This window comes from Pseudomonas sp. S12(2018), assembly GCF_024355235.1.
Lineage (GTDB): Bacteria > Pseudomonadota > Gammaproteobacteria > Pseudomonadales > Pseudomonadaceae > Aquipseudomonas > Aquipseudomonas palmensis.
In genome coordinates, this window is record NZ_QLAD01000014.1 from 5,001 (window position 1) to 58,902 (window position 53,902).

Genomic DNA, 53,902 nt, shown 5'->3' on the forward strand with positions numbered 1-53,902 from the left:
TTTGTTGCCGCGCATTATAGACCGCTTAATCGATTTGCCAACCACTTTTTCGTTTAATTTCAACTACTTAGCGATTCAAGCAAGATTACAGCGCCCTACATGAATAATGGCGGAGAAGGGGGGATTCGAACCCCCGATACCCTTGTGAGGTATACTCCCTTAGCAGGGGAGCGCCTTCGGCCACTCGGCCACCTCTCCGCAACACGGGGCGTATAATAACCAGAGCCTTCCCCGTTTGCAAACCCTTTTTTGAAAAAATATCGATAAAAATTAATGGGTTGGTTCTTCGTCCTTCTCTTTCTTGATCCGCAGGTAGATTTCCTCACGGTGCACGGCCACTTCCTTGGGCGCGTTCACCCCAATCCGTACCTGGTTTCCTTTGACGCCGAGCACGGTCACGGTGATTTCGCCGTCGCCAATTATCAGGCTCTCTGCGCACCGACGAGTCAGAATCAACATACCTTTCTCCTCACGCAATTCAGTTCAGGGATAACAGTCTGCAAAAAAAAGGGCTTCAACCCGCCGCCAGAACAGCGGCGGACCTACGCCTGAACGTTGATCGACACCCGACAACCCACAGGTTTCTTGTGCCGTTCAAAAACACGAAGGGCGCGGCCAGGCCGCGCCCCAGTGAGCACAACGCTTACTCGCCCTGACGGGAAGGCGCGTCGAGTTCGAAAGCGGTGTGCAAGGCACGCACAGCCAGTTCCAGGTACTTCTCTTCGATAACCACCGACACCTTGATTTCCGAAGTGGAGATCATCTGGATGTTGATGCTCTCCTTGGCCAGCGATTCGAACATGCGGCTGGCAACGCCCGCATGCGAGCGCATGCCCACACCCACGATCGATACCTTGGCGATCTTGGTATCACCCACCACTTCGCGGGCATTGAGCTTCAGGGCGGTTTCACCCAGTACCTTCTGCGCCTTTTCGTAATCGTTGCGGTGTACGGTGAAGGTGAAGTCGGTAGTGTTATCGTGCGAAACGTTCTGCACGATCATGTCGACTTCGATATTGGCTGCACTGATGGGGCCCAGAATCCCGAATGCCACGCCCGGGGTATCCGGCACACCGCGAATGGTCAGCTTGGCTTCATCGCGATTGAAGGCGATGCCGGAAATGATCGGCTGTTCCATGGATTCCTCTTCATCAATAGTAATGAGGGTACCCGGACCCTCCTGAAAACTGTGCAGTACACGCAGCGGTACGTTGTACTTGCCGGCAAACTCCACGGCCCGAATCTGCAGCACCTTGGACCCGAGGCTGGCCATTTCCAGCATCTCTTCGAAAGTGATCTTGTCCAGCCGCTGCGCCTGGGACACCACGCGCGGATCGGTGGTATAGACACCATCGACGTCGGTGTAGATCTGGCACTCGTCAGCCTTCAATGCAGCCGCCAAGGCCACGCCGGTGGTATCGGAACCGCCACGCCCCAGCGTGGTGATGCTGCCGTGCTCGTCAACGCCCTGGAAACCGGCTACCACGACCACGCGACCTGCCTTGAGGTCGGCACGAATCTTCTGATCATCGATCTGCAGGATGCGCGCCTTGTTGTGCGCACTGTCGGTGAGAATACGCACCTGGTTGCCGGTGTAGGACACCGCAGGCACACCCCGCTTGATCAGCGCCATGGCCAGCAACGCGATGGTCACCTGCTCGCCGGTGGACACGATCACGTCCAGCTCGCGCGGAACCGGCTGATCGCTGATTTGCCTCGCCAGCTCGATCAGACGATTGGTTTCCCCGCTCATTGCCGACAGCACGACCACCAGGTCGTCGCCAGCCTCGCGGAACTTCTTCACCTTGTCGGCAACCTGTTCGATGCGCTCGACCGTGCCCACCGAGGTGCCGCCAAATTTCTGTACGATCAACGCCATTTCAAAGCCGCCTCAGCCCGTGAAGGGCACCCAATAAACACAATTACCCAACGCCAGGGCCCGCCATCGGATGGCGGGCCACCGGGCGCTTCAGACACCCTGTTCTACGAATGGCACGGTCAGAGCCAGTGCACCGTCCAGCGCTGCGGCATCCACGCCACCGCCTTGCGCCATGTCCGGACGACCACCGCCTTTGCCGCCCACCGCTGCAGCGGCTTGCTTCATCAGATCACCGGCTTTGAGTTGGCCGGTCAGGTCCTTGGTCACGCCTGCGACCAGTACGACCTTTTCTTCGTGGACACTGCCGAGCAGGATCACTGCGCGGCCGAGTTTGTTCTTCAACTGGTCGACCAGGGCCAGCAAGGCTTTGCCGTCCTGCCCGTCCAGACGTGCGGCCAGCACTTTGACGCCCTTGACGTCGACTGCGCTGGCAGACAGGTCATCGCCGGCAGCACTGGCGGCCTTGGCCTGCAGTTGCTCCAGTTGCTTTTCCAGCTGACGGTTGCGCTCGAGCACCGCCGACAGCTTGTCGACCAGGTTCTCGCGGCTGCCCTTGACCAGCTGGGCAGCTTCCTTGAGCTGCTCTTCGGCAGCGTTCAGGTAGGCCAGTGCGGCGGCGCCAGTGACCGCTTCGATACGACGCACCCCGGAGGCCACACCGCCTTCGCTGATGATCTTGAGCAGACCGATATCGCCGGTGCGCTTGGCATGGATGCCGCCGCACAGCTCGACGGAGAAATCACCGCCCATGCTCAGCACGCGCACGCTGTCGCCATACTTCTCGCCGAACAGCGCCATGGCGCCCTTCTGCTTGGCAGTCTCGATGTCGGTCTCTTCGGTCATGACCTCGGTGTTGTTGCGCACTTCGCGGTTGACGATGTCTTCCAGCGCCTTGAGCTGCTCTGGCTTGACCGCCTCGAAATGGCTGAAGTCAAAACGCAGGCGCTGGCTGTCGACCAGCGAGCCTTTCTGTTGTACGTGCTCGCCCAGCACCTGACGCAATGCCGCGTGCAGCAGGTGGGTGGCCGAGTGATTGAGCGAGGTGGCATGACGAACCTGCGCATCGACCCGGGTTTCAACCTGGGCACCGACGCTCAGCTTGCCGCTGGCAACCACACCGTGGTGCAGGAAGGCACCGCCGGTCTTGGTGGTGTCACGGACATCGAAGCGGACGGCACCGGCCTGCAGGTACCCGCAGTCACCCACCTGGCCGCCGGACTCGGCGTAGAACGGCGTGCGATCGAGGATCACCACACCCTCCTCGCCTTCACCCAGCTGCTCGACGGCCTTGCCGTCCTTGTACAGTGCAACGACGCTGGCAGCGCCTTCGGTGGTGGCATAACCGGTGAATTCGGTGGCCACATCGACCTTGACCAGGGTGTTGTAGTCCAGGCCGAAGGCGCTGGCCGAACGCGCGCGCTCACGCTGCGCCTCCATCTCGCGCTCGAAACCGACTTCGTCGATGGTCAGGCTGCGCTCACGGGCGATGTCGGCCGTCAGGTCCATCGGGAAACCGTAGGTGTCATACAGCTTGAACACCACGTCACCGGGCACCACGCTGCCCTTGAGTTCGGCCAGGTCCTGCTCGAGGATCTTCAGGCCCTGCTCCAGGGTCTTGGCAAACTGCTCTTCCTCGGCCTTGAGCACGCGCTCGATGTTGGCCTGCTGCTGCTTGAGTTCCGGGAACGCCTCGCCCATCTCGGCAACCAGCGCCGCAACGATCTTGTAGAAGAAGCTGCCGGTGGCACCGAGCTTGTTGCCGTGACGGCAGGCGCGACGAATGATGCGACGCAGCACGTAGCCACGGCCTTCGTTGGAAGGCAGCACGCCATCAGCAATCAGGAAGCTGCACGAACGAATGTGGTCCGACACTACCTTGAGCGACGACTGGTCTTCGTTGCTGCAGCCGATGGCGGCAGCCGACGCGCTCAGCAGGTTCTTGAACAGGTCGATTTCATAGTTCGAATGCACATGCTGCATCACCGCACTGATGCGCTCCAGGCCCATGCCGGTGTCCACCGACGGTGCAGGCAGCGGGTGCAGCACGCCGTCGGCAGTGCGGTTGAACTGCATGAAGACGTTGTTCCAGATCTCGATGTAACGGTCACCGTCTTCTTCCGGCGAGCCTGGCGGGCCACCCCAGATGTCGGCGCCGTGGTCATAGAAGATCTCGGTGCAGGGACCGCACGGGCCGGTATCGCCCATGGTCCAGAAGTTGTCCGAGGCGTAGGGCGCGCCCTTGTTGTCGCCAATGCGCACCATGCGCTCGGCCGGCACACCGATGTGCTGGGTCCAGATGTCGTAGGCCTCGTCATCGGTGGCATACACGGTGACCCAGAGCTTTTCCTTGGGCAGTTGCAGCACGCCGGTGAGGAAGGTCCAGGCGTAGGTGATGGCGTCACGCTTGAAATAGTCGCCGAAACTGAAGTTGCCCAGCATTTCGAAGAACGTATGGTGACGCGCGGTATACCCGACGTTTTCCAGGTCGCTGTTCTTGCCGCCGGCGCGCACGCACTTCTGGCTGCTGGTGGCGCGGGTGTACGCGCGCTTTTCCTGGCCAAGGAAGCAGTCCTTGAACTGGTTCATCCCCGCGTTGGTGAACAGCAGGGTCGGGTCGTTGCCCGGGATCAAGGAGCTGGAGGCAACTCGGGTATGGCCCTGCTCTTCGAAGAAGCGAAGGAAGGCTTCACGGATTTCTGCGCTTTTCATAGGTTCTTCCACGGAAACGGCGGCCTGCGTCAAATTGACGAAACGACGGCAAAGGGCCGCATTATATCGAGCCTTAACACGAGGTGCAGTGAGTTTATACATCGCCAACCGCCATTTGAGGATGAAATGACCTTCATCCGGCGCGGTTTGCTTAGCAGGCTATACGTTCTGCCGACATCTATGCTACAACGTGTGCGTCGCCAGCCACTGGCGGCACGTTCTCAGGGCGGGGTGCAATTCCCCACCGGCGGTAATTGCGCCCATTGCGCATAGCCCGCGAGCGCTTGCAGGCAACCCTGCAAGGTCAGCAGACCCGGTGTGATTCCGGGGCCGACGGTCATAGTCCGGATAAAGAGAGAGCGGGATAGGCACGCGAGTGCCTGCGTCTGCACATCTGCGCAACGACAATCCCCTTCGATCCACTGCCCTGTTTCTCATACAAACAGGAGTTCGTTTCAATGCAAGCTACCCCAATCGACAGCAAAGGCCATCACAACGATCGCATCGCCTTCGTCCAGGCCTGCTGGCACAAGGATATTGTTGACCAGAGCCGCAAGGGTTTCGTCGAAGAGATGGCCAAGCAAGGCTATCAGCTGAGCGATATCGACTTCTATGAAGTCGGCGGTGCCTTCGAAATCCCGCTGCACGCCAAGCTGCTGGCCCGCAGCGGCCGTTACGCCGGCATCGTGGCTGCAGGCCTGGTGGTGGACGGCGGCCTGTACCGCCATGAATTCGTCGCCCAGTCGGTGATCAGCGGCCTGATGCAGGTGCAGCTGGAAACCGAAGTGCCAGTGTTCTCGGTGGTACTGACCCCGCATCACTTCCATGCCGGCGACGAGCACCAGAAGTTCTTCTTCGATCACTTCGTGCACAAGGGCGCCGAAGCGGCAGTGACCTGCGCCGACACCCTGCTCAAGCTGCGCTCGCTGCGCCGCAATGAAGTACCGCAGAAGATGGCGGGCTGATTGCACTGCCCCTTTCGCCGGCAGGGCCGGCTGCTACGGGATGCGCGACACCTGTAGCAGCCGGCCTTGCCGGCGAAGGTGTTTCATCTTCAGACCAACTGCTCATCCGACGCAGGCACGATCAGCATCCCCGCACGCAGCCCGTTCTTCACCTTGGGGTTCGGGAAAATGATCCGCGCGCCCTCCTCCTCGACAACCCAGCGCGTCTCGGCCAGGTCCTCGGCCAGCAGATACCCTCTGGAAAGCTCGGAAAAGTTCTCGATATCCGCCGGCAGGTGCAGGTGGAAGCTGTCGCTGTGCTTGATGATCTCGCGCGCGACGCTGAACAGTTGCAGCCCGCCGATCCCTTCATCTTCAGCCGGCTCGTTACCCTCGATGATCGCCCTGAGCCGCGCTTCGAGCTTACCGAGCTTGATCTCGCCGTTCTGGCCGAACGGCCGCGCCTTGCCCAGCTCGAGGGTGAACGCTTCGGCCCCCAGGGTTTCGTAGGTGAATGCGGTAAAGGTGATCGAAGGCTTGCTCTGCAGCAGCACAGCCTGCATGCCGGCGGCGCGCAAGCGAGCCAGTTCCCGACGCGAGTGCTGACGGCCTTCCTTGTAGGGATACAGCGCAAACTGCTCGATCTTGGAGCCGCGAATGGCGGTGTGCAGGTCATAGTGGAGGCGGGTACGGCCCTCTTTATAGAAAAAAAAGGCCGTTGCCAGACGCTCCAGCGCACAGGCACGCAATGCCTCGACACCACTGGACTGCTCATGACGCCGGTTGAACAGACGGTTGACGTCGTGCTCGATATACCGCGCGCCCGTGCGCATCGCCTCGGGGTTGCCGAACAGGAACAGCACACGCGCCCGCGGCTTGATCTCCCCCCTGGCAATGCCATGCAGGAGTTCGTCGAGCAACTCGATCGGTGCAGTCTCGTTGCCATGAATACCCGCAGACAGCAGCAGGTCCATGCCATCGTCACGCCCCTCGGGCGGGGTCACTTCAAGCGCCCCCTCGTCGAGCCAGCGCATGCGCACGCCTTCGACTGTCAGCTGGGTCTTCTCTGCCGGTTCACGACCGGCAAGGGTCAGTTCAAGCAGTTTGCCGAGGGCGAGCATGGGCGGTGTTCCTTAGTGGTGATGCCCGCAATCGGGGCCATGGACGTGGTCGTCATCTTCGCCAGCATCGGCCGGCTCCATTTCCAGCTGCAGGCTCACCAGGTTGGTGGCCAGCGGGCGCAGCAGCAGGTTGGCATACTCGGCGTCGCCTTCTTCAACGTCGACACCGATCAGCAGCTGGCCGCGGCCATCCTGCTGAATCCACACTTCCTTGCCTTGCCACAGCACGGCAAAACGGGTGCAGGAAGTTTCCAGCTGGGTGCCATCTTCATCTTCGAGGATCAGCTGCAGGGCGTCGGACATAATCGAGTTCTCTTTCAAGGTTGGAGTTGGAACGGATACACCGAACCCAGCTTGAGGATCTGGGTCAGCTCATCCAGTGCCGTGCGACATTCCAGCAACAGCTGCGGGTCAGCCAGGTCTCGTTCGCTCAGGCTGTCGCGGTAGTGCCTGTCGACCCATTGGGTCAGGGTGTCGTACAGCGGCGCGGTCATGATAACCCCTGGGTTGACGGCCGCCAGTTCCGTTTCGTTGAGCGCCACGCGCAAACGCAGGCACGCGGGGCCGCCGCCATTCTGCATGCTCTGCTTGAGGTCGAAGACCTTGACCTCGGTCACCGGCCCGCCCTGGCCGGTCAAGGCCGACAGATAGGCCCAGACCCGCTCGTTGTTGCGGCATTCCTCCGGCACGATCAGCAGCATCGAACCGTCTTCACGGGACAGCAACTGACTGTTGAACAGATACGAACGCACGGCGTCCTCGACCGTCACCTGGGCCCGCGGCACGCAGATGGCCTTGAACTTGCCGCCACATCCGGCCAGTTTAGCCTGCAGCTCGGCCAGCACCGCTTCGGTGTCGAGGAAGGCGTCCTCGTGATAGAACAGCACCTCGCCGTTGCCCACCGCGATCACATCGTTGTGAAACACGCCCTGGTCGATCACGGCAGGGTTCTGCTGAGCATAGACCACGCCGTCGGCACTCAGGCCATGCAGCCGGGCAACCGCCTGGGAAGCCTCCAGGGTCTGGCGGGCCGGGTATTTGTGCGGCGCCGGGTAGCGCGCATCGAATGCACTGCGCCCGAACACGAAGAACTCCACGCCCGGTTCGCCATAGGCACGGCAGAAGCGCGTGTGGTTGGCAGCACCTTCGTCACCGAACTGCGCCACCGCCGGCAACGCGGCATGGTGGGCAAAGTGCTGCGTATTGGCGAACATCGCGCCCAGCACACGACTGGTGGTCGGGTGCTCGATACTGCGGTGGTACTTGCAGTTCAGGTTGGCCGCCGTGAAGTGCACGCGTCCATCGGCCGTATCGGCGCTCGGACTGACCGTGGCGGCGTTGGCCACCCACATGCTGGACGCAGAGCAACTGGCGACCAGCAACGGCATCGCCTCCCTGGCCGCCCGCTCGATGACCTGCGCATCGCTGCCGCCAAAGCCCAGGCGACGCAGCGCAGCCACATCCGGACGCTCCTGCGGGGCCAGTACGCCCTGCACAAAGCCCATCTCCATCAGCGCCTTCATCTTCGCCAGGCCCTGGCGCGCCGCTTCACGCGGGTTGGATGCCTGCTGGCTGTTGCTCTGCGAAGCAACGTTGCCGTAGGACAGCCCGCCGTAGTTGTGCGTCGGCCCCACCAGGCCATCAAAATTCACTTCAAATGATTTCATCGGCTAAGGCTCCGTGAAGCTGTTGTTATAGGGTGACGCCGGGCGTCAGCGTGGCGGGCAGCACAAGGCTGGATGCCTCCAGCGACGCCACCGGGTAGGCGCAGTAGTCGGCCGCGTAATAGGCGCTCGCCCGATGATTGCCACTGGCCCCGACACCACCGAACGGTGCGCTGCTGGCGGCACCGGTCAGTTGCTTGTTCCAGTTGACGATACCGGCGCGGCTTTCCAGCCAGAACTGCTGGTAGCGCGCCTCGGAATCGGACAACAGCCCTGCGGCCAGGCCGTACTGGGTGTTGTTGGCTTCGCGGATCGCGGCATCGAAATCGCTGTAGCGGATAACCTGCAGCAGCGGCCCGAAGAACTCCTCGTCCGGGCGCTCGGCCACCGAGGTCACGTCGATGATGCCCGGGGTCAGCAACGCCGCATCGGCCTGTGGCTGGGTCATCGGCAGCAGCGACTGTGCGCCGCTGGCCAGCAACTGGGCCTGGGCATCGAGCAGCGCGCGGGCTGCCCCCAGGGAGATCACCGAGCCCATGAACGGCGCCGGCTGTTGATCGAACGCGCCCACCGAAATGTTCCGGCTGACGGCCACCAGCCGCGCCAGCAGGGTGTCGCCCCATTCGCCTTGGGGTACCAGCAGGCGGCGTGCACAGGTGCAGCGCTGGCCGGCGGAAATGAAGGCCGACTGGATGATGGTGTATACCGCAGCGTCCAGGTCCTGCACCTGATCGACCACCAGGGGGTTGTTGCCCCCCATCTCCAGGGCCAGGATCTTGTCCGGGCGCCCCGAAAACTGCTGGTGCAGCAGGTTGCCGGTGCGGCTGGAGCCGGTGAAGAACAGGCCGTCGATGCCGGGGTTGGCCGCCAGGGCCACCCCGGTTTCCCGCGCCCCCTGCACCAGGTTGAGCACGCCAGCCGGCAGCCCGGCCTCGATCCAGCACTTGAGCGTCAGCTCGGCCACTTTCGGCGTGAGCTCGCTGGGCTTGAACACCACGCTGTTACCGGCCAGCAGCGCCGGCACGATATGCCCGTTGGGCAGGTGGCCCGGGAAGTTGTACGGGCCGAACACCGCCACCACACCGTGGGGCTTGTGCCGCAGTACCGCCGTGGCGTCAGCCAGCGGGCCGCTCTTCTCGCCGGTACGTTCGCGGTAGCTCTGCACCGAAATGGCCACCTTGTTGACCATGCTGGTCACTTCGGTGGTGGCCTCCCACAGCGGCTTGCCGGTTTCTTCGCCGATGCAGCGGGCCAGTTCATCGGCGTGGGCCTTGAGGCTCGCGGCAAAGGCTTCGAGCACGCTGATACGCGCCTCCAGCGGCTGGCGAGCCCAGCCAGCAAAGGCTTGACGCGCAGCCTGTACCGCGGCCTCGACCTGCCCCGCGTCGGCGCCCTGGCCCTGCCAGATCACCTGTTGGCTGACCGGGTTCAGCGACTGCAGGGCCTCGCCCTGGCCGGCCTGCCATGTACCGGCAATGTAGTGCGTGGTCATTATTTGGCCTCCCGTGCTGCGGACAGTGGCACCGCACGTACCTGGTCACCGGCGCTCAGGCGCAGGCGCTTGGCCGTCAGCGGGTCGACCACCAGGGTGCCCGCAGCCAAGCGCGCGGGCGCTGCGGTGATACGGCAGTCCTCGCGCTTGCGGTTGTGGATGATGAAAGGGGTGGCATCGTCGCCCGGCGTGCCGATCGCCAGCACCAGGGCCTGGCTGTCGTGCACCGCGCGAATCTTGCTGGTCTGGCACTCGACCGCCGGGCCCGCGTCGAAGATGTCGACGTAGCCCTGATAGCTGAAGCCTTCGCTCTGCAGCATGGCCAGCGCCGGTTCGGTATCGGTGTGCACGCGCCCGATCACATTGCGCGCCGCCTCGGACAGAAAGCAGGTGTACAGCGGGAACTTGGGCATCAGCTCGGCGATGAACGCCTTGTTGCCGACCCCGGTCAGGTAGTCGGCCTGGCTGAACTCCATCTTGAAGAAGTGTCGGCCCAGGCTCTCCCAGAAGGGCGAACGGCCCTGCTCGTCGGACATGCCGCGCATTTCGGCAATGATCTTGTTGCCGAACAGTTCGCTGAATTCGGCAATGAACAGCAGGCGAGCCTTGGCCAGCAGACGACCATTGAGGCCACTGCGGTAGTCGCTGCGCAGAAACAGGGAGCACAACTCGGAGTTGCCGGTCAGGTCGTTGGCCAGAAACAGCGTGGGGATCTCGCGGTAGATGTCCAGTTCCTGGGACGCGCTGACGGTCAGGCCCACCCGGTAGTTGTACCAGGGTTCACGCAGCCCAACGGCACCGGCGATGGCCGAAATGCCCACCACTTCACCTTCGTCGTTCTCGAGCACGAACAGGTAGTCGGCATCGCCACGCTCGGCTTCGCCGCGGAAGGTCTTCTCGGCCCAGCCCACCCGGTGGGCCAGGCGCTCTTCGTTGGCCGGCAGAGTGGTCAGGCCGGTGGTGCCGGTGCTGCGCGCCAGCTCGATCAGCGCCGGTAGGTCGCTGCTGCGTACGGGACGAACAATCATGCTATCTCCTCGGGCAGGTGCCTGCTGGCCCCTGCGAAACTCGACCTGGGGTAGCCAGGCAATCAGACCGCGACCAGGCGCACGCTGGCGCCCTCACCCACTCCCAGCGCCTCGGCGGCGGCCAGGTCCAGCTGCACCGGCTTGCCAGGGGCCCAGTCCAGCTCCAGCATCACGGCGCGGTAATCCTGCAACTGGCCGTTGGATACCAGGTACGGGCGCCCGCCCTTGACGGCCTGCTCCTGCAGCTTGACCGGCACCAGCCGGCTCTGGGCGATGGAGCGGATGCCGGACACTCGCGCATGCAGGGTCGGCCCACCGTCGAAGATGTCGATGTAGTGATCGGTCTCGAAGCCTTCGCGCATCAGGATGTCGAAGGTGATCTGCGCGCGCGGGTGCACCTGGCCCATGGCCTCCTGCGCGGCATCCGGCAGCAGGGGCACATAGATGGGGTAATGCGGCATCAGCTCGGCAAGGAAGGTACGGCTCTTGAGCCCGCACAGGCGCTCGGCGGCAGCGTAGTTGAGGTCGAAGAAGTTGCGCCCGATGGCATCCCAGAACGGCGAGTCGCCGTGCTCGTCGCTGTAGCCGACGATCTCGGTCACCACCGAATCGGCAAACCGCTCCGGGTGCGCTGCCATGAACAGCAGCCGGCCGCGGGAGTTGAGCTCGGCCCAGCCGGTGCCCACCAGTTCGGGCAGCACGTAGAAGCTGGTCAGCAGGCTGTTGCCGGTCAGGTCGTGACACTGCGACAGCACATGGATCTTGTTGTGGATCTTCAGCTCGCGCGAGGCGTGCACGAAGGTCTCGTTGCGAAAACTGTAGAACGGCTCGGAATAGCCGGCCGAGGCCACGATGGCCGAACAGCCGACCAGCTTGCCGGTCTCGCTGTCTTCGAGCACGAAGAAGTAGCTCTCCTCGCCATTGAAGCTGACTTCGGCGGCAAAGGAGGTTTCGGACGCGGCGATCTTGTCGCCCAGGCGACCGGCATCATCCGGCAGGGACGTGACACCGATGGGACTGTCCGCGGCCAGACGCTGCACTTCACCCAGGTCAGCCATTTGCGCGGGGCGCATCACCAGCATGGTGTCACTCCTTTAGGGAAAATCGGGCCGACAGCTGCCGGCGCAGAAGAAGCGGCACGTGCCACGGGCACGGGCCACCAGAATCGGTTCGCTGGCCACCGGGGCCAGCGAAGGACCGCAGGCCGGTATCAGGCCTTGGTCAGTGCAGCGGCAGCGCGTTCGAAGCGGTCCAGGCCTTCATCGATGTCGGCATCTTCCACCACCAGGCTGGGGGCGAAACGCACCACGTCCGGGCCGGCCTGCAAAACCATCAGGCCTTCTTTCTCGGCAGCATTGAACACGTCCTTGGCCTTGCCCTTCCAGGCATCGGACAACACGCAACCGATCAGCAGGCCCAGGCCGCGGACCTGGGTGAACAGGCCGTACTGCTGGCCGATCTTCTCCAGGCGCGCCTTGAAGCGCTCGTGCTTGGCCTTGACGCCCGCCAGCACTTCGGGGGTGTTGACCACATCCAGCACCGCAGAGGCCACGGCGCAGCCCAACGGGTTGCCGCCATAGGTGGTGCCGTGGGTGCCCACGGCCAGGTGCTTGGCCAGCGCTTCGGTGGTCAGCATCGCGGCAATCGGGAAGCCGCCGCCCAGGCTCTTGGCGCTGGTCAGGATGTCGGGGGTCACGCCGTAGTGCATGTAGGCGAACAGCTCGCCGGTACGGCCGACGCCGGTCTGCACTTCGTCGAAGATCAGCAGTGCGTTGTGCTTGTCGCACAGCTCGCGCGCGCCTTGCAGATAGGCCTTGTCGGCCGGCACCACGCCGCTCTCGCCCTGGATCGGCTCGATCACCACCGCGCAGGTCTTGTCGCTGATCTGCGCCTTGAGCGCTTCGAGGTCGTTGTACGGCACATGGCTGATGCCGGTGATCTTAGGGCCGAAGCCGTCGGAGTACTTGGGCTGGCCACCGACGCTCACGGTGAACAGGGTGCGACCGTGGAAGCTGTTCACGGTAGCAATGATCTCGTGCTTTTCAGGGCCGAAGCGGTCGTGGGCGACACGACGGGCCAGCTTGAAGGCGGCCTCGTTGGCCTCGGCGCCGGAGTTGCAGAAGAACGCACGCTCGGCAAAGGTGGCGTCGACCAGCTTGTGGGCCAGGCGCAGGGCTGGCTCGTTGGTGAACACGTTGGACACGTGCCACAGCTTGTTGGCCTGCTCGGTCAGCGCACCGACCAGTGCCGGGTGGGCGTGCCCCAGGACGTTTACGGCGATGCCGCCAGCGAAATCGATCAGCTCGCGCCCCGCCTGGTCCCATACACGGGAGCCCTGGCCACGCACGGGGATGAAAGCGGCCGGCGCATAGTTGGGGACCATTACCTGGTCGAAATCGGCGCGTTGCACCGGAGCTTGCTCAACGGACATCGGAGTCTCCTGAAGAGGAACGCCTGCCTGGAACTGGCGAGCGATGGGGGGATTGTAAGGACTGATGAACGCCCGGCCTTGCCGCCAAGCGACAACTTCTTATAGCGCCAAACCCTGTTTTGCCAAGGCTTTCGGCAATGCGACAAATAGGGTCGCAAAGGCGCAGTTTAAACGGTGCGCGGTGCTGGCGGGGAGATTGTGTCACGCACGGATTTGCGGGGGCTTCTTCGCTGGCAAGCCAGCGCCCTCGGGCCGGTGCAGCCCCCTTCGACGCTGCGGGCGCTGGTTTGCCGCCGAAGGTCGCGCTGCGCTACCGAATCAGCCGCGCTCGGCAGGCGCCGACGACAACTCGAACGGGCTGTTGCTGCGGCGCTGGTTGCGGTCTTCGCGTGGCGTTGCGCCAAAGAAGTTGCGGTACGCGCTGGAAAAATGCGGCCCCGACGAGAACCCGCACGACAGGCCGATCTGGATGATCGACTTGCTGGTCTGCATCAGCATCTGGCGCGCCTTGTTCAAGCGCAGCTCCAGGTAATACTGGCTGGGCACCCGATTGAGGTACTGCTTGAAGATCCGCTCCAGCTGCCGGCGCGATACGCACACATGCTGGGCAATCTCGTCGGTGGTCAACGGCTCTTCGATATTGGCCTCCATCAGCAGCACCGCCTGGGTCAGCTTCGGATGGCTGGAGCCCAGGCGATTCTGCAGCGGGATGCGCTGACGCTCGCCCCCCTCGCGAATGCGCTCGACCACCAGCTCTTCGGAAACCGCACCGGCAAGCTCGGCGCCATGGTCACGGGCCAGCACGGCCAGCAGCAGGTCCAGTACCGACATGCCACCACAGGCGGTCAGCCGATCGCGATCCCAGTCGAACAGGTGGCTGGTGGCGATGACCTTGGGGAAGCGCTCGGCGAAGTCATCCTGCCAGCGCCAGTGCACCGCGGCGCGATAACCATCCAGCAGGCCCAGCTGGGCCAGCGGATACACACCTGCCGAAAGACCGCCCACCACGCACCCCGAGCGCACCAGTTGCTTGAGCGCGCTGCCCAGCGCCGCGCCTACCGCCTGCGGCGGCTCATCGGCCAGCAGAAACAGCTTCTGGCAACCTTCCAGCCGCCCCACCCAGGCTTCGCCAGGCAAGCGCCAGGCGCCCTCCGGCGCAGGTTCGGCCTGCAGGAACAGCAACTCGTAGACCACTTCGGGGTGCACCTTCTGGGCCACCCGCAAGACCTCTTCGGCCAGCGCCAGGGTCAAGGCCTTGGTGCTGGGCCAGAGGAGAAAACCGATTCGCTGGGTGGTCATTGGGTAAGGTCCGAAACCTGAGAGGAGTCTGGGAGAAAAGCCTCGATCGAGGCGCAGCATGCCCTATTCTGGTGCAAAGCGGCAGCCTCGAACTGTAGCACGGTCGATTATTTCAGGCTGCCGGACAGGAACTGCTGCAACCGCTCGGACTGCGGGTTGACCAGCACTTCACGCGGGTTGCCGCTCTCTTCGACCACACCCTTGTGCAGGAACACCAGCTGGTTGGACACCTCGCGGGCGAAGCCCATCTCGTGGGTCACCACCACCATGGTGCGGCCTTCCTGGGCCAGCGCCTGCATCACCTTGAGCACATCGCCCACCAGCTCCGGGTCCAGCGCCGAGGTCGGCTCGTCGAACAGCATCACTTCAGGCTCCATCGCCAGTGCACGGGCAATCGCCACACGCTGCTGCTCACCACCGGACATATGGCCCGGGTAGGCATCCTTGCGATGGGACACACCGACCTTGGCCAGGTAGTGCTCGGCCTTTTCCAGCGCGTCCTTGCGGCTCATGCCCAGCACGTGAACCGGTGCCTCGATGATGTTCTCCAGCGCAGTCATGTGCGACCACAGGTTGAAGTGCTGGAACACCATCGACAGGCGCGAGCGCATGCGCTGCAACTGCTTGGGGTCGGCCGCCTTCAGCGCGCCGTCCTTGTTCGCCACCAGCTTCAACTCTTCGTTGTTGAGCAGGATCTTGCCGGCATGCGGCTGCTCGAGCAGGTTGATGCAGCGCAGGAAGGTGCTCTTGCCCGAGCCGCTGGAGCCGATGATGCTGATCACATCGCCCGCCTTGGCCGCCAGGGACACACCCTTGAGCACTTCGTGACTGCCATAGCGTTTGTGCAGGTCTTGGACTTCGAGTTTGTACATGCTGTCGGTTCTCACAAAGCGTCAGTCCCGGGCCTGCGCCCGGGGCGAAAAAGTTGCCGCCGGGCTCAGCCCTTGCGCGGCGCCAGGTAGCCGAGCCAGCGGCGTTCAGCCAGCTTGAACAGGCGCACCAGAATGAAGGTCAGGCACAGGTAGAACACACCGGCGGTGATGTACGCCTCGAACGGCAGGTAGTACTGGGCATTGACCGTGCGCGCCGCACCGGTGATGTCGATCAGGGTCACGATCGACGCCAGGCTGGTGGTCTGCAGCATCATGATCACTTCATTGCTGTACTGCGGCAGCGCCCGGCGCAGGGCCGAGGGCAGCAGGATGCGGCGGTACATCTTGACCCGCGACATGCCCATCGCCTTGGCCGCTTCGATCTCGCCGTGGGGCGTGGCCTTGAGGCTGCCGGCGATAATCTCGGCGGTGTAGGCACTGGTATTGATGGCAAAGGCCAGGCACGCACAGAAGGTCGCACTGGACAGCCACGGCCACAGGAAGCTCTCGCGCACCGCCTCGAACTGGGCCAGCCCGTAATAGATCAGAAACAGCTGCACCAGCATCGGCGTGCCACGAATCACGTAGGTGTAGAGCCAGGCGCTCATGTTCACCAGCGGCTGCTTGGACACCCGCATCAGGCCCAGCGGCACTGCCACCAGCAGGCCGAACAGCAACGACAGCGCCAGCAGCTTGAGCGTGGTCAGCATGCCGCTCAGGTACAGCGGCATGGCTTCCCAGATGACGTTGTAATCGAAAATCATAGATCAGCCGCCTTTACGCCAACCGAGTAGCGTTTCTCGAGGTAACGCAGGGCCAGCAACGAGACGCTGGTGATCACCAGGTACAACGCCGCGACCGCCAGGAAGAACGTGAACGGCTCGCGGGTCGCGTCCGCCGCCTGCTTGGCCTTGAACATCATGTCTTGCAGGCCCACCACCGAAATCAGTGCGGTGGCCTTGGTCAGTACCAGCCAGTTGTTGGTGAAGCCAGGGATCGCCAGGCGAATCATCTGCGGCACCAGCACCCGGAAGAAGATCTGCAGGCCGCTCATGCCATAGGCCATGCCGGCTTCGGCCTGCCCCTTGGGGATGGCCATGAAAGCGCCGCGGAAGGTTTCGGACAGGTATGCACCAAAGATGAAGCCCAGGGTACCGATACCCGCCATCAGCGGATTGAGGTCGATGTAATCGTCGAAACCGAGCAAGGGTGCGACGCGGTTGAGCAGGTCCTGACCGCCGTAGAAGATCAGCAGGATCAGCACCAGATCGGGGATCCCGCGGATCACCGTGGCGTACAGGTCGCCCAGCCAGGCCAGCCAGCGCACCGGCGACAGCCGCAGCGCCACGCCGATCAGGCCCAGTACGATGGCCAGGGCCATGGACGACAAGGCGAGCTGTAGCGTCAGCCATGCTCCATCGAGGATGACTGCCCCGTAGCCTTTCAACATGTTGAGGTCCTCGACCTTAGGGATGAAAAAATGGTGCAAACCTCAGCGCTTCTGCTGCTTGCACCATTGAACAGGTGAAACGTCGACGGATTACTGCGCGTCAGGGCCGTAGATGTCGAAGTTGAAGTACTTGTCCTGGATCTTCTTGTACTCGCCATTGGCACGGATGCCGTCGATGGCGGTGTTGATCTTGTCCTTCAGGGCGTCGCCCTTGCGCACGGCGATACCGATACCGTCACCGAAGTACTTGGCGTCGGTGAAGGACGGGCCTACGAATGCATAGCCCTTGCCGGCGTCGGTCTTGAGGAAGCCGTCTTCGAGCAGGGTCGCATCGGCCACGGTGCCATCCAGACGACCGGCGGCAACGTCCAGGTAGATTTCGTTCTGGGTGCCGTAGGGAACGATGGTGGCGCCTTTGGGGGCCAGCACTTCCTTGGCGAAACGGTCGTGGATCGAGCCACGCTGAACGCCGATCTTCTTGCCCTTGAGTTCGTCCAGGCTGTCGCTGACGGTGGTACCGTCCTTCATCACCAGGCGGGCCGGCGTGAGGTAGTAGCGCTTGGTGAAGTCCACGGACTTCTTGCGATCATCGGTGATCGACATGGACGACAGGATGGCGTCGATCTTGCGCACCTTGAGCGCCGGGATCAGGCCGTCGAATTCCTGCTCGACCCAAACGCACTTGACCTTCATCTCTGCACACAGCGCGTTGCCGATGTCGTAGTCGAAGCCCACGATGCTGCCGTCCGGCGCCTTGGAAGCGAACGGTGGGTAGGCGGCCTCGATGCCGATCTTCAGTGGTTTTTCATCAGCCAGCGATGCCAGGGAAAACACGGACAGCGCCAGGGCGCCAAGCAGTGCGAGTTTCTTCATCTGGGAACTCCATCGGTAAAGGGCAATACGTGACAGGCCGATTGGCCGTCGACGTTGCGAATGGGTACAACGCGAGCTGCGCAGGGCTCGACGAAACAGGGTCGAGGCATCACGAGCGAGTGATTGGCATTTTAGCGACAGCTCCGAACCCGATATTTCTTCAATGCGACAACTAGTTACAGAAGCGCCGGAAGTCAGGGCCGGAGATATTGACAGCTTTCGCGGAATATGCAAAAGCGAGAGACAAATAACCTATCAATCAAGCAATAACCGCGCCCATTATTGGCAAAGCCTTGTAATCCGGCAAGTGCAGCGTGGCAGCCATGCAAAATTGGCGTGGTGGATGCGCCCGGATCGGGCGGCGGCGTTTCCCAATGCCCCGTTTGTGTGCGAAACCGGTGACAGAAAAGGTTACCGATGAAAGTCGGCGTAACAGGCATGAAAAAGCCCCGCAGTGCGGGGCTTTGTGCTGACAGCCAACCGGCCCTATCGCCGGCAGGCCGACCCCTACAAGGGCCGGCCTGCCGGCGATGACTCAGGCCGACGCCAGGTTCATCGACTTGTGCGTGTCGATCAGGTGCTGCACCACACCCGGGTCGGCCAGCGTCGAGATGTCGCCCAGGCCGTCGTACTCGGCCGTGGCGATCTTGCGCAGAATACGGCGCATGATCTTGCCCGAGCGGGTTTTAGGCAGCCCTGGTGCCCACTGGATCACGTCTGGCGAAGCGATCGGCCCGATCTCCTTGCGCACCCAGTTCTTCAGCTCCAGACGCAATGCTTCGCTCGGCTCCTCGCCACCGTTGAGCGTGACGTAGACATAGATGCCCTGCCCCTTCAGATCATGCGGCACACCGACGACCGCCGCCTCGGCGACCTTCGGGTGCGCAACCATGGCGCTCTCGATCTCGGCGGTCCCCATGCGGTGGCCCGAGACGTTGAGTACGTCGTCGACCCGGCCGGTGATCCAGTAGTAGCCGTCTTCGTCGCGGCGCGCGCCGTCACCGGTGAAGTACATGCCGCGGAAGGTCTTGAAGTAGGTGTCGACGAAACGGTCGTGATCGCCGTACAGCGAACGCGACTGGCCCGGCCACGAATCGAGGATCACCAGGTTGCCCTCGGCGGCGCCGTCGATCAGGTTGCCCAGGTTGTCCACCAGCGCCGGCACCACGCCGAAGAACGGACGGGTGGCCGAGCCCGGCTTGAGCGCAGTGGCGCCCGGCAGCGGGCTGATCAGGATGCCGCCGGTCTCGGTCTGCCACCAGGTGTCGACGATCGGGCAACGCTCCTTGCCCACGGTGGTGTGGTACCAGTTCCAGGCTTCAGGGTTGATCGGCTCGCCCACCGAGCCCAGCAGGCGCAGGCTCGAACCGTCGGCATCCTTCATGGCCGCCTGACCTTCGGCCATCATCGCGCGAATGGCGGTGGGCGCAGTGTAGAGGATGTTGACCTTGTGCTTGTCGACGATCTTCGCCACACGGGTGATGTCCGGGTAGTTCGGCACGCCTTCGAACAGCAGGGTGGTGGCGCCGTTGGCCAGCGGGCCATAGACGATGTAGCTGTGACCGGTTACCCAGCCCACGTCGGCGGTGCACCAGTACACGTCACCAGGGCGATAGTCGAACACGCGCTCATGGGTCAGCGAGGCGTACACCAGGTAGCCGCCAGTGGTGTGCAGCACGCCCTTGGGCTTGCCGGTGGAGCCGGAGGTATAGAGGATGAACAGCGCTTCTTCGGCGCCCATCTCTTTCGGCGCGCAGTGGGCAGAAGCCACTTTCATCAGGTCTTCGTACCAGATGTCGCGGTGCTGGTGCCAGGCAATGTCGCCACCGGTGCGCTTGCACACGATGATCTTCTGCACGCTGGCGGTTTCCGGGTTGGTCAGCGCCAGGTCAACGTTGGCCTTGAGTGCGGTACGACGCCCGCCACGCAGCCCTTCGTCGGCGGTGATCACGACCTTGGACTTGCAGTCGATGATGCGCCCGGCCAGCGCCTCGGGCGAGAAGCCGCCGAACACCACCGAGTGGATCGCGCCGATACGCGCGCACGCCAGCATGGCGACCACGGCTTCGGGAATCATCGGCATGTAGATGGTCACCACGTCGCCGCGGTGCACGTCCTGGCCACGCAGGGCGTTGGCGAACTTGCAGACCTGCTCGTGCAGTTCGCGATAGGTGATGTTGCGGTGCTCGGAAGGGTCGTCGCCTTCCCAGATGATCGCCAGCTGATCGCCACGCTCGGCCAGGTGACGGTCCAGGCAGTTGTAGGAAACGTTCAGAGTGCCGTCGGCAAACCACTTGATGTCGACATGGTGGTCGTCGAACGAGGTCTGCTTGACCTTGGTGAAGGGCTTGATCCACTCGAGGCGCTGAGCTTGCTCGCGCCAGAAGCCGTCAGGGTTGATCACCGACTGCTGGTACATGGCCTTGTAGGTCGCCTCGTCGGTCAGCGTGTTGGCCGCAACCTCGGGACGCACGGGATACAGGGGAGCCGCACTCATCTTTGTTACCTCGGTGTAATAGTTGTTTTTGTATGACCTCGTTTTAACTGTACCAGAGCGCCAAGGGCCATTCGACGTTGGTAGTAACGGGACCTGCATTTGGTCCAACACTGCGCGTCGACCGCTCTGGCACGGGCGTTCCAGCGCGGCAACAGATAGAAAAATAAATCCCGAGGTGAAATTTCAACTGATTGTTACAGTTTCCGCCAACAGTGTTTATCAAAACGGGCTCTGTTTCGGGGCCCGCCACACTCCTAGAATTCACCTCGCCAGCAACGGCAACGCGAATTAACTGGTAACAGCCCCCACGAAGGCATGTTAATCCCGCGATAACCCTGAAAGTTTCAACTTGCTGCACACGCCGCGCCACAAGCGCAGCGTGACCCCTTACGACCTTAGACAGGTAACTTGAAGATGAAAGCTTTACTGGTATTGGCACTCGGTAGTTTTTGCGCATCGGCCATGGCGGCTGAAGTTGCAGATGTTTCCGCCGAGCAGATTCCGGTTGAACAATACAGTTACTCGCAACATCTGGACATCGCCAAAGTCATTTCCATGACCGAAGTCCCGAACGTCTGCGAAGTGGTTCCGGCCCGCATGACCTACGAGGACTCCCAAGGCCAGAAGCACATTCTCGAATACCGCGTCATGGGTAACGGGTGCTCCAACGGCTGATAGAGCACACTGACGGTAGTTGCGCCTCGGGCCTTGTGTCGACGAGGCGCACCCTCGCTGCAAACAGTAACTTCCCCGCCTTTCAAGTCACTCCACAACTTTGCCGATTGCGTAATCACGCAACTTGTTGGCAATGGTGGTATGCGAAACGCCCAGGCGTTTACCCAGTGCTCTGCTACTGGGGAATTCACCCTGCAAACTTTCAAGTACGGCTTTTTCGAAACGACCGACTATTTGCGACAAGTCACCTTCCAGGGAAAACTCGCCCAAAGGTTGGCGCGCGCCATAATCGGGCAGGCGAATATGCTCGGCCTTGACCACCCCGCCGTCGCACAATGAAACCGCCTGGAACAGTACGTTCTCCAGTTGCCGCACGTTGCCCGGCCAATGGTATTGGCTCAGGCGCTCCATCGCCGCCGGAGCCAGGCTCGGCAACGGGCAGCCAATCTGACGGCTGGCCTGGTCGAGAAAATGCTCCACCAGCGGCGCCAGGCCGTCCAGGCATTCGCGCAGCGGTGGAATGTGCAGCGACAGCACGTTGAGGCGGTGATACAGGTCCTGGCGAAACTCGCCGCGGGCGCACAACTCCGACAAGTCCACCTGGGTCGCGCAGATCACCCGCACATCCAGGTACACCTCCTCGTCACTGCCCACCCGGCGAAAGCAACCGTCCTGCAGAAAGCGCAACAGCTTCACCTGCAGGCGCGGGCTCATCTCACCCACGCCGTCGAGAAACAGCGTGCCGCCCGCGGTCAGTTCCAGCAGGCCAAGCTTGCCCTCGGCGCGGGCGCCTTCGAACGCCCCCGGCCCGTAGCCGAACAGCTCGGTCTCGGCCATCGACTCGGGCAGCCCGGCACAGTTGAGCGCCATCAGCGGCGCCTGCCCACGCGGACTGGCCAGGTGGCAGGCACGGGCCAGCAACTCCTTGCCGGTACCGGTCTCGCCCTCGATCAGCAGTGGCGCATCCAGCGGCGCCATGCGACGTGCCTCGCGCACCACCGCCGCCATCACCCTGGAACTCTGGAAAATGCTGTCGAAGCCACGCAGCTCCTGCTTGCGCACGTTGTAGATGCGTTCGCCGATGCGGTCAGCCCGGTGCAGGGTCAGCACGGCCCCTGCCAGCGCCTCGCTGTCATCGTGCTCGGACTGCAGCGGTGCGATATCGGCCAGGAACACATCGCCTTTGATCTTCACCCGCAAGCCGTTGATGCGTGACTTGTTGGCCCGCACCAACTCCGGCAGGTCGAAATCCTCGGCATACCGCGACAATGCAATGCCCGGCACTTCGTCCACCCGTACCCCGAGCAACTGCGCCGCCGAACGGTTGGCCGCGACGATCGAGCCCCCCATGTCGATCGACAGCACGGGAAAATCCAGCGCACCCAGCAAGGCATTGAGCTCCATGTGCCGGCGCTCGCTGGGCATCAGGCCCACCCGTTTGACCCCGAACACGCCGGTAATGGCTTCGAACTTGGGGCGCAGCGCCTGGAACTGCAGGTTGATCAGGTTCGGGCAGTGCAGGTAGATGGCATTGCCATGCTCGCCCCCCACCTCGCCGCGGGCCACGTTGATCCCGTACTCGACCAGCAGGTTGAGCATGTCGCGCAAGATACCGATGCGGTTCTGGCAGTGCACTTTGATACGCATGAAAGGTCCTACAAACAAGAAGACGAGGCCAACTATCTGCACAACGGCATGAATTCTCGTAAAGAATACGTTACAAAAATGCGGATTCACAGCTACCAGCACCTGCGTTTTCTCGGCACTTCGGCACCACCGTAAAATCTGCGTTACAAAAATACGGTTGAACCGCCCGCCGGGCACAAGGCAACGGGATGCAAACACCAGGGTGAGGGGGTATTCCTAGGGCATGGCGAAAGCCACCCTATAACAATAAAGGCCCTCATCAGGAGAGCAGCATGAAACAGACGCACTACGTGGCCCGCGAGCCCGATGCGCAGGGTTTTATCGATTACCCGCCGCAGGAACATGCGGTGTGGAATACCCTGATCACCCGCCAGCTGAAGGTGATCGAGGGGCGCGCGTGCCAGGAGTACCTGGACGGCATCGAACAACTGAACCTGCCTCATGACCGCATTCCGCAACTGAGCGAGATCAACCAGGTACTGGGCGCCACCACCGGCTGGCAAGTTGCCCGCGTGCCGGCCCTGATCCCCTTCCAGACCTTCTTCGAACTGCTGGCCAGCAAGCGCTTTCCGGTGGCCACCTTCATTCGCACCGAAGAAGAACTCGACTATCTGCAAGAGCCCGACATCTTTCACGAGATCTTCGGCCACTGCCCGCTGCTGACCAACCCCTGGTTTGCCGAATTCACCCACACATACGGCAAACTCGGCCTGGCCGCGACCAAGGAACAGCGCGTCTACCTGGCCCGCCTGTACTGGATGACCATCGAGTTCGGCCTGGTGGACACCCCGCAGGGCCGCAGGATCTACGGCGGCGGCATCCTCTCCTCGCCCAAGGAGACCGTCTACAGCCTGTCCGACGAACCGGAACACCAGGCCTTCGATCCGCTCGAGGCCATGCGCACGCCGTATCGCATCGATATCCTGCAGCCGGTGTACTTCGCCCTGCCGCAGCTCAAGCGCTTGTTCGACCTGGCCCACGAAGACATCATGGGCATGGTTCAACGCGCCATGCAGCTGGGCCTGCACGCCCCCAAATTCCCCCCCAAGGTGGCCGCTTGAGCCACCCTGTACACCTATAACAACCACTTGCGGAAGAATCACCTATGAACGCCTTGAACCAAGCCCATTGCGAAGCCTGCCGTGCCGACGCCCCACAGGTCAGCGACGAAGAACTGCCGGTACTGATCAAGCAGATCCCGGATTGGAACATCGAAGTGCGCGACGGCATCATGCAGCTGGAAAAAGTGTTCCTGTTCAAGAATTTCAAACATGCCCTGGCGTTCACCAACGCAGTGGGCGAAATCTCCGAAGCCGAAGGCCATCACCCTGGCCTGCTGACCGAGTGGGGCAAGGTCACCGTGACCTGGTGGAGCCACTCGATCAAGGGCCTGCACCGCAACGACTTCATCATGGCCGCGCGCACCGATGAGGTCGCCAGCACCGCAGAAGGTCGCAAGTAATGCACTTCGGCGCCATCGCGCGCGTGCCGGGCGACCCGATTCTGGGGCTGATGGAGGCGTACGCCAGGGACACCAACCCCGACAGGTTCGACCTGGGGGTTGGCGTGTTCAAGGACGCCCAGGGCCTTACCCCGGTGCCCAGGGCGGTCAAGCTGGCCGAACAGCGCCTGCTCGACGGCCAGACCAGCAAGAGTTACGTAGGCGGTCACGGGGATGCAGCCTTCGGACAACTGATCGCGCAACTGGTACTCGGTGACGACGCGCCACTGCTCGCAGCCCGGCGCGCAGGCGCCACGCAAACCCCGGGCGGCACCGGCGCACTGCGACTGGCGGCGGAGTTCATCCGCCAGTGCCTGCCAGGGCGTGGCATCTGGCTGAGCGACCCGACCTGGCCGATCCACGAAACGCTGTTCGCCAGTGCCGGCCTGAAGGTCAGCCACTACCCCTATGTGGGCGCAGACAACCGCCTGAACGTGACCGGCATGCTCGCGGCACTGGAATCGGTGCCCACGGGCGACGTGGTGCTGCTGCACGCCTGCTGCCACAACCCCACCGGCTTCGACCTGTCGCAGCAGGACTGGCAGGCGGTGCTGGAAGTGGTCAAGCGCCGCGAACTGCTGCCGCTGATCGACTTCGCCTACCAGGGCTTCGGCGACGGGCTGGAGCAGGATGCCTGGGCCGTGAGGCTGTTTGCCCAGGCCCTGCCGGAGCTGCTGGTGACCAGTTCGTGCTCGAAGAACTTCGGCCTGTACCGCGAGCGCACCGGTGCGCTGCTGGTATGCGCCGACAGCGCCGAAAAGCTGCAGGATGTGCGCAGTCAGCTGGCATCGATTGCACGCAACCTGTGGTCGACGCCGCCAGACCATGGCGCGGCGGTGGTGGCGACGATTCTTGGCGATCCGGCGCTCAAGCGCCTGTGGGCCGACGAAGTCGACGCCATGCGCCAGCGCATCGCCATGCTGCGGGTCGGCCTGGTCGAGGCGCTGCAGCCCCATGGGCTGAGCGAGCGGTTCGCGCATATCGCCGCGCAACGCGGAATGTTCTCCTACACCGGCCTCTCACCGCAGCAAGTGACGCAACTGCGCGAGAAGCACAGTGTGTACATGGTCGGTACCGGTCGGGCGAACATCGCCGGGGCGGATGCGGCCAGGCTGCAGGTGCTGGCGGCGGCCATCGCGGACGTCTGTCGCTGAACCCTTCGTCGGCAAGGCCGGCTCCTACAGGGACGACGTCGATCCGTGTAGGCGCTGGCCGTGCCGGCGAAGCCGCTGAAGGCCACCAATCAGCAGGAAAATTCATACTGTCATCCAGACTCCTGTATCCTGCCCAGGCTTTATCGAAGCCAAGCGCGCCTTGCGCAGCCTTTCCACCTTATAAACTTGCGAGGAACGACGAGATGCATGAAATCCCGAATCTTCCCTTCCCAAGCCTGAACCAAGCCGAGCAGCCTGCTGCTCCTCTCAGCGCCGAACCTGCCCACGTGGCAGATTCCGATGGCGACGAAACCCCGAGCGCCGAACAGGAATAAACCGCGCACTACCCGGCGTGTGAAAACCACTACGACAGGGGACGACCCCGGCAACGGGTTTTCACACCGCCAAGAACCCTCCCCGCGCTCCACAGGTCTATGATAGGCACTCCAGCCCGTCACCTCCCGGACCTTCCATGCCTGTCACACCGCGCCCCCTGGCGGTCACCCTGCAAGTCGTCTCCATCGTGCTGTTCACCTTCATCGGCTACCTCAACATCGGCATTCCCCTGGCCGTGCTGCCCGGCTTCGTGCACGACACCCTGGGGTTCGGCGCCGTGGTCGCCGGCCTGGTGATCAGCGTGCAATACCTCGCCACCCTGCTCAGCCGCCCCTATGCCAGCCGCCTCATCGACAATCAGGGCTGCAAGCGTGCGGTGATGTACGGCCTGGCCGGCTGCGGCCTGAGCGGCGTGTTCATGTTGCTGGCCGCCTGGCTGCAGGCCACGCCCTGGATGAGCCTGACCAGCCTGCTGGTGGGGCGCCTGGTGCTGGGCAGCGCCGAAAGCCTGGTGGGTTCGGGCGCCATCGGCTGGGGCATCGGGCGGGTGGGCGCGCAGCACACCGCCAAGGTGATCTCCTGGAACGGCATCGCCAGCTACGGCGCGCTGGCCATCGGCGCACCGCTGGGGGTGGTGCTGGTACAGCAGCTGGGGCTGTGGAGCATGGGCGTGAGCATCCTGCTGCTGTGCGCGGCAGGCCTGGCGCTGGCCTGGCCCAAGCAGGCGGCGCCGATCGTCAGTGGCGTGCGCATGCCGTTTCTGCATGTGCTGGGGCGGGTGTTCGGGCATGGCTCGGGGCTAGCGCTGGGCTCGATCGGCTTTGGCACCATCGCCACCTTCATTACCCTGTACTACGCCAGCCAGTCCTGGCACAACGCCGCCTTGTGCCTGAGCCTGTTCGGCGCCAGCTTCATCAGCGCACGCCTGCTGTTCGGCAACCTGATCAACCGTCTGGGCGGCTACCGTGTCGCCATTGCCTGCCTGAGCGTGGAGACGATCGGCCTGTTGCTACTGTGGCTGGCCCCCAGCGCCGAACTGGCACTGGCCGGTGCGGCACTGAGCGGCTTCGGCTTTTCGCTGGTATTCCCGGCGCTGGGGGTAGAGGCGGTCAATCTGGTGCCGGCAGCCAACCGCGGTGCCGCGGTGGGGGCCTACTCACTGTTCATCGACCTGTCGCTGGGTATCACTGGACCACTGGCGGGGGCCGTGGCGGCAGGTTTCGGCTTTGCCTCGATCTTTCTGTTTGCGGCAATCGCCGCCTTGTGCGGCCTGCTGCTCAGCCTTTACCTGTACCGCCAGGCACGACTGAACCCGGTACGCCACACGCTTCAGTAGTCGATCTTGCCGCGCCCGGCCTTGATCGCCCCGCGCTTGCTCTTTGACTCCAGGCGACGGGTCTTGGAGCCCAGGGTCGGGCGCGTAGGCCGCCGCGCCTTCTCGACCTTCACCGCCGCCAGAATCAGTTCGCGCAAGCGCTCCAGGGCGTCGGCCCGGTTCTGCTCCTGGGTACGGTATTGCTGGGCCTTGAGCACGATCACCCCGTCGCTGGTGATCCGGCTGTCACGCAGGCCCAGCAACCGCTCCTTGTGAAACGGCGGCAGTGACGAGGCATTGATGTCAAAGCGCAGGTGCACGGCGCTGGAGACCTTGTTGACGTTCTGCCCACCGGCGCCCTGGGCGCGAATGGCGTTCAATTCGATCTCGTCATCGGGAATGTGCACGGCGTTGGAAATGATCAGCATGGGCCTGGCTTTGCGCGAATTGGCCTTCAGGATACCCGCCCTGGTGCACAAAACCAAAAAGCCCGGCACAAGGCCGGGCTTTCGTTGCAGCATCCTGCGCTTACTTGAGGGCGGCGCTCGGCACTGCAGGGGCGCCGTTGGCGCTGCGCTTGCTCTTGAGCCAGTAGAAGCCCCACATCACCACCAGCCATACCGGAATCGCGTACACCGATACACGGATGCCCGGCATCAGCAGCATGATGCCCAGGATGAACACCACGAACGCCAGGCAGAGGTAGTTGCCGTAGGGGTAGATCAGCGCGCGGAACAGCGACTTCTGACCGGTACGGTCCATGTGCTGGCGGAACTTGAGGTGCGAGTAGCTGATCATCGCCCAGTTGATCACCAGGGTCGCCACCACCAGCGACATCAGCAGCTCCAGGGCGCTGTGCGGCATCAGGTAGTTGAGCAGCACCGCCACCACGGTAACGGCTGCCGACGCCAGAATCGAGCGTACCGGCACGCCACGCTTGTCGATCTTGGCCAGGCTGGCCGGCGCATCACCCTGCTCGGCCATGCCGTAGAGCATGCGCGCGTTGCAGTAGGTGCCGCTGTTGTACACCGACAGCGCCGCGGTCAGCACCACGAAGTTGAGGATATGCGCTGCGGTGTTGCTGCCCAGCAGCGAGAACACCTGCACGAACGGGCTGGCGCTGTAGGCATCGCCCGAGCTGGTCAGGCTGCTGACCAGGCTGTCCCACGGGGTCAGCGACAGCAGTACCACCAGGGCACCGATGTAGAAGATCAGGATGCGGTAGATGACCTGGTTGATCGCCTTGGGGATCACGGTCTTCGGCTTGTCGGCCTCGGCTGCGGTGAATCCGAGCATTTCCAGGCCGCCGAAGGAGAACATGATGATCGCCATGGCCATCACCAGGCCGCCGACGCCGTGCGGGAAGAAACCGCCGTGGGCCCACAGGTTGGTGACCGAGGCTTCAGGGCCGCCGCTGCCACTGACCAGCAGGTAGCTGCCCAGGCCGATCATGCCGACGATGGCCAGCACCTTGATGATCGCGAACCAGAACTCCGCCTCGCCGAACACCTTCACGTTGGCCAGGTTGATCGCGTTGATGAGGATGAAGAATGCGGCTGCCGAGGCCCAGGTGGGAATCTCCGGCCACCAGTAGTGGACATACTTGCCGACCGCGGTCAGCTCCGACATCCCCACCAGGATGTACAGCACCCAGCAGTTCCAGCCCGACAGGAAGCCGGCGAAACCGCCCCAGTACTTGTGGGCGAAGTGGGCGAAGGAGCCGGCCACCGGCTCTTCGACGATCATCTCGCCCAGCTGGCGCATGATCAGGAAGGCAATGAAGCCGCAGATCGCATAGCCCAGGATCATCGACGGGCCGGCCGATTGCATCACCCCGGCCGACCCCAGGAACAGGCCGGTGCCGATGGCGCCACCGAGGGCGATCAGCTGGATGTGGCGGTTTTTCAGGCCACGCTTGAGCTCACCTGAATGCGAGTTTTGTCCACTCATGAACGGAGTCACCTGTTTGTTTTTATCTGTGACGGAATCGGACCCACCGCGCTCGTGGCGCAGCGGAATTAACAAGGTGGTATACCTTGAGGAGTCTTGGACCAGAGCCTTCGGTACGGGCGTCAGCCCGAGGCGAATCAGCCCGGAGTCAGCAAGGTTGCGCGGTACGCAGTTGGGTCACAGTTAAAACGCGGCGCATTGTATACCCTTGCTTTGGCGCAGGGGTCAACACGTTGCGTGACTGTCGGATGACAAGACGCAGCGGTCCGGCGGGGGTTCTGAAGCCTGGGGGAGTGTACGGCGTGCATGGCGCCTCCATTTCTTGTTATGGCTTGCCCAGCTCTGCGGCGGGGCTTTTGCACTTGGCAATGGCGGCTATCACACCGTGGTTGCGGGGGTTGGGCAAGAGGTTGACGTGGACGGAAGGTGAGCGTCGCCGACGTTTTCGGCAAGGTTTGTTTACAGCCTGAAGGACGGGCTGGCTTGCCCAATCAGTACGCCACAAGTCGTAACGAATTATTTACGACGTGGTTCAAAAAGTTTCCACTGGTTGCCTTGGAGTGTCTGCGCCGGCCCTCCGCCGGCAACGCGACTCCTACACTGCGAGTGCAATGCCTGTAGGAGCCGGCCTTGCCGGCGAAGGGCACGTGAAAACACCACAGGCACAAAAAAGCCAACCCGAAGGTTGGCTTGTGTGAGCGCTTACTCAGCCCGCGGCGGCTTGCCACGGCTGCTGCCCGGCCGCTTGGGTGCGGAGCCGGCCGGCTTGCGCTTGTTCATGTCGCTCGGACGCTCGGCCACGGTGCTGCGGCCCTTGCGTGGCGAGTCGTCACGCGGCTGGCGCGCTGCGCGCTCGGTGGTCGCGCCACCTTCCTTGGCCGGGCGCAGGGTGCGCACGCGCTCGCCACGGCCCACCGGCTTGGACGACTTGCGCTGCATGCGCTCGAGCTTGTCCTTGACCTTGGCCTTCATCGCTGGCATCGCCACCGGCTTGAGCCCCACTTCGGCAGCCAGGATGTCCACTTCGCCCTGGCTCATTTCGCGCCAGCGGCCCATCGGCAGGTCGCTGTTGAGGAACACCGGGCCAAAGCGCACACGCTTCAGGCGGCTGACCACCAGGCCCTGGGATTCCCACAGGCGACGCACCTCACGGTTGCGGCCTTCCATCACCACGCAGTGGTACCAGTGGTTGAAACCTTCACCGCCCGGGGCTTCCTGGATGTCGGTGAAACGCGCCGGACCGTCTTCGAGCACCACGCCCGCCTTCAGGCGCGCGATCATGTCTTCGTCCACTTCGCCGCGTACACGCACTGCGTATTCACGGTCCATTTCGGACGACGGGTGCATCAGGCGGTTGGCCAGCTCACCATCGGTGGTGAACATCAGCAGGCCGGTGGTGTTGATGTCCAGGCGACCGACGTTGATCCAGCGGCCCTCTTTCGGGCGCGGCAGGCGATCGAACACGGTCGGACGACCTTCCGGGTCGTCACGGGTGCAGATCTCGCCGTCGGGCTTGTTGTACATGATGACGCGGCGCACGGTCTCGGCGGCTTCTTCACGCTTGATCAGGCGGCCGTCGACCGAAATCGCGTCGTGCATGTCGACGCGCTGGCCAAGGGTGGCGTCCACGCCATTGACCTTGATGCGACCCTGGCTGATCCAGGCCTCGACGTCGCGGCGCGAACCCACGCCAATGCGCGCGAGTACCTTTTGCAGTTTTTCGCCGGCTGGACGCGGCGGGCTATCGTGCAGATCCTGTTCACTCATCTGGGCACCTCCCGGTGTAGTGCTGCTGAAAATCATTGAATTGGCCAAACAAGCGCCAAAAAAGGTCGCGAATCATACGCCGAACCGACGACAAACGCACCACAGACTAGCCGATATTGCACCCCAGGACGCTGTTTTCCGCTCGAAGGCCGCTCAGCCCTGCGGCGAACCGGGCGCTGCCTGGCCCTCATCGGGTTCATCGGCTTGCTCGAGCAGGTCGTCGAAGTCGGTCTTGAGCCCCTGCTCCATCGAGTCCAGCTCCAGCAACAGGCTGTGAAAGCTGGTCTCCTCGACCGGGGCTTCGGGCTCGGCGCTCTCGTCGGCCAGGGCCTGCAGGTGGGCCGGCACCGGTGCATCATCCACTTCCAGCAATGGCTCGGGCTCCATCTCGCGCAACTCGGCCAGCGAGGGCAGCTCGTCGAGGTTCTTCAGGTTGAAGTGGTCGAGAAAGGCCTTGGTGGTGGCGAACATCGCCGGTTTACCGGGCACTTCGCGGTAGCCCACGATGCGCACCCACTCGCGCTCGAGCAGGGTCTTGATGATATTGGTGTTCACCGCCACGCCCCGCACATCCTCGATCTCGCCACGGGTAATCGGCTGGCGATAGGCGATCAGCGCAATGGTTTCGAGCAACGCACGCGAATAGCGCTGCGGCCGTTCTTCCCACAGCCGCCCGACCCAGGGCGCGTAGTCCTCGCGGATCTGCAGGCGGTAGCCCGAGGCCACCTCCTTGAGCTCGAACGCGCGCCCGGCACAGGACTTGCGCAGCACCTCGAGGGCCTTCTTGAACACGCCGGGCTCAGGGCGCTCGGCCTCTTCGAACAGCTCGTACAGGCGCTCCAGCGATTGCGCCTTGCCAGAGGCGAGCAGGAAGGCTTCCAGCAGCGGCGCCAGGTCACGGGGGTCGGTCAGGTTCATTGGGGTGCTCGTGTACGGTTATTCGGCCCGGGCGCGGACATGGATGGGAGCGAAGGGCTCATTCTGCACCAGTTCGACGAGAGATTCCTTGACCAGTTCGAGGATGGCCATGAAGGTCACCACCACCCCCAGCTTGCCCTCCTCGGCCGTGAACAGCTCGACGAAGGGCACGAAGCCGCCGCCCTTGAGGCGCTCGAGCACATCGCTCATGCGCTCGCGGGTCGACAGCGCCTCGCGGCTGACCTGATGGCTCTCGAACATGTCACCGCGGCGCAGCACCTCGGCCATCGACATCAGCACCTCTTCCAGCGCAACGTCGGGCAACAGCTTGCGCGCCTTGGCCTGGGGTGCCTCCAGGCGCGGTACGATCACCTCGCGGCCAACCCGGCTCAGGCCGTCGATGCCTTCGGCGGCGGCCTTGAAACGTTCGTACTCCTGCAGCCGGCGAATCAGTTCGGCACGCGGATCGTCCTCTTCCTGCTCCACTTCGGCAGAGCGCGGCAGCAGCATGCGCGACTTGATCTCGGCCAGCATCGCGGCCATCACCAGGTACTCGGCGGCCAGTTCCAGGCGTACGGTCTTCATCAGCTCGACATAGCCCATGTACTGGCGCGTGATCTCCGCCACCGGGATGTCGAGAATATCCACGTTCTGCTTGCGAATCAGGTACAGCAGCAGGTCGAGCGGGCCCTCGAAGGCTTCGAGGAACACTTCCAGCGCATCGGGCGGGATGTACAGGTCCACCGGCATCTCGGTCATGGCTTCGCCATACACCATCACCAGTGGCAGCTCCTGCTGGGCGCCGGCCTGTGGGTCCAGGGCCGGCTCGACCGCAGCGACCTGGTTCACGCTTCGGCCATGAAGGGCGCCGGGTCGCCGCAGCCTTCACGCACCAGCACCGCCTCCTCCCCGGTCAGGTCGATGATGGTGGAGGCCTTGAGGTCGCCGTAACCGCCGTCGATGATCAGGTCGACCTGTTTTTCCAGGCGCTGGCGGATCTCGTACGGGTCGGTCATGGGTTCGTCGTCGCCTGGCAGGATCAGGCTGACGCTCATCAACGGCTCGCCCAGCTCTTCGAGCAAGGCCAGCAGAATGGGGTTTTGCGGCACGCGCAGGCCGATGGTGCGGCGCTTCTCGTGCAACAGCAGGCGCGGTACTTCGCGGGTGCCATTGAGGATGAAGGTATAGGGCCCCGGCACATGCGCCTTGAGCAGGCGGAACGTGGCGGTGTCGATCTTGGCGAACAGGCCCATCTGCGACAGGTCGCAGCAGATCAGCGTGAAGTTGTGGCTCTTGTCCAGCCCGCGCAAGCGGCGCACGCGCTCCACGGCAGACTTGTCGCCGATCTGGCAACCCATGGCGTAGGACGAATCGGTAGGGTAGACCACCACCCCACCCTTGCGGATGATCTCGACGGCCTGCTTGATCAGGCGCGGTTGCGGGTTTTCCGCATGAATCTGGAAAAATTGACTCACGTTTTCTACCTGTTCAGACGGGTGCAGTGGGCTGCTCATGTTTGAATCGACGCCACAGGGGTGGCAGGTCCTCCGGCAACGGCCGGTAGACACCGATCTCAGACCAGGCGCCCGGGCCATGGAAATCGCTGCCGGCGCTGGCCAGCAGACCGAACTCACGGGCCAGGATCGACATCGTGCCCACCTGTTCGGCGGGCATCATCCCGTTCACCACTTCCAGCGCCTGGCCACCTGCTTGAATATAGTCGGCAATCAGGCGTCGACGCTTGCTGCGGGTTAATTCGTAGTGCATCGGGTGGGCAAGGCTGACCCATGCGTGGGACTGGCGCAGGGTCTGCACGGTGTCTTCCAGGCTTGGCCAGTGCAGCTTCACATCCCCCAGCTTGCCGGCGCCCAGCCACTTGCGAAAGGCTTCGCCGCGGTCCTTGACGTGGCCGGCACGCACCAGGTACTCGGCAAAGTGCGGACGGGCCGGCGCATTGCCGCTGTCGCCCAGCTCCTGCTGGATGGCACGGGCGCCGTCCAGCGCGCCGGGCATGCCCTTGAGCGCCAGCCGCCGGTCGATTTCCTCGGAGCGCAGCCAGCGTCCACGGTGCAGCGACTCGACGGCGCGCTGCAGCGGTTCGGCATCGAGCGGGAAGTTGTAGCCCAGGATGTGAATCGTTGCCCCGCCCCAGGTGCAGGACAGCTCGACCCCGCTGACCCACTGCATGTCCAGCGCCTGGGTGGCAGCCTGGGCTTCGAGCTGGCCTTCGAGGGTGTCGTGGTCGGTCAGCGAAAGCATCCGCACGCCGTGTTCGTGGGCGCGAGCGACCAGCGCCGTGGGCGACAGGGCGCCATCGGAAGCGGTGCTGTGGCAGTGCAGATCAACATTCATAGGTGGCGCATACGCTCTCATTGATGTTTGTTATTATGCCGTCACATCCTGCTTCTGGCTGCCACTGTGAAACAATTCATCGATTTCATCCCGTTGTTCCTGTTTTTCATCGTCTACAAGCTCGACCCGCGCACGGTCGACGTTGCCGGCCAGTCGTTCGAGCTGGGCGGCATCTACAGCGCCACGGCGGTGCTGATCATCAGTTCGCTGGTGGTGTATGGCGCATTGCTGATCCGCCAGCGCAAGCTGGAGAAGGGCCAGTGGCTGACCCTGGTGGCATGCCTGGTATTTGGCGGCCTGACCCTGGCCTTCCACAGCGAGACCTTCCTCAAGTGGAAGGCCCCGGCTGTGAACTGGCTGTTCGCCACCGCTTTTGCGGGCAGTCACTTCATTGGTGACCGTGTATTGATCAAGCGCATCATGGGCCATGCGCTGACCTTGCCCGAGCCGGTGTGGACGCGCCTGAACCTGGCGTGGATCGCGTTCTTCCTGTTCTGCGGCGCGGCCAACCTGTTCGTTGCCTTCACCTTCCAGGACATCTGGGTGGACTTCAAGGTATTCGGCAGCCTGGGCATGACCGTACTGTTCCTGGTGGGCCAGGGTGTCTACCTGTCCCGTCACCTGCACGACAGCGACCCTACTACCCCCAAGACCGAGGACTGACATGCTCTACGCCATCATCGCCACAGACGTTGCCGATTCGCTGCAAGCCCGCCTGGCTGCACGCCCGGCGCACCTTGAGCGCCTGCAGCAGCTCAAGGCCGAAGGCCGCATCGTACTGGCCGGCCCGCACCCGGCGATCGACAGCAACGACCCTGGCGCGGCCGGGTTCAGTGGCAGCCTGATCGTCGCCGAGTTCGACTCGCTCGAGGCTGCCAAGGCCTGGGCAGATGCGGATCCTTACATTGCGGCGGGTGTATATGCCGAAGTGCTGGTGAAGCCGTTCAAGCAGGTCCTGCCGTAACCTGATCGGCGCGACGAGCCCTTCGTCGCGCCGGTTCGCCTTACCTTCTGCGCACCTTCGCACACACTCGCTGCTCCCCTTCCTGGCTTTGCCCACTACAGCGGGCCTGTAGTGCTACGCCTTAAAATCCACTCGAATGTTCATCATTCTCGTCCACCTGCCGACAACCTACGCAACACCCGATTGGAATCAAGGAGTTCCGATGCGTCAAGGTCCGTTGTCCATGCTGCTGTGCCTGTTGCTGCTGACCCCGCTCGCCAAGGCCGCCGAAGCCTCCGCCAGCACCCCTTTGTCGTTGAGTGCGGGTAGCCAGATCTCCGAGCTGCAGCAACGCCTCAAGGAAAGTGAGCGCCAGCACGAAGCGCTCAAGCAGCAGCTGAAAAATGCCGAGAACGAACGCGAAAGTGCCCAGCTGACCCGCCTGCGCCAGGAGAACCAGCGCCTGAAGCAGCAGCTCGAGCAACACCAGGCCAACCCGCTGCCCAAGCTGCTCACCGATCAGCAGCAATGGTTCGTGATTGGCGCCGGAGTTGCCCTGTTGGCCGTGCTCTGCGGTATCTTTGCCAGTGGCAGCCACAGACGGCGCCGGCAATGGTTGAATTGAGTGAGACATGAGCGAGCTGCTACTGATTGATGATGACCAGGAACTGTGCGAGCTGCTGAGCAGCTGGCTGACCCAGGAAGGCTTTCAGGTGCGTGCCTGCCATGATGGCCAGAGCGCCCGCAAGGCCCTGGCCGAGCACGCCCCGGCAGCGGTGGTGCTGGATGTGATGCTGCCCGACGGCAGCGGCCTGGAACTGCTCAAGCAATTGCGCAGCGACCACGCCGAACTGCCAGTGCTGATGCTGTCTGCTCGCGGCGAGCCGCTGGACCGTATCCTGGGCCTGGAACTGGGCGCCGACGACTACCTGGCCAAGCCCTGCGACCCCCGCGAGCTCACCGCGAGGCTGCGCGCCGTGCTGCGCCGCAGCCACCCGGCCGCCACACCCACCCAGATGGAAGTGGGCGACCTGCGCTTCAGCCCCGCCCGTGGCGTGGTCGACATCGACGAACGCGAGCTGACCCTGACCCTTTCCGAAAGCCGCATTCTCGAAGCCCTGCTGGGCCAGCCGGGTGAGCCGCTGGACAAACAGGAACTGGCGCAGCTCGCCCTGGGCCGCAAGCTGACCCTGTACGACCGTAGCCTGGACATGCACGTCAGCAACCTGCGCAAGAAGATCGGCCCGCATCCCGATGGCAGGCCGCGCATCGTCGCCCTGCGCAGCCGCGGCTATTACTACAGCCTGTAGGCGCCAGCCTTGCTGGCGAAGGGGCGCACGCCAACGCCCCACCGTGTAAACACCCTCGCCCACCGTCTTTACCCAAGCTTTACCCTTGCCTGACCGCCGCTGACCTTGATCTCCCTAGACTGGGCACATCCGGTAACGACCGGCCTCAACAAGGAGAGTCACCATGCGCAAGACCCTTATCGCCCTGATGTTCGCTGCCGCCCTGCCAACCGTAGCCATGGCCATGCCCGATGGCGGCCCCCGTCACGGCGCCGAGCACCAACGCGGTGGAGCGCCTTTCGCCCAGCTGGACCTGACCCGCGAGCAGCGCCAGCAGATCCGTCAACTGATGGGCGAGCAGATGAAGAGCCGCCACGAAATCACCCAGCGCTACCTGGCCAAGCTGCCGGCAGCCGACCAGAAGGCACTCAAGGACGAACTCAAGGCAAGCCACGACAAGGTCGACACCCAGATCCGCGGCATGCTCAAGCCAGAGCAGCAGAAGCAGTTCGATGAAATGAAGAAGAAGCAGGCAGAGCGCAAGGCCGAGTGGGCCGAGTTCAAAGCCTGGAAAGCTGAAAAAGCCAGCAAGGCCCAGTAAGCTGTCCACACCCCGCCCGACCTGCCCCCGCAGGTCGGGCTTCTTTCGTTTGAGGTAATGCCCTTGCGTTCACTGTTCTGGCGCATCCTGGCCAGTTTCTGGCTGGCCATCACCCTGGTTGCCGGGCTGTCGATCCTGCTCGGCCACATGCTCAATCAGGACGCCTGGATCCTCAGCCGCCACCCGGGGCTCAATACCCTGGCCATGAACTGGTCGGCGCGCTACGAACAGCAAGGGCCCGAGGCCGCGCAGCGTTATCTGGAGCTGCGCAAGCGGCGCTACAACATCGACGTGCAGGTGCTCAACGAAAGCGGCGAGGCGGTGGTGCCAGGCACGTTCCCGCGCCGCGCAGCAGCCTTCGAGGCGCGCCGGCACAACGGCGAGCCGCTGCCCTGGCGACGCCTCACCGAGGAGTACACCAGCCCCGGCACGGGCGACACCTACCTGCTGATCTACCGCATCCCTCACCCCGAACTCGACGCCTGGCACCGCGACAGCCTGCTGTGGCCGCTGAGTGCATTGGGCATTGCCCTGGTGGTACTGACCCTGTTCAGCCTGCTGGTAACCCTGTCGATCACCCGCCCCCTCAGTCGCCTGCGTGGCGCGGTACATGACCTGGGGCAGACCACCTACCAGCAGAACAGCCTGGCACGCCTGGCCAACCGGCGCGACGAGTTCGGTGTGCTGGCCAATGACTTCAACCGCATGGGCGCGCGCCTGCAGAGCCTGATTGCCAGCCAGCGCCAACTGCTGCGTGACGTGTCCCATGAACTGCGCTCCCCCCTGGCACGCCTGCGGATCGCCCTGGCCCTGGCCGAGCGGGCAGAGCCTGCACAGCAGCAGGCCTACTGGCCGCGCCTGACCCGCGAGTGCGACCGCCTCGAGGCGTTGATCAGCGAAATCCTGGTGTTGGCGCGGGTGGATGCCGAAAGCGCCAGCGCAGAACCAGTCGACCTCAATGCGCTGCTGGCCAGCGTGCGCAAGGATGCTCAGCTCGCAGCGCCGGAACAGGACATCCAGCTGCACGACACGCCAGGGCTGAGCCTGCAGGGCTGGCCGACACTGATCGAACGTGCGCTGGACAACCTGCTGCGCAATGCCGTGCGCTTCAATCCGCCGGGGCAACCGATCGAGATGAGTGCACAGCGTGAAGGCGAGCGTATCGTGCTGACGGTGCGCGATCACGGGCCGGGGGTGGCCGACGAGCACCTGGCGCAGTTGGGCGAGCCGTTTTTCCGCGCCCCGGGGCAGACCACGGCCGGGCATGGCCTGGGCCTGGCGATCGCGCGCAAGGCGGCGGAACGTCATGGTGGCAGCCTGGTGCTGGGCAACCATGCGCAGGGCGGGTTCGTGGCGACGCTGGAGTTGCCGGTGGCGGGGCCGGCTAGCGCCTGAATAAAGACGGGTGGTGGCTTCTTCGCTGGCAAGCCGGCCCCCACAGGCTTGTCACCGCCCTCAGGGGCCGTTGCGCACCTGTGGGAGCTGGCTTTGCCAGCGAAAGGGCCATCTGATGCCTGTATAGCTTAGCGGGGCTGCTCCCAGGCGCTGACAAACGCCTCGACAGACACCACTGGCGCCGTACGCGGCGGGTTAAGCGGCGTGCCCACATACAGGAAGCCGATCAGCTCTTCGGTATCCGCCAACCCGAGGCCCTTGGCCACCTGCGGGCTGTAGGACAGCTCGCCGGTTCGCCACACCGCGCCGATCCCCTGGGCATATGCCGCCAGCAGAATGGCATGCGCCGCACACGCGGCCGCCAGCCGCTGCTCGGACTTGGGCACCTTGACGTGATCCTGCACGTTCGCGATCACCACAATCAGCAACGGCGCCCGCAGCGGCATGGCATGGGCCTTTTCCAGCGCTGCCTCGGTGGCTTCGCCCTGCGCCTGCACCGCCTCGGCCAGCAGCGCCCCCAATTGTTCGCGGGCCGCGCCTTCGATGGTCAGGAACCGCCAGGGCCGCAATTGGCCATGGTCCGGCGCACGCGAGGCCGCCCGAAACAGCAACTCGCGCTGCGCAGCATCAGGTGCCGGCTCTACCAGGCGAGGAACGGAAACACGGTTGAGCAATGCGTCGAGAGCCTCCATCGGCTACCCCCTGTCGAGAAATGTGCGGCTATTCTACCGTTTACTTAAAGAGGCCCATAGGTAGAATGGCGCCCCTCCGTTTCAACCCAGAGCAGATCACATGGCGTTGCCGACCTTAAGGATCATCGGTTTCATTATCGGCATCTTCCTGATTACCCTGGCGATCAGCATGACCGTGCCCATGGCCACCCTGGTCATCTACGAGCGCACCGGCGACCTGCCGTCGTTTCTGTGGGCCAGCCTGATCACCTTCATTGCCGGCCTGGCCCTGGTCATACCCGGGCGCCCCGAGCACGTGCACCTGCGCCCGCGCGACATGTACCTGCTCACCGTGAGCAGCTGGCTGGTGGTGTGCATCTTCGCCGCCCTGCCGTTCCTGCTGACCCAGCACATCAGCTACACCGATGCCTTCTTCGAGAGCATGTCGGGCATCACCGCCACCGGCGCCACCGTGCTCAGTGGCCTGGACAGCATGTCGCCGGGCATCCTGATATGGCGCTCGCTGCTGCACTGGCTGGGCGGCATCGGCTTCATCGGCATGGCCGTGGCGATCCTGCCGCTGCTGCGCATCGGCGGCATGCGCCTGTTCCAGACCGAGTCCTCGGACCGCTCCGAAAAGGTCATGCCCCGCTCGCACATGGTCGCCAAGTCGATCGTGGCGGTGTACGTGGGCATCACCACCATCGGCGGGCTGGGGTTCTGGCTGGCCGGCATGAGCCCGTTCGATGCCATCAACCACGCCATGTCGGCGATTTCCACCGGCGGTTTCTCCACCTCCGACCAGTCGCTGGCCAAGTGGGACCAGCCGGCCGTGCACTGGGTGGCGGTGGTGGTGATGATCCTGGGCAGTGTGCCGTTCACCCTCTACGTGGCCACGATGCGTGGCAACCGCAAGGCACTGATCAAGGACCAGCAGGTACAGGGCCTGCTCGGCCTGCTGGTGGCCACCTGGGTGGTGCTGGGTACCTGGTACTGGGCCACCACCAGCCTGCCGTGGTTCGATGCCTTGCGCCACGTGGCGCTGAACGTGACCTCGGTGGTCACCACCACCGGCTTCGCCCTGGGCGACTACAGCCTGTGGGGCAACTTTTCGCTGATGCTGTTCTTCTACCTGGGTTTCATCGGCGGCTGTTCGGGCTCGACCGCGGGCGGGATCAAGATCTTCCGCTTCCAGGTGGCCTACATTCTGCTCAAGGCCAGCCTGAACCAGCTGATTCACCCGCGTGCGGTGATCAAGCAGAAATACAACGGTCACCGCCTCGACGAAGAGATCGTGCGGTCGATCCTGACCTTCTCGTTCTTCTTCGCCATCACCATCTGCATCATCGCGCTGCTGCTTTCGCTGCTGGGCGTGGACTGGATGACTGCCCTGACCGGCGCGGCCAGCACCGTATCCGGCGTGGGCCCGGGCCTGGGCGAAACCATCGGCCCGGCGGGCAACTTCGCCACCCTGCCCGACGCCGCCAAGTGGATCCTGGCCGGCGGCATGCTGCTGGGCCGCCTGGAGATCATTACGGTGCTGGTTCTGTGCATGCCGGCGTTCTGGCGGCACTGACGCCCTGGGCCGACGCCTCGGGGCCGGCACTGCGCGCCAGCTCCATGCGTGTGCGGTATTCCCCGGGGGTGAGGTCGAACCAGCGCCGGAAAGCCCGGAAGAAGTTGCTCGGGTCGGCAAAACCCAGCAGGTAGGCAGCCTCCAGCAATGTCATGTTCGGCTGCGCAAGGTACTGCTCGGCAAGTTCGCGACGGGTATCGTCGAGCAGGGTCTGAAAGCTGGTGCCCTCCTCCTGCAGGCGCCGCTGCAGCGTGCGCTGCGACAGGTGCAGGGCCTGAGCGACCATTTCGCGCTTGGGTTCGCCCTGGGGCAGCATGCGGCACAGCACCTGACGTGCACGATGGGTCACCCGGCTTTCGGAAAAACGCGCCAGGTACTCGCCGGCAAAACGGTCGTGCAGAATCGCCATGGCCTCGTTGGCCGTGGGCAACGGCGCCTCCATGTCGGCGCGCTCGAACACCAGCGCATCGTGGGGCGCACCAAACACCAGCGGGGCACGAAACGCCTGCTTGTAGGGTTCTATATCCTGAGGCTGCGGGCCTTGTACCAGCACCCGGCGCAGCTGGATGGTGCGCCCGCTCAACCAGCAGCACAGCGCCAGGGCGCAGGCCAGCGAGGCCTCGGCACTGTGCCGGGTGGGCGGCAGGTGATCGCCATGCACGGTCAGCACCAGCGAGTAGCCTTCCGGCCCCAGGCGAAAGCTCAGGTCGGAACTCTCCGCGATAATGCGCTGGTAACGCACCAGGCGCTCGAACCCCTCGGCCAGGGTGCGGCTGGACATCAAGGCATAGCCAACCACGTGAAACGATGCCGGGCGCACCACCCGCGCCATGTTCAGGCCGATGGCACGGTTGCCCGACAACTCTTCGGCCAGTTGCCACAAGCGGGTCATGGAGTCCTGGGTGAAACGTGCGTCGGGGTCGTCCAGCGCGGCGAAGTCCAGGCCGAGCTGCTTGAACAGCGCAGGGCAATCGAGCCCTTCGAATTCAAGTGCCTTGACGATCCCCGAGGCCCAGCTTGCTGACGTGGTTCTTTCGCTCATGGCTGGCTTCTTTTGGGTAAGACCGCTCCTGCGGTGAACGCAAAGGATACTAAAGTGGCGCTTATTGTCACTGACTGATACTGCGACACAATTCTAGACTCGGTTCAGGCTCCACGCCGTGCATGTTTCGCCACCTTCGACCGATACGGGAGCGACGCAGTGAACAGCCCCCCACGCTTCAACAGCTTTGCCGAGTTCTATCCGTATTATCTGGGTGAGCATAGCAATCCTGTCTGCCGCCGCCTGCACTTCGTCGGCACCAGCCTGGTGATCGCCCTGCTGGCCTACGCCCTGGCCAGTGCCAACGGCTGGCTGCTGCTGGCGGTCCCGGTGGCCGGCTACGGCTTTGCCTGGGCAGGCCACTTCTTTTTCGAGAAGAACCGCCCCGCCACCTTCACCTACCCCTTCTACAGCCTGCTGGGCGATTTTGTCCTGTACCGCGACATGCTGCGCGGCAAGGTGCAGTTCTGAGCATCGCCCGCCCCCTGCGCGTGGCCTAGAGGCTGGGCTCACCCACCGTCCGGGCCTGGCGCAGGGCCTCCCGGGCCTGGGCGTCCGCCAGGCGGTACAACTCGATCGTGCCGTCCCAGTGCTCGATCAAGGCAGTGCACGACTCCACCCAGTCGCCGCAATTGAGGTAGTCCACCTCCCCCACCTTGCGGATTTCTGCGTGGTGGATGTGCCCGCACACCACCCCGTGAAACCCTCGCTTGACGCATTCGCGTGCAATCGCCTCCTCGAAGTCGCTGATAAAGCTCACCGCCGTCTTGACCTTGTGCTTGAGGTAGGCCGACAGCGACCAGTAGCCATAGCCATACCGCGCGCGCCAGTGGTTGAGCCAGCGGTTGAGGGTGAGGGTCAGTTCATAGGCCCAGTCACCCAGGAAGGCCAGCCAGCGGTGATAACGGGTTATCACGTCGAACTGGTCGCCATGGATCACCAGTAGCCGCCTGCCGTCGACGGTGAGGTGCTCGGCCTGGTCCACCAGCTGGATATTGCCCAGCACCAGCTTGGAGTAGCGACGCAGGAACTCGTCGTGGTTGCCGGTCACATAGATCACCTCGGTGCCGCGCTTGCTCATGGTCAGCAGGCGCCGGATCACGTTGGTATGGGCCTGGGGCCAGTACATGCCACCCCGCAGCTTCCAGCCGTCGATGATGTCGCCCACCAGGTAGATGCGATCGGCCTGGTAGCCCTTGAGAAACTGCGACAGATGCTCGGCCTGGCAGTCGCGGGTGCCAAGGTGCACGTCCGAGATCCACAGCGTGCGCACGCGCTGCTTGCGCGAAGGTTTGCCAAGCTCGGCATGGGTCATGGGCAGGCTCCGGGAGAGTTTGTGCGAGCTTGCCTGTGGGCAGTGAATCGACCATGACCGTTGTGCGGCAGTCCTGTGACAGGCCGTCGGGGCATGTACACTGCGTGGCCTGTGCTCCCGATCCAAGGCAACCGCCCGCCATGACCCCTCGTACCGCCCTGGGCGCCCTGCATGCAGGCGCGCTGTTGTTCGGCCTGACCGGCGTGTTCGGCAAGCTGGCCAGTGCCGGCCCGTCGGTCATCGTGTTCGGCCGTGCGGCCTTCGCCGTGCTGGCCCTGGCCATCTTCGTCGGCGTTGCCCGACAACACTGGCAACCCCTGAAGGCACGGGACTGGCGCGGGCTGACATTGGCCGGGATGTTGCTGGCCGGCCATTGGGTCAGCTTTTTCGTCGCGGTCAAGGTGGCCGGCGTGGCCATCGCGACCCTGGGCTTTGCCAGCTTCCCGGCGTTCACGGTCATTCTGGAAGGGCTGTTGTTCCGTGAGCGCATCCGTCGCAACGAAGCCTTGCTGGTACTGCTGGTGAGCATCGGCCTGGTGTTGGTGACGCCCGATTTCGACCTCGCCAGCCAGGCCACCAGCGGGCTGCTGTGGGCGTTGTTCTCGGGGTTGCTGTTCGCCCTGCTGTCACTGCTCAATCGTGCAGGCTCGCGGCACATTCCGGCGGTACAGGCGGCGCTGTGCCAGAACGCCGTGGTGGCACTGTGTCTGCTGCCGGTGGCGGGCCCGCTGCTGCCTTCGGTGAGCGCGCTGGACTGGCTGTGGCTGGGGCTGCTGGGGGTGTTCTGCACCGGCGTGGCACACAGCCTGTTCGTGGCCAGCCTGGCGGTGATCAAGGCCCGTACCGCCGCCGTGGTGTTTGCCATGGAGCCGGTCTACGGCATCGCCATGGCCTGGGTGATCTTCGCCGAGCAGCCCACCTTGCGCATGCTGATGGGCGGGGTGCTGATCATTCTGGCCATCGTGATTTCAAGCCGTCTGGCCGCCGGTGCACCACACACCGCACCCGCCACCTCCGGCGGCTGAGTCAGGCGCGGTCGTTGTGGCCCAGGTCGCGCTGCGGGTCGATCTGGTCGCGGACCCGCTGCTTGAGCACCTTGGCCTCGGGGAAACCGCCATCGGCCTTGCGTTCCCAGATCTGCACGCCATCGCAGGTGATGCGAAAGTTGCCGCCCGTGGCCGGTTCCAGGGCCACCCGGGCCAGGTCGTCACTGAAGGTGCTCAGCAGTTCCTGGGCCAGCCAGGCGGCGCGCAGCAGCCATTGGCACTGCGTGCAATAGGTGATGACAATTTCGGGTTTGGATACGGACATGGGGTAACGGTCTCCTGATAGGTGGTCGCGCTTATACTAGCCACCTTTAGCCTTTGCTCCGAGAGCCGCGATGCGTCGTCTGCTGTTGTGCCTGTTGCTGTCCCTTACCTCCCTTGCCCTCTGCGCCGCCGAGGCCGCCCGGCCCAAGGTCGGCCTGGTGCTGTCCGGCGGCGCGGCGCGCGGCCTGGCCCACATCGGTGTGCTCAAGGCGCTGGAAGAACAGGGGGTGAAGATCGACGCCATCGCCGGCACCAGCATGGGCGCGGTGATCGGCGGGTTGTACGCCTCGGGCTACAAGATCGACGAGCTGGAGAAGCTGGCCCTGGCCATCGACTGGCAGCAGGCGTTGTCCGATGCACCGCCGCGCAAGGACATCCCCTTCAGGCGCAAGCAGGACGACCGCGACTTCCTGGTCAAACAGCGCCTGAGCTTTCGCGACGACGGCAGCCTGGGCCTGCCGTTGGGGGTGATCCAGGGGCAGAACCTGGCGCTGCTGCTCGAAAGCCTGCTGGCCCACGCCAGTGACACCCGTGACTTCGACAAGCTGCCGATCCCGTTCCGCGCAGTGGCCACCGATATCGCCAGCGGCGAGAAAGTGGTGTTTCGCAAGGGCCACCTGCCCCAGGTGATCCGCGCCAGCATGTCGATCCCGGCGGTGTTCGCCCCGGTCGAGCTGGACGGCCGCCTACTGGTCGACGGCGGCATGGTCGATAACATCCCGCTGGATATCGTGCGTGAGATGGGTGTGGACATGGCGATCGTCGTCGATATCGGCACGCCGCTGCGCAATCGCAAGCAGTTGGCCACGGTGGTCGATGTGCTCAACCAGTCGATCACCCTGATGACCCGGCGCAACTCCGAAGAGCAACTGGCCTCGCTGCACCGCGACGACATCCTGGTACAGCCGCCGCTGTCGAGCTTTGGCGTCACCGACTTCGGCCGGGCCCAGGACATGATCGACGCCGGCTACCGCGCCACCCGCCTGCTCGACCCGCGCCTGGCCAGCCTGCGCCGGGTCAACGACACGGCGGTGCAACTGGCCGAGGCGCGCTCGGCCGGGCAACGCACCCCGGTGATCACCGCCATCAAGGTCGAGAACGACTCCAAGGTCAGTGACGACGTGATCCGCTACTACATTCGCCAGCCCATCGGCGAACCGCTGGAGCTCGACCGCCTGCGCACCGACATGGGCACCCTGTACGGCCTGGACTACTTCGACCGGGTGCAGTACCGCGTGGTGCACAAGGGCGACGAGAACACCCTGGTGATCAACGCCCGGGGCCGACGTGGCGGCACCGACTATCTGCGGCTGGGGCTGAACCTGTCCGATGACCTGCGTGGCGACAGCGCCTTCAACCTGGGCGCCAGCTACCGCGTCAACGGCATCAACCGCCTGGGCGCCGAGTGGCTCACCCGAGCCCAGATCGGCGACAAGCAGGAGCTCTACAGCGAGTTCTACCAGCCGCTGGATACCGGGTCGCGCTACTTCGTGGCGCCCTACCTGGACATCGGCTCGCAGAACATCGAGGCCACCCTGGACAACGACCCCATCGCCGAGTACCGCCTCGAACGCTATGGCTTCGGGCTCAACCTGGGCCGCCAGATCGGCAACAACGGCGAAGTGCGCCTGGGGGTGGGCCAGGCCTGGGGGCAGGCCGAGGTACGCATCGGCGAACAGGGCCTGCCCAAGGTGAACTTCAACGAAGGCTTCTATGACCTCAAGTATTCGTTCGACACCCTGGACAATGTCTACTTCCCCCACAGCGGCGAAGACGTCAGCCTGACCCTGCGCCAGTTCGAGCCGGGCCTGGGCTCCGACCAGCGCTATCGCCAATGGGACATGAAACTGGACAAGGCCCTGAGCAGCGGGCCGAACACCTGGGTATTCGGCGGTCGCTATGCGCGGACTCTGGATGATGCCGAGGTGGTCACCTCGAGCTTCGTGATGGGCGGCGCCCGGCAGCTGTCGGGCTTTCGCCAGGACTCGGTGTCAGGCCAGAACCTGAGCCTGATGCGCATGGTCTACTACCGGCGCCTGACCCCGCGCTCCTACCTGCCGCTGGACTTCCCGCTGTATCTGGGCGGCTCGCTGGAACGCGGCCGCGCCTGGAACAACGACAACGAGTTCGACAGCGGCTACATCAACGCCTCGAGCATCTTCCTGGGCTTCGAAACGCCGCTGGGGCCACTGAACTTCAGCTACGGCATGAACACCGAGAACCAGAAGGCGTTCTACCTCAACCTGGGGCAGACCTTCTAGGACTTCTCCAGGTTGCCGAGGATGCGCGCGTGCACCCGCATGCACACGCGCAGCTCTTCTTCGTCGATGCCTTCGAACAGCTCGACGCGCAAGGCGTTGGCAATGGTCTCGATCTGGTCGATCAACGGCTTGGCGGGCGGGCACAACACGATCTTCTTCGCGCGCCGGTCCTCCAGTACGGCCTGGCGCTTGACCAGGCCCTGGGCCTCGAGGCTGTCGAGCAGACGGGCCAGGGTCGGCCCTTCAACCCCCACGCTCTGCGCCAGTTCGCGCTGGGTGGGGGCCTCGTCGAAGCGCGCCAGGTGCAGCAGCACCAGCCAGCGCGCCTGCGACAGGTTGAGCCCGGCCAGGCGGCGGTCCAGCTCGGCGCGCCAACCCCGGGACATATGGGCCAACTGCATCCCGAAACGGTGGTGATCGGTCAACGGCATAGGAAACTCATCATCAGAACTAATTAATAGGCAGCTAATCATGCCCTTGGGCCTTAGGCAAGGCTCATGCCGTCGGCAGGCGCTGCATAATCGTCATAAATGATGACAAACAACCTTTCTACATCTCGAACTCGGCCGCCAGTGCGGCGCGCACGCAATACAGCACGCCCTCAGGCACGCGTCCGCCAAACTGCTCGATGATCGCCGACACCGGCGGCAACTCGCCTTCGCCGTCGAGGAACGCATCCTGGATCTCGCCCATCAGGTCCTCGGGCAGGTCCAGCGCCTGTTCCAGTGACAGCTGTTGGCGACCGATGGCCTCGGCCAACAGGCTGTAAACGTTCTTTTCACTGCATTGCAGCTGGCCGGCGATCTGCAGCGGAGTCATGCCAGCGCGGGCCAGGCTGATCAGCTCGTGGCGCAGATCGGCGACCGGGGCCGGGGCCTCTGCAGCGCCGCCCAGCACCTCGAGGAAGGCCTGGCCGTAGCGCTCCAGCTTGCGTGCCCCCACGCCACTGACCTGGGCCATCTCGCTGAGGCTGCCGGGCTGACTGCGCAGCATCTCCAGCAGGGTCGAGTCGGGGAAGATGACATACGGCGGCACGCCATGCTCCTCGGCCAGCTTGCGCCGCAGGGCGCGCAAGGCGTCCCACTGTTCGCGTTCCTCGCCGCGCACCAGCTGGCTGGCCGGGCTGCCCGAGCTGCTGCTCTTGCTGCTGGTCTGCGGCTTGAGGTCGCGGCGCAGTTCAAGGGTGACTTCGCCACGCAGCAAGGGCCGGCACGTATCGGACAAGCGCAGCCCGCCATAGCCTTCCAGGTCGATATCGGCCAGGCCACGCGCCACCAGCTGGCGGAACAGCGAACGCCACTCGCCTTCTGCGCGAGCCTTGCCCACGCCATACACGGCAAGCTTCTCGTGCCCGAAGCTGCGGATCTTCTCGTTGTCCTTGCCCAGCAGCACGTCCACCAGATGGCCCACGCCGTAGCGCTGGCCAGTACGGTAGATGGCCGACAGCGCCTGGCGCGCAGGCTCGGTGGCGTCCCAGGTCTGCACGCCGTCGACGCAGTTGTCGCAGTGCCCGCAGGGCTGGGGCAGTTCTTCATCGAAATAGTTGAGCAGGGTCTGGCGACGGCAGCGGGTCTCTTCGCACAGTGCCAGCATGGCATCGAGCTTGTGCTGCTCGACCCGTTTGTGACGCTCGTCACCTTCGGAGTTCTGCAGCATCTGCTTGAGCATCACCATGTCCTGCAGGCCGTAGGCCATCCAGGCATCGGCGGGCAGGCCGTCACGGCCGGCGCGACCGGTTTCCTGGTAGTAGGCTTCCAGCGACTTGGGCAGGTCCAGGTGGGCCACGAAACGCACGTTGGGCTTGTCGATGCCCATGCCGAAGGCGATGGTCGCGACCATGATCAGGCCTTCCTCGTTGAGGAAGCGGCGCTGATTGCTGGCGCGGGTCTCGGCAGGCAGGCCGGCGTGATAGGGCAGCGCCGGGAACCCCTGCTCGCACAAAAACGCGGCCACATCGTCGACCTTCTTGCGCGACAGGCAATAAACGATGCCGGCGTTGCCGCGCCGCTCGTTGAGGAACGCCAGCAACTGTTTGCGCGGCTGTTCCTTGGGCACGATGCGATAGAAGATGTTCGGTCGGTCGAAACTCGACAGAAAGCGCTCGGCGTTCTGCAGGTGCAGGCGGGTGACGATCTCTTCGCGGGTACGCATGTCCGCGGTGGCGGTCAGGGCAATGCGCGGCACGTTGGGGAAGAGTTCGGCCAGCTGCCCCAGTTGCAGGTATTCAGGGCGGAAGTCATGGCCCCATTGCGACACGCAATGCGCCTCGTCGATGGCGAACAGCGCGATGTCCAGGCTGCGCAGAAAATCCAGCATGCGTGGCTGCACCAGGCGTTCCGGGGCCAGGTACAGCATCTTGAGCTCGCCGCGACGAATGCGCATGGCCAGTTCGCGCTGCTGGTCGGCGCTCATCGTGGAGTTCAGCGAAGCCGCGGCGACACCCAGCTCGTCGAGGGTCGCCACCTGGTCGTCCATCAGCGCGATCAGCGGCGACACCACCACTGCCAGGCCTTCGCGCAGCAGCCCCGGAACCTGGAAGCACAGCGACTTGCCGCCGCCGGTGGGCATCAGTACCAGCGCATCGCCGCCTTTGGCCACGCATTCGATGATCGCCCCCTGGCGCCCGCGAAAGCTGTCGTAGCCGAAGATGTCCTTGAGGACGCGCTGAGCCTGTTCGAGCATAAAAACTCCATAAATCGCAGAACCATCCTGGCCACAGGCTGGATGAAAAGCTTCCCCGCCACACCTGAAATTGCGTAAGCGGCTTTTGCCGGGGCCGCATGCTGGCGTGACCGGGCGCAAAAGCCGGGCATTATACCGGACACGGCGCCCGTGCAGGGGGCTCTGCGATAGGCGTCATCCTTTGCCTCGCAGGCGCCGCAAGATGCTAGAATTCCAGCATCGTTTATTCCCAAGGTAGCCCTGTAATGTCCTTCGCTGAGCAATTAACCCGCCTGCAAGCCTTCCTCGACGCTGACGAGCTGCACGAAGAAGCGCTGGACTACGTTGCCGCACACGGCTACCTGACCGCGCTGTCGATCTGCTCCGAAGCCGTTCCCGAGCGTGAATGGATCGACGCCCTGTTCGCCGAGCCGCCGCACTACAAGGACGAGGCCCAGCGCGAAGAAATCGAAAGCACACTGATCAAGCTCAAGGATCACATCGCCCGCCAACTGGCCAGCGATGAGGAGTTCGAGCTGCCGTGCGACCTGGACCTTGGCGACGAGCCGGACGACTCCGAGCTGCGCGGCTGGTGCATCGGCTTCATGGAAGGGGTGTTCCTGCGTGAAGCGGCCTGGTTCGAAAGCGCCGAGGAAGAGGTCAGCGAAATGCTGCTGCCGATCATGGTCGGTTCCGGCCTGTTCGACGAAGAGGCCGAGTTCGCCGACATCGCCAGCGACGCCAACCTGATGGACGACATGATCGTGCAGATCCCCGAGGCGCTGACGGCCTTGTACCTGCTGTGCCATGCCCCGGACGAGAAACCTGCGCTGCTCAAGCCTCGCCACCATTGAGTCTGCATCCATGCGCTACCTGCTGCTGGCCATCGGCTGGCTCAGCGTCGCGCTGGGGGTGATCGGCATCTTCCTCCCGGTGCTGCCGACCACCCCTTTTCTGTTATTGGCGGCAGCCTGCTTTGCGCGCAGCTCGCCCCGCTTTCACGCATGGCTGGTCAATCACCCGCGGCTTGGGCCGTGGATTCGCGACTACCTGGGCGGTGAGGGCATTCCGCTCAAGGCCAAGGTATACGCCATCGGGCTGATGTGGCTGAGCATAGGTTTTTCGTGCTACCTGGTGCCCTTGCCGTGGGCACGCGGGTTCATGCTCACCAGTGCGGTACTGGTGACCGTGTACATCGCGCGGCAGAAGACCTTGCGCAAGCGTACCTAGGCGCAACCACGCGCCCACCCCATCGCGGGCCAAGCCCGCTCCCACAGCTACTTCATTGCTCTTGTGGGAGCGGGCTTGGCCCGCGATGGCAGCGGCAGGTCAGCTGCGCCATCTGCGCCTCATGTCACACCGTATCCACCTTCAACGAATGATCATTGAGCATCCCGTTGATCACCGTGGCTGTATCCGCCCCCGCCGAGATGACCCCACCCGCGCCCGCCGTCACCCCATAGTGATGGGCAAGGTCCACGCCGGCCAGTTCGATGGTCTGGGTCGGCGCCGCGCCGGCCACCGCACTCACCTGGATGGTCGATATCACGCCGTTGCCCGTGCCCGTCACCGTGAAGTGCAGGTAATCGTCCAGCGACGCCGACGTCGCGTTCTCGCCCTGCAGCAATTGCGAGAGGTCCAGCCGATCGGTACCCGGGGTAAAGTCGGTCACCTTGTCGTGGCCAGTATTGCCCTGTTGCCACAGGAAGGTATCGCTGCCCGCGCCACCGGTCAGGGTATTGTTGCCCGGCCCGCCGATCAGCAGATCGTCACCACCGCCCCCGATCAGGATGTCGTTGCCCAGGCCGCCGATCAGCGTGTTGGCGTTGTCGTCGCCGGTCAGCTTGTCGTCGTGGTCGGAACCGATCAGGTTCTCGATCGACACCAGCTTGTCGAGCCCGGCGCCGATCGTGTTCTGCTCACCGGTCAGCGCCAGGCTCACCGTCACCCCAGCGCTCGCCCCGGCGTAGCTGACGGTGTCGTTGCCAGCGCCACCGTCGAGCAGATCGTTGCCGTTGCCGCCGATCAACAGGTCGTTGCCATCCCCCCCGTAGAGCTTGTCGTTGCCATCGCCGCCAATCAGCACGTCGTTGCCTGCACCGCCATTGAGAACGTCATCACCGCTCCCGGCCAGCAGCACGTCGTCTTGGCTGGTGCCTTCCAGGGTACTGCCGGCCTGGTAGGTGATGTCCACCGCCCCCGTGGCGCTGCCGCCATGGCCGTCGCTGACGGTATAGGTGCCGTTGTAGGTGGGCGTGTAGTCATGCGCCCCGGCGTAGTTGATCGACATGTTCAGCTGGTAGCTTTCTGCGCCCTTGCCGCCGTCGTCATTGACCTGGTTGACCAGATGGATGCTGTACACCCCATCATGGCTTGCGGTGAAACTGCCGCCATCGGCGATGGTGTGGTAGGTGCCGCCCTCATCCTTCCACTGCATCAGCAAGTTGCGATCAGCGGTGCGGTTGTGGTCCAGGGTCAGGGTTTCGCCCTCGCGCAGGCTTACCTTGATCACGTCTTCGTCATTGCCATTGGCAGCACTCACCGCCCCCAGGTAGCCACTGACCACCAGCGCCGCGGTCATCGACCCGGCTGCGCCGGTAAAGGCACTGCGCGCCAGAACCCGCTCCTGATTGGCCAGCGTGTCGTCCTGGCCGGTGAAGGTGATGACCGTCTTGCCGTTGCCGGCCGTGAAATCCGCCCCCTTGGTCCAGCCGGTGTTGAAGGTGATCGGCGCCGCACTCAGGCGATCGTGGTTGGCGTCGCTGTCGTTGGCCAGCAAGGCGGCGGCCGGCACGCTGATGCTCGGCGCAAGGATATTGGTGATGACATGATCGGCACCGGCCACCGGCGCAGCATTGGTGTTGACGTTGATCACCAGGTTGGCACCGCTCAGGTCGCCGTCGTTGTCGCTGGCCACGAAGCGGATGGTCTCCACCTGATTGCTGCCGCTGTCCTTGGGCGGCGTATAGGTGAACTGGCCGTTGTCCATGTCCACCACCAGCGTCCCGCCCACCGCGGTCTTGACCGTGATGCTGTGGGTGTTCGCGTCGAAGGTGCCGCGGTCTGCGCCGCCACTGGCTGCATAGCTGGGCTGGTTGGCGTTGCCTTTGGGGTCGAAGGTGTAGGTGGTGCCGTCGATCAACAGCGACTTGATGAAGCCACCATCGGCACCGAAGTCGCCACCGCTCATCAGGCTGCCGGTGATCGGCGCGCCCTGCACGGTGCCCGACAGCACGTTGTCCAGTTGCGCCAGGTCGGTGACCACCACCGAGTTGGTATTGGTGTGGGTACTGCCGTCATAGGCAGCCGGGTTGAGATTGCCGGTGTTGACGCCGCTGCCCAGCCCGATCGCATACGACTTGATGCCGTTGTCGCCCAGGAAGTTCTCCCAGTTGCCGGTGCGCGTTTCGGTCAGGGCATGCCCCGAGGTCGGCGCACCGTCCGAGAAGAAGTAGCTGACGCTCTGCGCCCCCTCCAGCTTGCCCGGCGTCTGGTAGGCCGTCTGCGCCACATTGACTGCCGAGTCGTAATAGGTCGAGCCACCTGGGGTCAGGTCCTTGATCAGGGCCTTGGCCTCGGCCACCGTCACCCACACGTCGGTGCGATCACTGGCACCGGTGGAGAACGTGACGACCTGCACCTTCACATCGCCCATGTCGTCGTACTTGTCCAGCAGTGCGCCGATGGCCTCCTTGGCCAGCTCCAGGCGCGACAGGCCGCGCACCCCGGAATTGTCGGCCATGCTGCCGGACACATCGATGATCAGCATGACGTTGGTGTCCACCTGCCCCGGTGTGGTCGAGCGCACGGCGTCAGCCGTTGTGGGCATGTCATCGACGATATTGATCACGATGTTGCTGGTGGTCGAATTGCCGGCCGCATCGGTGGCCTTGTAGACGAAGGTCTCGCTGGTGACCACGTTGGGGCCGTCGTTGAGCCCGCCTGCGGTTTTGGGTGCGGACGTGAGGGTGTACTTGAAGCTGCCGTCGGCGTTGAGCTGAATCTGCCCATAGGCGCCCGTGCTGCTGCCCACCAGCGTATAGGTGATCGCGCCGCTGGCTCCGCTGACCGAGCCCACCAGGCTGCCGGTCGCGGTTTCACCCGCTGAGCCGGGGTCGCTGCCGGTCACGGTGCCGGGGGCGAGGTCGTTCGGGTCCTGGCTAAGGTCCAGGGCCTTCTCGTACACCGTGACCTCGTTGTTGGGGCAGGCGACGATCTTGCTGTCGGTGACATTGATGGTGATGGTGGTGGTGCTTTCGTCGCCGTCCGCGTCACGAATGGTGTAGGTGAAGGTGTCCTGGGCACCGTCCTGCGTCACCGCATTGGGGTTGGCCTTGTACTCGGCCTCGCCGTTGGCATGCAGGATGAGGGTGCCATAGGTGCCGGCGATGCCCACGCCCAGCGAGCCGATGGCCGAGGTCGAGGTGTCGGCGCCGAACCGCACGCCCACCACCGCCCCGCCCTGGGCCGGGCCGTCTGCCCCCAATGTGTCGTTATCCAGCACATTGCCGGTGACCGTACCGCCCTCCACCACCGTGGTGCTGTCGGACTCCGCCCTTGGCACGTCATCCACGATCTTGATCACGATGGTGCTGGTGACGCTGTTGCCCAGTTGGTCGGTCGCCTTGTAGGTAAAGGTCTCGGACGTGACGATATTCGCCCCGTCGTCGCCGTTGCCGATGTGCGGCGCCGAGGTCAGGGTGTACTTGTAGCTGCCGTCGGCATTGAGCTGAATCTGCCCATAGGCACCTGTAGTGCTGCCCACCAGCGTGTAGGTGAGCGCGCCGGAACCGCCCGTGACCGAGCCGACCAGGGTGCCGATACCCGTCTCGCCAGGCGAGGTAGGGTTGCTGCCCACCACCGTGCCCGGGGCCAGGTCCTGCGGGTCCTGGGTCAGGTCCAGCGCTTTTTCGTAGACTTTCACCTCGGTATCGGCGCAGGCCACCAGCTTGCTGTCGGTGACG

General features: G+C 63.9%; 50 protein-coding genes, 1 tRNA gene and 1 riboswitch. Of the genes, 19 read left to right on the plus strand and 32 right to left on the minus strand.

Features of this window, described 5'->3' with window-relative positions; translation table 11 throughout:
- Positions 1 to 107: 107 nt before the first annotated feature.
- From DN388_RS24485 to alaS, 4 genes are all read right to left on the minus strand, one after another.
- Positions 108 to 198, minus strand: a tRNA-Ser gene (locus DN388_RS24485).
- Between the two features lie 72 nt (positions 199 to 270).
- Complete coding sequence (gene csrA / locus DN388_RS24490) at positions 271 to 459, minus strand: carbon storage regulator CsrA (RefSeq protein WP_010226667.1); 189 nt, start codon at positions 457 to 459, stop codon at positions 271 to 273.
- A 184-nt stretch (positions 460 to 643) separates the two neighbouring features.
- Positions 644 to 1,879 carry an aspartate kinase gene (locus tag DN388_RS24495; RefSeq protein WP_043860296.1) on the minus strand — a complete coding sequence of 412 codons (1,236 nt, stop codon included), beginning with the start codon at positions 1,877 to 1,879 and terminating at the stop codon, positions 644 to 646.
- Positions 1,880 to 1,969: 90 nt separating this feature from the next.
- On the minus strand, positions 1,970 to 4,588 hold the full coding sequence (alaS, locus tag DN388_RS24500; RefSeq protein WP_043860295.1) for an alanine--tRNA ligase: 2,619 nt from the start codon (positions 4,586 to 4,588) through the stop codon (positions 1,970 to 1,972).
- Positions 4,589 to 4,801: 213 nt separating this feature from the next.
- Positions 4,802 to 4,953, plus strand: a riboswitch (FMN riboswitch).
- Positions 4,954 to 5,046: 93 nt separating this feature from the next.
- On the opposite strand from alaS, the gene DN388_RS24505 reads away from it, so the two are divergent.
- Positions 5,047 to 5,553 (plus strand): 6,7-dimethyl-8-ribityllumazine synthase, encoded by a 507-nt coding sequence (locus DN388_RS24505; protein ID WP_043860294.1) that lies wholly within the window; start codon positions 5,047 to 5,049, stop codon positions 5,551 to 5,553.
- 89 nt (positions 5,554 to 5,642) lie between these two features.
- Here DN388_RS24505 and astE read toward each other — a convergent pair whose 3' ends face one another.
- The 13 genes from astE to acs form a co-directional block, all read right to left on the minus strand.
- Entirely contained in the window at positions 5,643 to 6,653 is a 1,011-nt protein-coding gene (gene astE, locus DN388_RS24510; RefSeq protein ID WP_058540770.1) for a succinylglutamate desuccinylase, read from the minus strand.
- A gap of 12 nt (positions 6,654 to 6,665) precedes the next feature.
- Positions 6,666 to 6,956 (minus strand): hypothetical protein, encoded by a 291-nt coding sequence (locus DN388_RS24515; protein WP_043860292.1) that lies wholly within the window; start codon positions 6,954 to 6,956, stop codon positions 6,666 to 6,668.
- Between the two features lie 14 nt (positions 6,957 to 6,970).
- Entirely contained in the window at positions 6,971 to 8,320 is a 1,350-nt protein-coding gene (gene astB / locus DN388_RS24520; RefSeq protein ID WP_043860291.1) for an N-succinylarginine dihydrolase, read from the minus strand.
- A gap of 25 nt (positions 8,321 to 8,345) precedes the next feature.
- Positions 8,346 to 9,812 carry a succinylglutamate-semialdehyde dehydrogenase gene (gene astD, locus DN388_RS24525; protein ID WP_255002740.1) on the minus strand — a complete coding sequence of 489 codons (1,467 nt, stop codon included), beginning with the start codon at positions 9,810 to 9,812 and terminating at the stop codon, positions 8,346 to 8,348.
- On the minus strand, positions 9,809 to 10,837 hold the full coding sequence (gene astA, locus DN388_RS24530) for an arginine N-succinyltransferase (RefSeq protein ID WP_043860289.1): 1,029 nt from the start codon (positions 10,835 to 10,837) through the stop codon (positions 9,809 to 9,811). Before astA ends, astD begins: the two co-directional genes overlap by 4 nt.
- A gap of 62 nt (positions 10,838 to 10,899) precedes the next feature.
- Positions 10,900 to 11,919 carry an arginine/ornithine succinyltransferase subunit alpha gene (gene aruF, locus DN388_RS24535; protein ID WP_043860288.1) on the minus strand — a complete coding sequence of 340 codons (1,020 nt, stop codon included), beginning with the start codon at positions 11,917 to 11,919 and terminating at the stop codon, positions 10,900 to 10,902.
- Positions 11,920 to 12,047: 128 nt separating this feature from the next.
- On the minus strand, positions 12,048 to 13,268 hold the full coding sequence (locus DN388_RS24540) for an aspartate aminotransferase family protein (RefSeq protein WP_043860287.1): 1,221 nt from the start codon (positions 13,266 to 13,268) through the stop codon (positions 12,048 to 12,050).
- 318 nt (positions 13,269 to 13,586) lie between these two features.
- On the minus strand, positions 13,587 to 14,567 hold the full coding sequence (gene argR / locus DN388_RS24545) for a transcriptional regulator ArgR (protein ID WP_043860286.1): 981 nt from the start codon (positions 14,565 to 14,567) through the stop codon (positions 13,587 to 13,589).
- Between the two features lie 107 nt (positions 14,568 to 14,674).
- Positions 14,675 to 15,439 carry an ABC transporter ATP-binding protein gene (locus DN388_RS24550; RefSeq protein ID WP_043860285.1) on the minus strand — a complete coding sequence of 255 codons (765 nt, stop codon included), beginning with the start codon at positions 15,437 to 15,439 and terminating at the stop codon, positions 14,675 to 14,677.
- 65 nt (positions 15,440 to 15,504) lie between these two features.
- The gene (locus DN388_RS24555; RefSeq protein WP_054916584.1) at positions 15,505 to 16,203 is read right to left on the minus strand and encodes an ABC transporter permease; all 699 of its coding nucleotides are present in this window, start codon (positions 16,201 to 16,203) and stop codon (positions 15,505 to 15,507) included.
- A complete protein-coding gene (locus tag DN388_RS24560; RefSeq protein WP_054916585.1) occupies positions 16,200 to 16,889 on the minus strand; it encodes an ABC transporter permease in 690 nt (229 codons plus the stop codon). The genes DN388_RS24555 and DN388_RS24560 overlap by 4 nt, the downstream gene beginning before the upstream one ends.
- 90 nt (positions 16,890 to 16,979) lie before the next feature.
- Positions 16,980 to 17,762, minus strand: a complete 783-nt coding sequence (locus DN388_RS24565) for an ABC transporter substrate-binding protein (protein ID WP_043860283.1) — start codon at positions 17,760 to 17,762, stop codon at positions 16,980 to 16,982.
- Positions 17,763 to 18,297: 535 nt separating this feature from the next.
- The gene (gene acs, locus DN388_RS24570; protein ID WP_043860282.1) at positions 18,298 to 20,259 is read right to left on the minus strand and encodes an acetate--CoA ligase; all 1,962 of its coding nucleotides are present in this window, start codon (positions 20,257 to 20,259) and stop codon (positions 18,298 to 18,300) included.
- 414 nt (positions 20,260 to 20,673) lie between these two features.
- Between acs and DN388_RS24575 the strand changes: the two genes are divergently transcribed.
- Positions 20,674 to 20,934, plus strand: coding sequence for a DUF2790 domain-containing protein (locus DN388_RS24575; protein WP_043860281.1), 261 nt, complete (start codon positions 20,674 to 20,676; stop codon positions 20,932 to 20,934).
- Between the two features lie 87 nt (positions 20,935 to 21,021).
- Here the strand turns inward: DN388_RS24575 and DN388_RS24580 are convergent, their stop codons facing one another.
- The gene (locus tag DN388_RS24580; RefSeq protein WP_043860280.1) at positions 21,022 to 22,581 is read right to left on the minus strand and encodes a sigma-54-dependent phenylalanine hydroxylase transcriptional regulator PhhR; all 1,560 of its coding nucleotides are present in this window, start codon (positions 22,579 to 22,581) and stop codon (positions 21,022 to 21,024) included.
- Positions 22,582 to 22,853: 272 nt separating this feature from the next.
- Here DN388_RS24580 and phhA point away from each other — a divergent pair, with 272 nt between their 5' ends.
- The 5 genes from phhA (at position 22,854) to DN388_RS24605 (ending at position 26,908) form a co-directional block, all read left to right on the plus strand.
- On the plus strand, positions 22,854 to 23,642 hold the full coding sequence (gene phhA, locus DN388_RS24585) for a phenylalanine 4-monooxygenase (RefSeq protein ID WP_043860279.1): 789 nt from the start codon (positions 22,854 to 22,856) through the stop codon (positions 23,640 to 23,642).
- 44 nt (positions 23,643 to 23,686) lie between these two features.
- Complete coding sequence (locus tag DN388_RS24590) at positions 23,687 to 24,043, plus strand: 4a-hydroxytetrahydrobiopterin dehydratase (RefSeq protein ID WP_036994257.1); 357 nt, start codon at positions 23,687 to 23,689, stop codon at positions 24,041 to 24,043.
- Positions 24,043 to 25,236: an amino acid aminotransferase gene (locus DN388_RS24595; protein ID WP_100634671.1), complete on the plus strand. Its 1,194-nt coding sequence runs from the start codon at positions 24,043 to 24,045 to the stop codon at positions 25,234 to 25,236. The genes DN388_RS24590 and DN388_RS24595 overlap by 1 nt, the downstream gene beginning before the upstream one ends.
- A gap of 203 nt (positions 25,237 to 25,439) precedes the next feature.
- Positions 25,440 to 25,571, plus strand: a complete 132-nt coding sequence (locus DN388_RS24600) for a hypothetical protein (protein WP_255002693.1) — start codon at positions 25,440 to 25,442, stop codon at positions 25,569 to 25,571.
- A 137-nt stretch (positions 25,572 to 25,708) separates the two neighbouring features.
- Positions 25,709 to 26,908: an MFS transporter gene (locus DN388_RS24605; protein WP_058540765.1), complete on the plus strand. Its 1,200-nt coding sequence runs from the start codon at positions 25,709 to 25,711 to the stop codon at positions 26,906 to 26,908.
- On the opposite strand, the gene arfB is transcribed toward DN388_RS24605, so the two are convergent.
- From arfB to DN388_RS24640, 7 genes are all read right to left on the minus strand, one after another.
- Entirely contained in the window at positions 26,902 to 27,315 is a 414-nt protein-coding gene (arfB, locus tag DN388_RS24610) for an alternative ribosome rescue aminoacyl-tRNA hydrolase ArfB (RefSeq protein ID WP_043864296.1), read from the minus strand. The genes DN388_RS24605 and arfB overlap by 7 nt on opposite strands.
- A 100-nt stretch (positions 27,316 to 27,415) precedes the next feature.
- Entirely contained in the window at positions 27,416 to 28,837 is a 1,422-nt protein-coding gene (locus DN388_RS24615; protein WP_043864106.1) for an amino acid permease, read from the minus strand.
- A 702-nt stretch (positions 28,838 to 29,539) separates the two neighbouring features.
- Positions 29,540 to 30,604 carry a 23S rRNA pseudouridine(2605) synthase RluB gene (gene rluB, locus DN388_RS24620; RefSeq protein WP_054916588.1) on the minus strand — a complete coding sequence of 355 codons (1,065 nt, stop codon included), beginning with the start codon at positions 30,602 to 30,604 and terminating at the stop codon, positions 29,540 to 29,542.
- 153 nt (positions 30,605 to 30,757) lie between these two features.
- Positions 30,758 to 31,522, minus strand: a complete 765-nt coding sequence (gene scpB / locus DN388_RS24625) for an SMC-Scp complex subunit ScpB (RefSeq protein WP_043864108.1) — start codon at positions 31,520 to 31,522, stop codon at positions 30,758 to 30,760.
- 18 nt (positions 31,523 to 31,540) lie between these two features.
- Entirely contained in the window at positions 31,541 to 32,239 is a 699-nt protein-coding gene (locus DN388_RS24630; protein ID WP_162484885.1) for a ScpA family protein, read from the minus strand.
- Between the two features lie 128 nt (positions 32,240 to 32,367).
- A complete protein-coding gene (locus tag DN388_RS24635) occupies positions 32,368 to 32,997 on the minus strand; it encodes an L-threonylcarbamoyladenylate synthase (protein ID WP_043864297.1) in 630 nt (209 codons plus the stop codon).
- Between the two features lie 13 nt (positions 32,998 to 33,010).
- The gene (locus tag DN388_RS24640) at positions 33,011 to 33,874 is read right to left on the minus strand and encodes a PHP domain-containing protein (protein WP_043864110.1); all 864 of its coding nucleotides are present in this window, start codon (positions 33,872 to 33,874) and stop codon (positions 33,011 to 33,013) included.
- A gap of 66 nt (positions 33,875 to 33,940) precedes the next feature.
- On the opposite strand from DN388_RS24640, the gene DN388_RS24645 reads away from it, so the two are divergent.
- The 6 genes from DN388_RS24645 (at position 33,941) to DN388_RS24670 (ending at position 38,102) form a co-directional block, all read left to right on the plus strand.
- The gene (locus DN388_RS24645; protein ID WP_043864111.1) at positions 33,941 to 34,537 is read left to right on the plus strand and encodes a septation protein A; all 597 of its coding nucleotides are present in this window, start codon (positions 33,941 to 33,943) and stop codon (positions 34,535 to 34,537) included.
- A gap of 1 nt (position 34,538) precedes the next feature.
- Positions 34,539 to 34,838: a YciI family protein gene (locus DN388_RS24650; protein WP_043864112.1), complete on the plus strand. Its 300-nt coding sequence runs from the start codon at positions 34,539 to 34,541 to the stop codon at positions 34,836 to 34,838.
- A gap of 202 nt (positions 34,839 to 35,040) precedes the next feature.
- On the plus strand, positions 35,041 to 35,442 hold the full coding sequence (locus DN388_RS24655; protein WP_043864113.1) for a translation initiation factor 2: 402 nt from the start codon (positions 35,041 to 35,043) through the stop codon (positions 35,440 to 35,442).
- Between the two features lie 7 nt (positions 35,443 to 35,449).
- Entirely contained in the window at positions 35,450 to 36,127 is a 678-nt protein-coding gene (locus tag DN388_RS24660; protein ID WP_043864114.1) for a response regulator transcription factor, read from the plus strand.
- A 163-nt stretch (positions 36,128 to 36,290) separates the two neighbouring features.
- The gene (locus DN388_RS24665) at positions 36,291 to 36,707 is read left to right on the plus strand and encodes a Spy/CpxP family protein refolding chaperone (RefSeq protein ID WP_043864115.1); all 417 of its coding nucleotides are present in this window, start codon (positions 36,291 to 36,293) and stop codon (positions 36,705 to 36,707) included.
- A gap of 57 nt (positions 36,708 to 36,764) precedes the next feature.
- Positions 36,765 to 38,102, plus strand: coding sequence for a HAMP domain-containing sensor histidine kinase (locus DN388_RS24670; protein WP_043864116.1), 1,338 nt, complete (start codon positions 36,765 to 36,767; stop codon positions 38,100 to 38,102).
- Between the two features lie 128 nt (positions 38,103 to 38,230).
- Here DN388_RS24670 and DN388_RS24675 read toward each other — a convergent pair whose 3' ends face one another.
- Positions 38,231 to 38,794, minus strand: coding sequence for a nitroreductase family protein (locus DN388_RS24675; protein WP_043864117.1), 564 nt, complete (start codon positions 38,792 to 38,794; stop codon positions 38,231 to 38,233).
- A gap of 100 nt (positions 38,795 to 38,894) precedes the next feature.
- Here DN388_RS24675 and DN388_RS24680 point away from each other — a divergent pair, with 100 nt between their 5' ends.
- Positions 38,895 to 40,349 (plus strand): TrkH family potassium uptake protein, encoded by a 1,455-nt coding sequence (locus tag DN388_RS24680; protein ID WP_043864118.1) that lies wholly within the window; start codon positions 38,895 to 38,897, stop codon positions 40,347 to 40,349.
- On the opposite strand, the gene DN388_RS24685 is transcribed toward DN388_RS24680, so the two are convergent.
- Positions 40,306 to 41,391 (minus strand): AraC family transcriptional regulator, encoded by a 1,086-nt coding sequence (locus tag DN388_RS24685; RefSeq protein ID WP_043864119.1) that lies wholly within the window; start codon positions 41,389 to 41,391, stop codon positions 40,306 to 40,308. The two genes, DN388_RS24680 and DN388_RS24685, sit on opposite strands and share 44 nt — an antisense overlap.
- Before the next feature lie 159 nt (positions 41,392 to 41,550).
- Here DN388_RS24685 and DN388_RS24690 point away from each other — a divergent pair, with 159 nt between their 5' ends.
- Positions 41,551 to 41,862: a DUF962 domain-containing protein gene (locus DN388_RS24690; protein WP_043864120.1), complete on the plus strand. Its 312-nt coding sequence runs from the start codon at positions 41,551 to 41,553 to the stop codon at positions 41,860 to 41,862.
- A 25-nt stretch (positions 41,863 to 41,887) separates the two neighbouring features.
- On the opposite strand, the gene DN388_RS24695 is transcribed toward DN388_RS24690, so the two are convergent.
- Positions 41,888 to 42,706: a UDP-2,3-diacylglucosamine diphosphatase gene (locus tag DN388_RS24695; RefSeq protein WP_213607197.1), complete on the minus strand. Its 819-nt coding sequence runs from the start codon at positions 42,704 to 42,706 to the stop codon at positions 41,888 to 41,890.
- A gap of 140 nt (positions 42,707 to 42,846) precedes the next feature.
- On the opposite strand from DN388_RS24695, the gene DN388_RS24700 reads away from it, so the two are divergent.
- A complete protein-coding gene (locus DN388_RS24700) occupies positions 42,847 to 43,731 on the plus strand; it encodes a DMT family transporter (RefSeq protein WP_043864122.1) in 885 nt (294 codons plus the stop codon).
- Between the two features lies 1 nt (position 43,732).
- Here the strand turns inward: DN388_RS24700 and DN388_RS24705 are convergent, their stop codons facing one another.
- On the minus strand, positions 43,733 to 44,017 hold the full coding sequence (locus tag DN388_RS24705; protein WP_054916592.1) for a SelT/SelW/SelH family protein: 285 nt from the start codon (positions 44,015 to 44,017) through the stop codon (positions 43,733 to 43,735).
- 70 nt (positions 44,018 to 44,087) lie between these two features.
- Here DN388_RS24705 and DN388_RS24710 point away from each other — a divergent pair, with 70 nt between their 5' ends.
- Positions 44,088 to 46,277, plus strand: coding sequence for a patatin-like phospholipase family protein (locus DN388_RS24710; protein ID WP_255002710.1), 2,190 nt, complete (start codon positions 44,088 to 44,090; stop codon positions 46,275 to 46,277).
- Here DN388_RS24710 and DN388_RS24715 read toward each other — a convergent pair.
- Both DN388_RS24715 and recQ read right to left on the minus strand, forming a co-directional pair.
- The gene (locus tag DN388_RS24715; protein WP_043864125.1) at positions 46,274 to 46,708 is read right to left on the minus strand and encodes a MarR family transcriptional regulator; all 435 of its coding nucleotides are present in this window, start codon (positions 46,706 to 46,708) and stop codon (positions 46,274 to 46,276) included. The genes DN388_RS24710 and DN388_RS24715 overlap by 4 nt on opposite strands.
- Positions 46,709 to 46,826: 118 nt before the next feature.
- Positions 46,827 to 48,959 carry a DNA helicase RecQ gene (recQ, locus tag DN388_RS24720; RefSeq protein ID WP_043864126.1) on the minus strand — a complete coding sequence of 711 codons (2,133 nt, stop codon included), beginning with the start codon at positions 48,957 to 48,959 and terminating at the stop codon, positions 46,827 to 46,829.
- Between the two features lie 245 nt (positions 48,960 to 49,204).
- Between recQ and DN388_RS24725 the strand changes: the two genes are divergently transcribed.
- Positions 49,205 to 49,792, plus strand: a complete 588-nt coding sequence (locus DN388_RS24725; protein WP_054916593.1) for a YecA family protein — start codon at positions 49,205 to 49,207, stop codon at positions 49,790 to 49,792.
- A gap of 10 nt (positions 49,793 to 49,802) precedes the next feature.
- The gene (locus DN388_RS24730) at positions 49,803 to 50,168 is read left to right on the plus strand and encodes a YbaN family protein (protein WP_058540758.1); all 366 of its coding nucleotides are present in this window, start codon (positions 49,803 to 49,805) and stop codon (positions 50,166 to 50,168) included.
- Positions 50,169 to 50,292: 124 nt separating this feature from the next.
- On the opposite strand, the gene DN388_RS24735 is transcribed toward DN388_RS24730, so the two are convergent.
- Positions 50,293 to 53,902: type I secretion C-terminal target domain-containing protein (locus tag DN388_RS24735; protein ID WP_255002716.1), on the minus strand; the 3,610-nt coding region annotated here is incomplete at its 5' end.

Coding starts and splice junctions, on each gene's coding strand:
- csrA (WP_010226667.1), bottom strand. CDS start 459: ATGTTGATTCTGACTCGTCGGTGCGCAGAGAGCCTGATAATTGGCGAC.
- DN388_RS24495 (WP_043860296.1), bottom strand. CDS start 1,879: ATGGCGTTGATCGTACAGAAATTTGGCGGCACCTCGGTGGGCACGGTC.
- alaS (WP_043860295.1), bottom strand. CDS start 4,588: ATGAAAAGCGCAGAAATCCGTGAAGCCTTCCTTCGCTTCTTCGAAGAG.
- DN388_RS24505 (WP_043860294.1), top strand. CDS start 5,047: ATGCAAGCTACCCCAATCGACAGCAAAGGCCATCACAACGATCGCATC.
- astE (WP_058540770.1), bottom strand. CDS start 6,653: ATGCTCGCCCTCGGCAAACTGCTTGAACTGACCCTTGCCGGTCGTGAA.
- DN388_RS24515 (WP_043860292.1), bottom strand. CDS start 6,956: ATGTCCGACGCCCTGCAGCTGATCCTCGAAGATGAAGATGGCACCCAG.
- astB (WP_043860291.1), bottom strand. CDS start 8,320: ATGAAATCATTTGAAGTGAATTTTGATGGCCTGGTGGGGCCGACGCAC.
- astA (WP_043860289.1), bottom strand. CDS start 10,837: ATGATTGTTCGTCCCGTACGCAGCAGCGACCTACCGGCGCTGATCGAG.
- aruF (WP_043860288.1), bottom strand. CDS start 11,919: ATGCTGGTGATGCGCCCCGCGCAAATGGCTGACCTGGGTGAAGTGCAG.
- DN388_RS24540 (WP_043860287.1), bottom strand. CDS start 13,268: ATGTCCGTTGAGCAAGCTCCGGTGCAACGCGCCGATTTCGACCAGGTA.
- argR (WP_043860286.1), bottom strand. CDS start 14,567: ATGACCACCCAGCGAATCGGTTTTCTCCTCTGGCCCAGCACCAAGGCC.
- DN388_RS24550 (WP_043860285.1), bottom strand. CDS start 15,439: ATGTACAAACTCGAAGTCCAAGACCTGCACAAACGCTATGGCAGTCAC.
- DN388_RS24555 (WP_054916584.1), bottom strand. CDS start 16,203: ATGATTTTCGATTACAACGTCATCTGGGAAGCCATGCCGCTGTACCTG.
- DN388_RS24560 (WP_054916585.1), bottom strand. CDS start 16,889: ATGTTGAAAGGCTACGGGGCAGTCATCCTCGATGGAGCATGGCTGACG.
- DN388_RS24565 (WP_043860283.1), bottom strand. CDS start 17,762: ATGAAGAAACTCGCACTGCTTGGCGCCCTGGCGCTGTCCGTGTTTTCC.
- acs (WP_043860282.1), bottom strand. CDS start 20,259: ATGAGTGCGGCTCCCCTGTATCCCGTGCGTCCCGAGGTTGCGGCCAAC.
- DN388_RS24575 (WP_043860281.1), top strand. CDS start 20,674: ATGAAAGCTTTACTGGTATTGGCACTCGGTAGTTTTTGCGCATCGGCC.
- DN388_RS24580 (WP_043860280.1), bottom strand. CDS start 22,581: ATGCGTATCAAAGTGCACTGCCAGAACCGCATCGGTATCTTGCGCGAC.
- phhA (WP_043860279.1), top strand. CDS start 22,854: ATGAAACAGACGCACTACGTGGCCCGCGAGCCCGATGCGCAGGGTTTT.
- DN388_RS24590 (WP_036994257.1), top strand. CDS start 23,687: ATGAACGCCTTGAACCAAGCCCATTGCGAAGCCTGCCGTGCCGACGCC.
- DN388_RS24595 (WP_100634671.1), top strand. CDS start 24,043: ATGCACTTCGGCGCCATCGCGCGCGTGCCGGGCGACCCGATTCTGGGG.
- DN388_RS24600 (WP_255002693.1), top strand. CDS start 25,440: ATGCATGAAATCCCGAATCTTCCCTTCCCAAGCCTGAACCAAGCCGAG.
- DN388_RS24605 (WP_058540765.1), top strand. CDS start 25,709: ATGCCTGTCACACCGCGCCCCCTGGCGGTCACCCTGCAAGTCGTCTCC.
- arfB (WP_043864296.1), bottom strand. CDS start 27,315: ATGCTGATCATTTCCAACGCCGTGCACATTCCCGATGACGAGATCGAA.
- DN388_RS24615 (WP_043864106.1), bottom strand. CDS start 28,837: ATGAGTGGACAAAACTCGCATTCAGGTGAGCTCAAGCGTGGCCTGAAA.
- rluB (WP_054916588.1), bottom strand. CDS start 30,604: ATGAGTGAACAGGATCTGCACGATAGCCCGCCGCGTCCAGCCGGCGAA.
- scpB (WP_043864108.1), bottom strand. CDS start 31,522: ATGAACCTGACCGACCCCCGTGACCTGGCGCCGCTGCTGGAAGCCTTC.
- DN388_RS24640 (WP_043864110.1), bottom strand. CDS start 33,874: ATGAATGTTGATCTGCACTGCCACAGCACCGCTTCCGATGGCGCCCTG.
- DN388_RS24650 (WP_043864112.1), top strand. CDS start 34,539: ATGCTCTACGCCATCATCGCCACAGACGTTGCCGATTCGCTGCAAGCC.
- DN388_RS24655 (WP_043864113.1), top strand. CDS start 35,041: ATGCGTCAAGGTCCGTTGTCCATGCTGCTGTGCCTGTTGCTGCTGACC.
- DN388_RS24660 (WP_043864114.1), top strand. CDS start 35,450: ATGAGCGAGCTGCTACTGATTGATGATGACCAGGAACTGTGCGAGCTG.
- DN388_RS24665 (WP_043864115.1), top strand. CDS start 36,291: ATGCGCAAGACCCTTATCGCCCTGATGTTCGCTGCCGCCCTGCCAACC.
- DN388_RS24670 (WP_043864116.1), top strand. CDS start 36,765: ATGCCCTTGCGTTCACTGTTCTGGCGCATCCTGGCCAGTTTCTGGCTG.
- DN388_RS24675 (WP_043864117.1), bottom strand. CDS start 38,794: ATGGAGGCTCTCGACGCATTGCTCAACCGTGTTTCCGTTCCTCGCCTG.
- DN388_RS24680 (WP_043864118.1), top strand. CDS start 38,895: ATGGCGTTGCCGACCTTAAGGATCATCGGTTTCATTATCGGCATCTTC.
- DN388_RS24685 (WP_043864119.1), bottom strand. CDS start 41,391: ATGAGCGAAAGAACCACGTCAGCAAGCTGGGCCTCGGGGATCGTCAAG.
- DN388_RS24695 (WP_213607197.1), bottom strand. CDS start 42,706: ATGACCCATGCCGAGCTTGGCAAACCTTCGCGCAAGCAGCGCGTGCGC.
- DN388_RS24700 (WP_043864122.1), top strand. CDS start 42,847: ATGACCCCTCGTACCGCCCTGGGCGCCCTGCATGCAGGCGCGCTGTTG.
- DN388_RS24705 (WP_054916592.1), bottom strand. CDS start 44,017: ATGTCCGTATCCAAACCCGAAATTGTCATCACCTATTGCACGCAGTGC.
- DN388_RS24710 (WP_255002710.1), top strand. CDS start 44,088: ATGCGTCGTCTGCTGTTGTGCCTGTTGCTGTCCCTTACCTCCCTTGCC.
- DN388_RS24715 (WP_043864125.1), bottom strand. CDS start 46,708: ATGCCGTTGACCGATCACCACCGTTTCGGGATGCAGTTGGCCCATATG.
- recQ (WP_043864126.1), bottom strand. CDS start 48,959: ATGCTCGAACAGGCTCAGCGCGTCCTCAAGGACATCTTCGGCTACGAC.
- DN388_RS24725 (WP_054916593.1), top strand. CDS start 49,205: ATGTCCTTCGCTGAGCAATTAACCCGCCTGCAAGCCTTCCTCGACGCT.
- DN388_RS24730 (WP_058540758.1), top strand. CDS start 49,803: ATGCGCTACCTGCTGCTGGCCATCGGCTGGCTCAGCGTCGCGCTGGGG.